This is a genomic window from Labilibaculum filiforme (assembly GCF_002843315.1).
GTDB classification, from domain to species: Bacteria; Bacteroidota; Bacteroidia; order Bacteroidales; family Marinifilaceae; genus Labilibaculum; species Labilibaculum filiforme.
The window spans coordinates 115,343-173,013 of the sequence record NZ_MVDD01000006.1; the positions used below are offsets into that span (position 1 = coordinate 115,343).

Genomic DNA, 57,671 nt, shown 5'->3' on the forward strand with positions numbered 1-57,671 from the left:
AAGATTTATATTTAAACCTGCTTGCATTCTTAAATCAACATTCTTTGTAGAATTATCTTTATTCTCGAACTCCTGATACAAATTATAAGTCCAATCGTAAGGAGAATTATTGGCCATGGCATGAGTATCCTTTCCTGCCTGCGAATATGTCCAAGGCTGAGGGATATAATCACCATTTGCATCCAAAATCTGCTGATATTGAGCTAAATTAGCTAAACTTCCTGCTGCATTGTTATCACTATTCCTTATTGTAGCAGAAATACCTGCATTAAAGCTAATTCGCTCTGACAACTTTGTTTGTATTCTTAAATTAGAAACAATACGATCGTTATCACTTCCTTTCAGATAAGCATTATTATCGTCATAACTTAAAGAGGCATAATAATTACTCTTGTCGGAAGCACCACTAACTGCCAAATGATATTGCTGACGAACCGCTTTTCTTAAAAATAGATCGGCATACTCGTCACGAACATCGATACCTTTTAAACGATTAATTATGGCATCTTTATCAGCTTCTGTCATCTGACCATCGTTATATCTCAAATAGGCATCAAGGCCTTCATTATAAGCTGGTTGACTCAGGGCCCATGGAGATGCAAGCTCTTTCCATCCATTATCAGCAAAGTGTTTTTCCAACTCTAAAAACGATTCGGTAGAAGCTCGCTTCAAGCTATAAAGATCTGGCTCTGCCATTAATGAAAGTGTAGAAGAAAAATCTACATTGGTTTTTCCCTTTTCAACTCCTTTTTTAGAAACAATTACAATAACGCCATTAGATGCACGTGCTCCCCAAATAGAAGCTGCAGCCGCATCCTTCAAAATGGTCATACTTTCCACATCATTAGGATTTAAACTTTCCAAATCTCCTTCGATAGGAAAACCATCCACAACAATTAAAGGAGTAGTACTTGCATTCATCGAAGAAACACCGCGAATTGTAATCACTCCATTTTCGAATAGCACCCCTGAAGTTTGTCCTTCTAACTTGTCGATAATATTTAAGGTAGATCGTTCCTCCAATGCTTTAGTAGAAACCTTTTCGAAAGCACCTGTTGCACGTTCCTTCGAAATAGTTTGGTATCCAGTAACAACTACTTCTGCCATTTGCTCAGAATCTGCTTCCAGACTTACATTTAATAAACTCTGTCCGGTATAAACCACTTCTTTTGGCAACATACCTACAAAGGAATAGACCAATACGGCACTAGTTCCTTCAATTTTAATGGTGTATTTTCCATCAATATCGGTAGCAACACCAGTTGTGGTACCTTTAACAACTACAGAAACGCCAGGCAGGGGAACACCTTCGGTATCAGTAACTTGTCCGATTAGAGGTTTTTTTTCTTGTACTTGTTTCTGTGGAGTTGTTTTAATCGTTTCTTTTAAAGTAATTACCTCCTCTTCCACTTCGCATTCCAGTCCTTTATCTTGCAGAATCCGATCAAGTACTTTCTTTACCTCTTCATTTTCAACTACAATATTAATTTTGTTTGACTCATCAAACAATCCTTCTTTGTAAATGAAGCGCAAACCTGTTTGTTGTTTAATTTCGTTTAAAACTTCAAAAATAGTCGCTTGTTCCATATTCATGCTCACTCTTTGATTTTGTGAGAAGCTCTTGGCTGTTGCACTATACGCCATAACGAGGATTAGAAAAACGAAGATTTTCATTTTCAGTAAGATTTTTAGCCATTTCCAGGTAGGGAAACAACTTAATTGGTTGTTTTTTTTCATAAATTTGGGTTCTTACGAGTTAATAAATTGAATAAATATTTTGCAGATATTTATTCTAGAGTTAATTCAGCGGAAAGTTTTTGCAGAACTTTCCGCTTTTTTATTTAGATTTTACAATGATTACATCGTCGTTAATGGTAAATCTCATATTGGAAGATTTTTCCATAAAATACAAGAGTTTATCAATCTTGGTATATCGTTTCATATCACCGGAAAATAGTACTCCTCTGGCGCTATTATCTTCAAAGAAAACTTTCACATTATACCATCTTTCCAGTCGCAACATGATTTCTTCGACACTTTCGTTCTGAAATAAAAAATTGCCATCTTTCCAAGCTATATATGGGTAAACATCAACCTTTTTAGTAATCATACTATTGCTTACTGCATTGGCAGTTAGTAAATCACCTGGAATCATTCTCTGTTCTTTATTCAAATTCTCCATGCTTACACCAACACTTCCTTCTACCAGTACTGTTTGAATCAAATTCCTATTATATGCATTCACATTGAATTTTGTTCCATACACCTTAATATCCTGCTGAAACGAATTCACAATAAATGCTTTCTCTCTATTATGAGCTACTTCGAAATATGCCTCTCCTTTTAAATATACTTTTCTAGTATTTTCTACAAACTGAACAGGATATCTTAATTCCGAATCTGCATTCAGCCAAACCTTAGTTCCATCGGCTAATTGCAAATTAAATTCCTGTCCACGAGCTACTTTAATCGTGTTGTAAATTAATTCCTTACTACTAATTTCTTTACTTTCATATACAACTCCCGCCAATGAATCTACTTGAACCAAAGCACCATTTGTCTCCTTTAATAATTTTTGTGTGCTCATTATCTGAACACGTTCGCCAGTGGATAATATTAACTCTGCACCTTTTTTTCCTGGTTCAATTAGAATTGTTTTAGCTACTTGTTCTTCCTTACTATAATCTGAAAGCAATAAGGTAACACTTAATCCAATTAGTAAAACAACACTGGCAGCAATCGACCAATAAGGAAACTTTCGTTTGGCAATTAATTTCTCTTCCACTTTTCTTTTGGCTTCAAACTCGTTTATTTGATCCCAATTCCGAACGTTGTTCATTCGGTAATAATTTTGTACAATCTCTCGATAAGTCTTTTTATTATCACTATCGAGAGTTAACCATTCCTGAAGATTTTCGATTTGTTCTTCGGAAGCTTCCCCTTTTAAATAGTCTAGAATGTCTAGTAAAGTATCCTCTTTTGGTGTCATCGCATTTTTTGATTTGTTAGTGAAACAAAAAATAGTAAAAAAAGGGTGAATAAAAATGAATGTTTTTTATAAAAAAAAACTAAAACCTAGCAATACGGCTGTTTTGAATGTACCTAAAAATTAAGTCAGTACTTCAATAGAAGAATAAATGGAGTTAATTAATACAATATTCTCGATGAAGAATAAAGATTTTTTGCGAGAATAGATAGTGAAAATACTTATTTCGATATTACATGAAAAAAAGATAAAAAAGATCTTTGTGATTTTTAAGGCTCTCTTTCAATTTTTGTGTCCCAATTTTAAGCAGTGTTTTTACAGTATTGATTGAAACATCGAGTTCTTCTGCTGCCTCTTTGTATTTCATTTTTTGAATCATGATACACTCCACCACCAAACGAGTTTTCTCTGGCAGTTCATTTAAAGCTTCTTTTACCTTATTGATACCTTCTTCGGCTATTTGTTTGGCTTCTTCTTCAGCAATATCCCAATGAGAAAATCCGGCAGAACCTGCAAGTACATCAATTTTCTTAATATGATTTAAGGAAGCATTTTTTACTAAAGTAAATAAGTATGTGCTTAATGAATTTGTATGTAGCTTATTGTATAATTTATTATTCCAAAACTTAACAAATTGTTCCTGAACAATATCTTCTGCAGTATGAATATCATTTAAATAAGCATTGGAAAACAAAACTAAAGGTTTGTAATATCTTGAAAATAAAAGACTTAACGCTTTATCTTCTCCATTACGGATATTATTAAGTATACTTTGGTCAGAAGTCATATTTGTGTGGTTAGAACACAAATATATTTAGGATTTTGGAATATCATAGATATCTTGAAAAAAAATTCAAAATAAAATTGAATTAAAATTGCAACACTATAAACACAATAAAATAATATTCTTATCCTAAAGGAATGAAAATAACCTGCTCCAACAGAACTAGTTTCACTACCAATCTTTCTTCAAATAACTAATTATTTTATAGTAAGTTCTGTTATAATTTCTCCATCGATCTTGTTGCCTCCAACTGAAACATCACCAACTTTAGATGATAAAAAAAAAGCTCAGGGAATACCTGAGCTTTAACTATATTTTAAAATGATTTATTCCCAATCGAGAATCACTTTTCCACAATTTCCTTCTTCCATGATATCAAATCCTTTTTGAAATTCGGATGCTTTGAATCGATGAGAAATCATTGGAGATAAATCTAATCCACTCATCAACATCTGCTCCATTTGGTACCATGTTTCGTACATCTCGCGTCCGTAAATTCCTTTCAACTGAAGACCTTTAAAAATAATATTGTTCCAATTTACTTTGGTTTGGGCTGGCAAAATACCCAAAAGAGAAATTTTACCTGAGTTGTACATGTGAGAAACCATATCGCCAAAAGCGGCCGGTGCTCCCGAACATTCTAGTCCTATATCAAAACCAATCATTCCCAATTCTTTAATTGCGTCATCAAGGTTCTCTGTTAGCGGATTAATAACACGATCGGCACCCATTTTCTTTGCCAATTCTATTCTGTAAGGATTGGTTTCTGTCGCAACTACATATCTGGCACCTGCAAATTTTGCAATTGCTACACACATGCTACCAATTAATCCTGCACCAGTAACCAAAACATCTTCCCCAATAATTGGCCATGAAAGAGTGGTGTGTGTTGCATTTCCGAACGGATCCATAATTGCGAGCAACTCATCATCGATTTTATCACTCATTTTCATGAGATTTGATGAAGGAATAGCTGCATATTCTGCAAAAATACCATCGATATTCACCCCAATTCCAACGGTATTTTCACACACATGCTTACGTCCACGTCTACAGTTACGACAGTGTCCGCAGGCAATATGTCCCTCACCAGTTACACGATCGCCAATTTTAAAACCAGTAACTCCCGCTCCTAACTCTGCAACTTCGCCAACATATTCGTGTCCGATAATCATACCCGTTTTAATGGTATTTTGTGCCCATTCATCCCATTTATAAATGTGCAAATCGGTACCGCAAATTGCCGTTTTTCTAATTTTCACAAGAACATCGTTCACTCCTATTTTAGGAACATCGACTTCTTTCATCCACAAACCTTTTTCAGCTTTGGATTTTACAAGCGCCTTCATTTTAGTCATTGTTGTTTTGTTATATTGTTGTTGTGTAAGTATTTAAATATCTGCAAATATGTGTGTTGCATATTTGATTAATCTATTTCGAAAGTATAAAAACTAAATTAGATTTTCAATATCTACTTTATAAAATATATCTATTTTCGTCGCTTTAGCAAAGTCTTTCTGTAGCTTCCTATCGGCGAAAGCCTTACAGAAATTAAAAGCCGACTAAAATCTATATTAGGTGCAAAATTCCTTTGTTTTTTTTTACTTCTCAACTTTATAAAAGCGAAACCCGGTATCAACCTTCGGATATAGCTTTCCCGCTCGAATAATTCTATCTCTAGCAAGATCCGAAATAGTAGAAAACCCCATTCGAAATGCATCCGAATCCTCCTTTACTAATTCTATATTCTGAGTGCAGATAAAAGATCGGTTAAATGTCTGTTTTTCGTTCCCTTTAAAGATAGCATGAGCCATGGATGCAGAACCAGCAAACAGATCCAAAATGATATCCTCCGCCTCGCTTAATTGCTCCAAAAGAAGAAGTAGCAAATCGGTTGGTTTTGGATACTTAAAAGGCAGTCCTTCTGCATATAGGTCTTTCAGCTCCCGGGTTCCTTTACTGGTTGGTATATCAGTAATAATGGAAGAAATGGAATTATAGAGACTTTTTAGTTCCGATTTGTATTTTTTCAGGAGAAACCGTTTGCCTTTTTCTTTGGGGAATATCAATTTTCCGGAAGCAAACCATTCCTGCACCCGGTTTTCTGAAAAAGCCCAATATCGCCCTACTGGTGGCAGATATTCTTCTTTTGTAAAAGGATTAATGATCGTAAAACGAGAATTGGAATTACCACTGGCTGCCGAAGGATTATCGGAGATCCAATCGCCTTTTGGATCACAATCGGGATTGGAATAATTGGATAAATCTTTGCCCTCGCCTTTTAGTTTAACTTTTTTTGCATCCTTAGCGTAAAGTAAGATGTATTCGTGATTAGTGGCAAATAAATTGCTTGTAAGGGATGAATTCGACCGATTTACCCACACAAAACAGCCTACAAAATTATCCTCTCCAAAAACCTCATTACAAATCACTTGTACATTTGCTTTTTCACTTTCATCAATAGAAATAGCTATGGTTCCATCAGCGGTTAACAGTTGCTTAGCTAATACAATACGCGGATAAATCATGTTTAACCAATTGGTATGAATTTCGCCACTTTCAATTTGATTTTTCAGACTAGAATCAACTCTCTCAATTCCCGAATCGTTTAAAAAATCGAGGTATTGATTCTGGCTAATTTTAAAGCGATCGTTATAAGCAAAATCATTGCCCGTATTGTATGGCGGATCGATATAAATCAATTTAATTTTTCCAACGTATTCTTTCTGCAACAAGCACAACACGTCTAAATTATCTCCTTCTATCAACTTATTTCGGGTTGTTTTTGGCCGAAGCGATTTTACTTTGTCGAAAACCAATTTGATCTCCTCATAATCACCTGCTTGCGGTATCGAATTTCCCTTTCCAAACCATGTTAAGGCATAATTCGATTCCTCTTGATAATGCTCTTTTCCCAAATAAATTTTTAACTTCTGAACATCCAACTTATCGTCCACAAAAAGCTGTGGCAGAAGACTTCTTAGTTCCGTTATTTTTTTTTGTTTCTGATAGAAAGAGAGTAGCTTTTTTCCTTGCATCGTAATACCGATTAGTATCTAAAATTACACATTCTTTTCACTTCGTTTACGACTGTGTTTTAGATATCTATCGGCATTATACGAGTGTGTATGTTTATTTCTAATATCGTATAACAAGTCTGAAGTAATATGATTTGTTTCACAAACCTACAAATTTCGATCTTGAAAAAAAATCAAAAAACTCTATTTCATATGATTAGTATTTTATGTTTTTGCCATATGGAACTTACCATGCTGGAATAATCATCTCCCTGTGTGTGGAAAGTTTTATACATGGACGTTTCATATGATTAGTATTTTATGTTTTTGCCATATGGAACTTACCATGCTGGAATAATCATCTCCCTGTATGTAGAAAGTTTTATACATGGACGTTTCATAATGATAAAATGCCTAAAATTCCTGATGCAGAATTAATTTCTCATAGAAATACTCATCTTCACCACTTATTCGAACCAAATAAACATCATCAGGCAAATTAGCGGGTAATGCGTCTATACAAAACTGATTCTTTGAATCTAAATTTAAATACACAATCTCACCCGCTAAATTAATCACTTCGATTCTATACATCGCTTCTTTATACATATCTATATTGACTATTTTTATCCCCCCTTATTCGACACTAAGCATAACCGACTCAACATTCACTTTCCTTATGTTATTAAAAGTTAAGATAATTGTAAGTAATAAACAACAATTATAGTTCCCAAACTTTCTAGCATCGAGTTTTTGTTACCTTTGCGCCATGCAAGCAAAAAATATGGATACTAAAAAGATTTTAGAGAAGCTATCGATTCAGGAATTGAATGAGATGCAAAAAGAATGTGGAAAAGCTTATGCAAAAAATAGCGATCTGCTTCTAATATCCCCAACAGGATCGGGAAAAACATTGGCGTTTTTATTACCCATGCTTGCAGCATTAGATCCTGAAACAGATGCCGTTCAAACCTTAATACTAACTCCTGCCCGAGAACTTTCTTTGCAAATAGAGAGTGTTTTTAAAAGCATGGGTACTGATTTTAAAGTGAATTGTTGCTATGGCGGGCATCCGATGTCAACCGAAAAAAACAATTTAAAAACTCCTCCTGCAGTTCTTATTGGTACTCCTGGACGAATAGCCGATCATATTCGCAGAGGAAATTTTGATTGTAGAAATATCAAAACCTTAATTTTGGATGAGTTCGATAAATCGCTTGAATTAGGTTTTCAGAAAGAAATGATGGAAGTAACACAAGCACTTCCCTACAAAATAAAAAAGGTGCTTACCTCTGCCACCAACAAAATTGAGATTCCTGCTTTTGCGAAACTAAATTCACTAATAGAATTGGATTTTATTCCGAATGCAAAGCCAATTGCCTTGGATCAAAAGAAGGTGATATCGGTGGAAAAAGATAAATTAGCGACTCTATTTCAATTGGTTTGTCATTTAGGAAATCAGCCAAGTCTGGTATTTTGTAATCACCGCGAAGCGGTAGAACGAATTGGAAAGCATTTTTTAAACGAAGGCATACAATGTGATGTTTTTCATGGAGGATTGGAACAGGACGATAGAGAAAGAGCTCTTCTCAAATTCAGAAATGGGAGTCACCATCTGCTTATTGTAACCGACCTTGCTTCGAGAGGATTGGATATTCCTGAAATTAAGAATGTGATTCACTACCAGTTACCAAGAGTGGAAGAAGCATTTATACATAGAAACGGACGAACAGCCAGAATGAATGCCGAAGGAACCTCCTATTTAGTGCTTGCTCAGGAGGAAACACCTCCTGAATTTATTCCTGAGGATATTGAAATTTTAGAACTAAAGGATGACTTGCCATTGCCAGCTGAACCGGAATGGGAGACTCTTTATATTTGTCTTGGGAAAAAAGAGAAAATAAACAAAATTGACTTGGTTGGGTTCTTTTGTAAGGTAGGAAACTTAAGAAAAGACGAATTGGGAAAAATTGATGTTTTGGATCACTCCTCGTTTGTTGCTGTAAAAAGAGGAATAGGGGAAAAATTAGCACGTAAATTGAAAAACGAACTGATTAAAAAGAAGAAAGTTAAAATTCAGGTTTCTTACTAGTTTGTATTCAACAAACAAAGCTTAAGACTGGTTATTTTTATGTGCAAAAAAAACTAAGGCAGACTAATCTCCAAAAAATTTATCGAGAAAACGAGTGAGCACTTTTTTAGTTTTGGATTCTTTTTCCAAAACTAAATTTTGTGTTGAAATGTCTCTGAATATGACTTCCCACTCTGGTAAGCCACCAAAATTACGATCATCGATATATAAATCAGCATATATTTTTCGACTCACCGTATCGTCAAACTCCTCTTCGGGATAATTACTGTTTACCGCATAAAATTCCAAACCTCTTTTTTCACAATAATCAACAGCTTCAAAAAGCATTTCTTCGGTTCGGTAAGTCCATAAAATAAGTTGGTGTCCTTCCTTTTGCAGAGCAATCAGACTTTCAATAGCAAAAGGAATCTCGCTTCCTATTTCTGGATATTTATGTTGTACTATCGTGCCATCAAAATCTACTGCAATAATCATAAAGGAAATAATTAGGTGTCAATCTGTTCTATAAATATAGAATTATTTTATTCTATATGAATGATTAACGAACAAAAATGGCCCGAATTGTGATTCAGGCCATTTATTTTTTCTATGTTAATTACTGGAAAGCTTTTCCCAAAACCGCCGAACAATTCCTGGCGAGCTATCTTCGTAATAATAACCGTTTCCACTCAAACTTCGTAACGAATTGGATTGATAACCATTCATAACAACATCATTTAACACCAACGAAACGTTAGATAAAGTGCCTTTAGCTGCCAATTGATTCACAAAATCTATTTGCCCGCGATGACTAAATCCCTGGCGAAGAACAAATAAATTAGCATCCATAGATTTACCTGTAATGATTCCATCGGTTACCATGGAAAGAGGTGCATTATCGATAAAAATATAATCGTACTTTCCATTCATCTCCTCTAAAAATTTCTCGAACCTGCCATTTTCCAACAGTTCTGCCGGATTTGGAGGAACAGGTCCAGAGGTAACACAATGAAGATTTTTAATGTATGTTGTCTGAATAATCTCACTACTCTTGCTATGATTAATTAAGTAGGTGCTTAATCCAAGCGTATTATCCAAATCGAATGCAATTTCGATTTTTGGCTTGCGCAAATCGGCACCAATCACTAAAACCTTCTTATTATTCATTGCAACAATAGTAGCCAAATTAACCGTTGCGAAAGATTTTCCTTCTTCGGGTATTGTAGAATGAATTCCTACAATTTTAGTGGAAGTATTTGGCAATACATAACTTAAATTAGTCCGCAAGCTTCGAAACGACTCGGATATAGCCGATCGAGGATGATAAAACACTGGAACCGCTTCGCTGTATTTATTGTGAGCAATTGTTCCCAACATAGGTAACTGTGTCTTCTTCATCACTTCTTCCTTATTCTGAATGTTATCATTAAAAAACTCTTTTAAAATGATAATTAAAAACGGAAGACCAACACCTAAAAACATACCAATCAGCAAATTAATAGCTGTTTTAGGTTTTGTTTTAACGATAGTTGCCAGTCGGGCCGGATCAATTATTTGTGAATCGGACACATTAGAAGCTTTAGCAATTGCAGCTTCGGCACGCTTTTTAAGTAGAAAAGTATACAGCTCGTTGTTTAAATCGAAGTTTCTTTTCATGCTTACAAGTTTTTGCTCGTGCTTTGGCATTCGGGCCAATTGCTCTCGAACCGTCTCCATTCTTGCACTTAAACTTTGCACTTCAATTCGAGAGTTTGCAACCATGCTTTGAAGGTTCTCCTCTAGACTTTGCTGAATAAGCTGAATTTCCTTATTCATAATAAGTAAGCTCGGATTTTTATCCTGAACACTGTACGAAAGCACCTCACGTTTCCCATACAAATCGGTCAACTTAGCCACTAAGGCATCTAATGAAGGATCGGTTATCCCAGTAATGGAAGGTGCAATAACTTGTTTCATTTGATTTACATCGTCCAAATTACGCAAGAGATTTTTATAGTAATCCAAAGAAATTTGAGCTCTAGACAACTGATTTTCCAATTCCTCCACTTTGGCAACAATCACACCAGCTTCCTGTCCCAAATCAACAATTCTGTTTCTCGATCTGAAATTAGTAACACTTTGACCGGCCATTTGAAGCGAATCAACGATTCCTTCCAATTGAGAATCGATAAAACGTACGGTACTCTCCGATTTTTTATTTTTTTCGATCAAACCAAATTGAATATAAACCCAGTTTAGTTCATTTAAATAGTCTACGCCTCTTTCAGGTTCCGAATCATCAATTCGAAGATGTATCAATTCCGCTTTTTTCTCCGCAACACTTATGGTCATGCTCTCCATATATTTCAGAGTTAGCACATCTAAATCGTTAAACACGAAATAATAATTTTCATGCTTATCAATACCAGTTTCCTTCTGCTTAATTAAAAAATGAAAATATTTATTTTTAAATGGTCGGTCGAAAAACACTGTCTCCTCGAATTTAACGTGCACCTCATCGCCTTTGTAATCTGCCTTTCCATCCACTTTTATGCGGTAAGTTTGAGCATCTACCTGAACAATTGAGATTGGCAGGTCGCAAATATTATCTCCATCTAATTGCTGTACTTCAAATGGTTCTTTTCGATATAAGCCTTTGTTGGAAAATAATTGCTTTTTATACCAAGATTGATTCCAAGCCAAATTTCGCATTGCCTTGCGATTGATGGTATAGGATTTAAGTATTTCCAAATGATTTTGTATGTTGCCTTTTTCTTGGATTCTGTAACCATCGAACATACTTTGTGCATTAGTTTCCTCTGCATCAACATGAATCAAAAGAGAACTTCTCATCATGTAAACTGGAGTAGAATATTTGCTTATAAAATAAGCCAGAAGAATCCCCATAACTCCACATACCGCAAACAACTTCCATTGCGACAAAAGACGATAAAGAAATTCCTTCACATCCGGACCATCTTTTTTATCAAAATAGTCCATTACATCATCCACATATTTCATATGATTATAATTTGTTTTTTAGTTGCCATATGGAACTTACCATCCTGGAATAATCATCTCCCTGTGTGTAGAAAGCTTTGTACATGGACGTTTCATATGATTATAATTTGTTTTTTAGTTGCCATATGGAACTTACCATCCTGGAATAATCATCTCCCTGTGTGTAGAAAGCTTTGTACATGGACGTTTCATATGATTACAATTTTATGTCTTTGCCATATCGAACTTACCATATAATCATCTCCCTGATAATCATCTCCCTGTGTGTAGAAAGCTTTATACATGGACGTTTCATAGAGCCCTTTTTAAGATTCGCAGAATCTTTATCGAATAATTAAACTTGTTATCAAAACTGCCGTTGATACTGTTGATAGTAACAAGCTATAAATGGCAGAATTCATATTCGTATTTTTAATTTTATGAGGTTCGACATAAACCACATCGTTGGGTTGCAAAAAGAATGCCTCCGATTTTAAAAAGTCCTTCTTTGTTAAATTCAAACGAAATGTTTCGCTTTGTGTCCCAGAAGTTCGCATTACCAAAACCCGGTCTATTTTCGCATAATCGGTAATTCCATTTGCCATACTAATTGCTTCCAATACCGTTAAGCTACTATTATAATTGTAATAAACGCCCGGAGTTGCAACTTCACCCATCACACTAACTTTGTAATTCAGCAGTTTTACTTTTACACTGGCATCTTTTAAATATTCGTCTGCACGCTCCTGAACCTTGGCTTGTGCTTCTGTTTGACTTAATCCGGCGATCCCCACATGTCCTAAAATTGGCAAGGCAATATTGCCATTCGAATCTACCTGATATCCATTTAAATACTGATCGGATTGCTGGCTATACAATTGCTGAACACCGCCCTGGCCTCCAATGCTTTGAGCTGGATTATACAATTGGTTCACTTCTGGATTTAGGGACTTAATACTTACAAAAAGGTTATCGTTTGTTTTTATCCGATATTCGGGAACACTGGTGGTAAATTCGGCCGCCAATACTTCTGCTTCGGTATCCTGAAGGTAAACTAAGTCCTTTTCCGAACGACAGGAACTAATACTGATCACAAGAATGAGGCTCATCAGAAATAAATAAATCTTTTTCATGGTCTTGGTTTTTTATTGATACTCGTATTAATTGATATAGATTATTCTATTGCCCCTCACCAGTGAACACAACTTTAATGGTGCTGAGAAATAGCATTAAATCCAGTTTTAACGACCAGGTGTCGATATAAAGCATATCTAGTTTCATCCATTCTTCGAACGGAATATTATTACGGCCAGACACTTGCCAAATACAGGTAATTCCCGGTTTCATACTTAATCGGCGGCGTTGCCAACGTTTATATTGTTGCACTTCGGAAGGAATTGGTGGACGAGGGCCCACAATCGACATTTCGCCCTTTAAAACATTAAAGAATTGTGGCAACTCATCCAAAGAGGTTTTCCGAAGAAACCTACCTACCCGAGTTACTCTTGGATCGTTCTTAATTTTAAATACCGGTCCCGATTGTTCATTCAGGTTTTCCAGTTTTACCCGTAAGGCTTCAGCATTTTCGACCATAGTTCGAAATTTTAAACAATCGAAAATACGTCCATTTAAGCCTACTCGCTTTTGACGGAAAAAAATGGAACCGCCATCTTCAATTTTTATTGCCACCGCAATAGCCAATAAGACAGGTGATATCAACACTACTATAAAAAATGAGAATAGAAAATCGAGTAGTTCCTTTACCTTTAGTGCAAAGTAATTTTTTGTAGTATTGGAAAAAGTTAAAAATGGCAACTCCTTAAAATAAGTAAGATGCGATTGTTTACTTACAACACTTAATAATTCAGAATAAACACGAAAGGTGACTCCCACTTCGGAACAAGCATAAATTAATGCCCGAACTTCCTCGTTATCAAATTTTCCTTTGCAGTAAATCACTTCATCCACCACGTTGGCATCGATAATTTCGCTAAGTTGAAAATGTTCGTGTAATACCCGAACATGCGATTCATATTTTGTTTTTATTTGCTTTCCGTCGGACATAATTGCCCAAACATTGTACCCCCAATCGCGAATAAAAAGCATTCTATCGATAAAATGCAGATAGGATTCATCGTCGGCAACAATTAAAACATTTCGAGTATTATAACCTTTCCCTCTTAACAATTTAAATATCCGATAACTTAGCATCCGAAAGCCAAAAAGCATTATCAGATTTAAACATGCAAACAAGGCTAAAATAAGAGTTGGTACAGAATCGATTAAGAATAAGCTTCCTAAATAAAGTAATCCTGAACTTATAACCACCAATGCGAAATATTCTGCAAACAATTCGGAATAAGTTTTTACACGAAGCATTTTTCCCAAATTCAGCTCCTTAATCAGGGTGTACCAAATAGCTATAATCAGCAGGTAAATTGTATTGTTATCGTGAATAGCGATACTAACCGGCCTTAAAAAAGTGTTAACTGCCCAAGCGACCACCCAATAACAGGCAACGGATAAACCTACCTGCATGAGCGTACTTAAACGGGCAAGGGTTTGTTCTCTTCCTTTAATCATGGTTTTATGGTTTTAAAGTGAATTTATACTTAGAGAAACAGGTACTTAGCTAATTGTTGGTTGGTCAATTATTACCTGTGAACTCTTTTTATCTGAAGAATTTTTTAATTCGTTCTTTGAATATGTAGTAGAGAAATAGTGAATTGGTAATTAAATATCTTTTCCACATTCTCCCGGGTTCTTGCAGGAAGCGGTAAAACCATTCCAAGCCCCAATTTTGCATCCAAAGGGGAGCTCTTTTTACTTTTCCGGCCACCACATCAAACGAGCCACCAACCCCCATTATAAAAGGCACTTTTAGTTTCTCTTTGTAGGTATTTAAAAAAATCTCTTTGGTTGGAGAACTAATTGCTACGAATAAAATATCGGCATTCGATGTTGCTATTTGTTCTGCAATACCTTCCTCTTGCTCCTTGTTAAAATAACCATTTCGGAAACCGGCAATTATTTCTTCACCAAAAACAGAGCTGTATTTTCGAACTACTTCGGATACTACCTCTTCTTTTCCGCCGAAGAAAAATATTTTATACTTTTTCTCCGCCGCCAAAATAACCAACTCCTGCATGAGATCGACCCCGGACACTCTTTCGGGCAAGTGTTCTCCTAATAATTTTGCAGCCCAAACAACTGCCATTCCATCGGCATTAATAATATCGCTGGCTACCACCGATTTATATAGTTCGGTATCGGTTTGCATGTGAACCAATTTGGCCGCATTTACCACAATGTGCTGTATCGGCTTTTTATCGCGAATCGAATCATCAATTAAATGAAGGGTTTCCTTCATTGTTAGCACATCAACCGGCGAATTCATTATTGTAATCCTCTTTTTCATATGATAATGTTTGTATGCTTTTGCCATATGGAACTTACCATATAATCATCTTCCTTTGTGTGGAAAGCTTTATACATGGACGTTTCATATTCCGGTATTTTTATGGTTTTCGACTAAATAATTAGATAAAGACAAAAACATCCAGGCTTGTGCCCATCTGATGTAAGGAATCTTATTTTTTCGGCGTTTGCCTGCTTGAAAATAAAAGTAGCCCGACTGATCCTGAAGCTTGGTAATTGTCCAACGTAAAACCCGATCGACCAGTTCCTTATTTTGTTCGAACACATTTAAGCTACTAAGGGTAATTGGTAATTGTGCCGGACAATGTATATCAATCGGATACACCGAATTGCTGTAATATTTTGGTGTTCCATCCTCGGAAAAAAATGTTGCCAAATAGTAATCCAGTCCCAATTGAATTTCCCGATCGAAAGAAGTATCCTTAGTATATCTGCGATAATCGGATAATGCCTCGAGATTAAATCCAGTATGAAAATTATCTATCCAACGATGATAAGGTAAAGTTCCATACGACCATGAACCATTGGCATTTTGATGATTGCTGCAATATTGAACGGATTGTTTTGCAAGCTGTAAAACTTCCTTATCCTTGGTATAATGATAAATTCTCGACAACATTCTGCTTCCTAAAAGAGAAGCGTTAAACACCTGAGTTTCATCCAATGGCGAATAGGAAAAGCAGAAATCCCCATTACCATCGTAGGTTCGGTTCAAATCTTTCAGAATAAAATATTTGATTCGCAAGACTGTCTCCAACAACTTCTTATCTCCCAATATTTCATAAGCATCCAACAATGCACATCCCACGTAAGTGGTTACCACCACAGATGGTGTGCCTTTGGGTTGAAAAAAAGCTCTTGCCTGCCAATCGAAATTATATCCCCAACAGGGGCCAGACCATCCTTCGGATTGCATGTCTAACAATTTTTCACTTAAAAAATGAATCCGGGATCTTATTTCCTGTGTTCGATCAAATTGATAGAGCTTACAATATCCACTAAGAAATAAACCAAGACCTTTGGGATTGTAAGCCTTTTCAACTCTAGTAAGACCCCGGAAATTCATTGGACTTTTTTTGAATGCCTGAATCCAAATTAGTCGCATTAACCTGCTGTTTTTCGCAAAAGGAATGGACTGAAAAAATTTAGAATTCAAAGCATCGTATGGGTCCCAGCCTTTGTATTCTTGACTTTCGATATAGTTTCTAAGTTTCTCGAAACTTGTTTTGTACATATTTTTAAAACGATAGATTTTTTGAATAGTAGATTGATATATTCATTGTAGAATGGCTTACAATACCCTTAAATTCCCTGAAGGGGACTTTGATCTACAATTAATGTTTATTTGTTTTTTGTAAGCCCCCTTTAGGGGTTTGGGGTGTTTTATTTACTGTTGCTTAATTTTCGCCACCAATTCACTTAAGGTATAGAATGCTATTTCCCTTTTTTTGACTTGTTGAACTAGATAAAGTAGAGCATCTGGGTAATAAAAATCTTTTGGGTGCCCGACCAAAATAAAGGGATGAAATAAAAATTCAGAACGCTTCTGAAGTTTAGTTGCTGCGCTTAAAAAGCTACGCATTTTCCCTTTTGAAAACAGACAAAAATCCCAAGTTAAAGCCTCCTGCTGTAATAAAAACTGAAGCGTTTCCCATTTCGATTTCTTTGCACTATTATTTTTAAATTTCTCTATGGAGTTGACTTTATTCTGCATTGCAGCTTTTATTCGAACTGCATCGTATTTGAAAATTCGTTGTCGGTTTTGAGCAAAAATTGGAAGCTCCAGAAACTCACTGCTAATGCCGTTTGATTTTGCTAATGAATTCGCAGACGCATACCAATATGCCTTGGTTGCCGAAATATCCGAGTAATCGTATTTCGATAAATTCCCTGTTGCTTTTCCTCCAAAATAAACCGAACTATCGGCAATAAAAGCATGCTCTTTTAGCACCTTTAGTAATCGGTCGGATGGATCGATATTATATCCTCCTGCCCGAAGTATATTGCATTTATATGCTGGATTTTCGGATTGCAAAATAGCTTCTAAAGTATGCTTTCCCTTCCCTATTAGTTCCGACAATCCCATACTAATGGTTTCGTTGGCCTGATCGGGAACCTCTGGCAATCTCCAATAATCCAGTTGCAATACCCACTCCTCATTTTCATATTTTGCATCAATCCATTGCGGATGCAAATGCAACTGAACATCGTGGCCTAAACGGAACGCCCTCTTTATTTGCTCTTCCATAGCAATAGCCGGGTTCGATAGATATCCCATACTTATGCCTCTCTCGTAGGTTTCCTTCAACTTCCAATACTCTACCACTTCAAAAAAGATGCTTAGCTTGATATGGTGTTGCGTACAGATATCCAACAACCTATTAGTAGGATTGATAATATGCTGAAATACATCGCCCCTACCTGAACCAAATAGTTCGTAGTCGAGCGTTAGGCATAAACTTGTCTTCAAATTTTAAGTTTTAATTGGATTGGTTTATTTTATTAGGAATATTTCTTCGATGTTTCCAAGCATTTCTTTCTTGTTGCCAGGTATTTCTTCGATGTTTCCGAGCATTTCTTTCTTGTTACCAGGTATTTCTTCGATGTTCCCGAGCATTTCTTTCTTGTTACCAGGTATTTCTTCGATGTTCCCGAGCATTTCTTTCTTGTTACCAGGTATTTCTTCGATGTTCCCAAGCATTTCTTTCTTGTTACCAGGTATTTCTTCGATGTTCCCGAGCATTTCTTCCAAATATTGGAGCATGAAATTCTCTTTCGGTATATTTTAGCGTTTTATTTGCTGAAAAAACGGTTTTAAATCCCGAATATCCCAAACATCAAAAGTTCTACCGCTAAAATTGAAGAGCATGGATAGCATGTTCGGTATTTTTTTTGGGTTTTTAGCTACAACAAGCATGTCTCGTAAAATATTCATCCATTGAACCTGCTTCGGATTTTTCGGATTAAACGTGCATTCGCCCAAAGTATAAGGAATTAAATCGGGATATTTTAGTTTCATAATCCGAATAAAACCAAACGGACGAGGATTTACCTCCAGGAGATAAGGCTCGCCATTAAAAATTTTAAATTCAACATCTAAAAAACCAGTATAAGCAGTTTCTCCAATTAATTGAATCGATTTTTCCTCTATACTTTTCGCAAACTCACCACAATACTCCTGTACTGCCGATGATACTCCCGAACGATAATGCCTCACTTCGTTTACGCAAATTCCTGCAACTAAACTTCCCTGCCGAAAATAGGCGCCGTAAGAAAAATTGTTTTGTAAATCGGCTCCTAAAAACTCCTGCATTACCAGTGCATTTTTTTCCCGGTCGATAAGAGTTTGATGCAGGTTTTTTAGGTCTTTTACATTTTTCACCAAACAAGTTTTAAAAGCCGGTTTTTCGTATAAATAAATATCCTGATTCCATTTTACAATCTGCGGAAATGTGAAAGTTGAGTAATCGGTATCGTTAGTAAGCTCACTTAACAAAATAGATTTGGGATAGTTACAACTAATTTCCTCTGCCAATTGATAGGTATTTAGCTTATTCAGAAAAATAGACAGTGCTTCAACATTTTTGGGAATAACATTAAATATGGTGAAAAATTCGGGAAAATATTCCATTAAAAAAGACAAGTAGAAACCACTTGCTACCAAACAATTCTGCAGCGGTTTTTTTAATGCCAATTTGCTTAAAAGAGGGATTAAATCGTGTTCGGTGTTAACCAACAATTTGGTTCCATAGCGAGAATACATTGCAATTTCATTTTTGCGACCAACCAAAGTAACCAAATATCCTATTCGGCTATATTCCCGCAACAAAAATAGAGCTTGTGGCCCGGCACCAACAATTAGGATTTGCTTCTGATTTAAGCTCATATTTTTTCGATTTGAGAAACAACCAAACTAAATTTCCCCTTGCTGCTTCTTATCAATTCCTGCGTTTCAATTTTTTCAAATTTAATGCTACAATCGTTCCCCAGCAAAGCCCTTAAATTTTGTTCCAGTTGCGTATTATCCAGAACAGTAAAACCCTTATCAGGAATTAAATTTACCTTTATTTCACCTACTACATTTTGAATAATTTGAGCAGCAAGCAACCGATTCACTTTCTTAAAAGCCAAATCTAATCGTCCAATTTGCTGCCCATTTTTCAAAATCACATAATCATCGTCGCGCCCCTCTATTTTTTGCACCACACAAGTACCATTACTTGTTGGCGCCAACTGAATTACATCGTCGACTTTATAACGGATTAATGGAAATACCCTGTTAATAAAACCGGTAGTTATCATATGATTGTCTTCGAACTCGGTATGCGAGTACAACGGAAATTCATGATAATAAGAATCTGCAAACTGGCCAAAAGCAACGGTTTGCTCGGCATTTCCATACCAGTCAAATATTTTAGTATGGAATACTTTCTCGATTATTTCTCTTTGAAAATCGTGCAACACCTCCGAAGAAGTAAATGCCAGCGGAATATTCAATTCCAAATTCGCTTTATACAGTTCGGTAGCCAAAATATGCATCGAACTAGGATATGCTTTAATTACTTTGGGCTGAAAATCGGTAATCATTTTATGTATTTCAGCAAGTTTATCGGTACCCAAATGAAAACTCGAAATGTAAAGTACATTATTACTTTTATCGAAATAGGAAAGCGTGTTCCGATCCAACACTCCCCGAAGAGAAACCACCGGGTCGCCTAACTGATAGCCGTGCATTTGCTGAAAAAAATGTCCGTACGCATACTCTTTTATTGTAGATGAAAAATTGCGATAAACTCGCAAAGGAGTTCCCGTTGTGCCACTCGAATAAGCTTTAAAAACGGTAAATCGTGGGCGAGTTAAAATAGCCAAAGCATTTTCTTTTACTATTGTTTTATTAATAATCGGCAATTTATTGGCATCGGATAAACTTTTAACCGAATGAATACTTAGTCCGTGAGACTGATACAGATTATTATAAAACTTTGAATTTTGAAAAGCATTTTGAAATTGTTTTACGAAAGTCTTCTCCTTTAATTCCAGTAATTCCTGTTTCGGTAAATTACTCAAACCAAGAATGGTTTTTAATTCTTTTTCAAAACCACTGCCGAATTTAATATTGTAAGCAATCAAATCTTTTATGAATCGATAAGTCATATTCGAAATTTACAGTTTACACCTCTTGTAAAATATTCATAATTGTTTGTTTTTTTTCTTGCGAAGGCAAATTCGACACCATCAAATTATACTTCCCCGATGCTGTGCGAATAATTTGGTCCTCCTTTATTTCCTGGTAATGAATGCTACAATCCTTGCCTAAAAGTTGAGTTAAATTTTTAATCAACTCATTTTTATTACTCGTTGTAAAATTATAATCAGGAATAATATTCAGATCGACTTCACCGACCACGTGCTGCACAATTTGCGCTCCCAAAATATTTTTTACATTGCTAAAATTAAAGGCATGATCTAAAAGCCCGATTTGCTGCCCTCCTTTTAGTTCGATATACTGATTGTCTCGTCCTAAAATTCGACTGGTACAACAAGTAATGCAAGTACTATCACACTCTCGTTTAATTACATCATCTATTTTGTAGCGTATTAAAGGAAAAGCACGATTAATAAATCCGGTTGTAATAATACATTTTTCCCTTAGCTCGATGTGCCCATACAAGTGAATATCCTGATACAAATCTTTTTTTACCTGCCCCAAAGAAATCGTCTGTTCGGAATTTCCATACCAATCGAAAATTTTCGTTCGCAACACCTTTTCAATAATCCGACGCTGAAAATCATGCAATACTTCGGACGAGGTAAATGCCAATGGTATTTGTAGTTCGAGTCCTGCTTTGTGTAATTCTACCGAAAGAATTTGCAGAGAAGATGGATAGGCCTTCACTACCTTAGGACCGAAGTCTTTAATTAACTGATAATACTTTTGTATGTTTCTCTCGTTTAAATTGTAGCTCGACAAATGAAGTGTATTTAAAGAGCGATCAAATCTTGAAATTTCATTCCTGTTTAAATCCCCTTTTATCGAAATTACTTTATCGCCTAAACGATAACCATGCAACATCTGAAAATAGTATCCATAAGAATACTCTTTGCAAACCGAATGATAATCCCGATACAACTTCAAAGGCGATCCTGTTGTTCCGCTAGTATAAGCAGCATAAACCAGTAACTTATTACAAGTGAGTATTTCATCTACCCGGTGGCGAATATCCTCTTTTGTGATAATGGGAATTAGCTTTGCATCATCGGTAGATTTTACTGAATTGATATGTAAACCATGCTCACGGTACAATTTCTTATAAAATTTAGAATTGGAAAATGCATTTTGATATTGCCTTACAAATTCCTTATTTTTCAATTCTATTAATTCTGATTCGCTAAGCGAATATAAGTACGCTATTCTCTTTAGTTCTTTGGAAAATCGATACCCAAATTTAATTTTACTCAGCAAGTAATCCCGTGCTCCTCTGTAATTCATGGTAAATTGAAAATAGAGTTTTTAAAACGCTTTCCGGATAAAAATCGACAGCCCCTTTTGTGGACCTTTCAGAGTATGTCTGTATAAGACTATGATCGTTCAGTAATTTGAGAATGGCTTTTTTTATCTCCAACTTATTTCCTGCATCCAATAAAATTCCATTCTTGTATTTGTATAGTAAATCAGGAATTCCTCCTGCATTACTAGCTATTATAGGCAACGAATAACTCATTGCTTCTAGAATAGACAAAGGCAATCCCTCCTTGTAAGAAGGCAGTATAAAAATATGCGATGAGCGCAACAACTGGTCTTTTTGCCCGGCATCAACCCATCCTTCAAATTTTACGATATTTTCTAACTTATATTTCGAAATTGCATTTTTTAAACGAGCAACTTCCCCATTTCCAGCAATTTTCAAGATTAATCTCCCCTCAAAATCCGTTTTATTCATCGAAATGGTTTTGAGTAAATCAAATATCCCTTTGTTATCGCCAATTAATCCCAAAAAGAGCAGTTGTAATTTGTCATTCAACACAATTTTATTGGGTATTACAGGTGGAATAATCATGTTATTGAGAATCACCACACGTTTGGTATGAAATGCACTGGAAAAAAAGTGCTTCCATTTCTCGGATAAACAAATCACTACATCAGCCGATTGAATTACATAGCGAATTCTCTTTTGTATAAAAACAGATGACTCCAAATAAAAATCGCGGAAACCACCTCCGTGGATATGGTAAATTATCTTCTTATTAAACAACTTATGAACTACCGAAAATAGAATGTATTTGCGGTAAAAACTACCTTTCGAAGCACCATGAATGTGCACAATCTTAATCTCCGAATCGCTTAACAAGCGTAATACTAATTCCAGCACACACAAAGGAAACCAAATACTATTCAATAGTTTAGAGGGAAAACGATGGGTAACAATCAACTTAAAAGGCTTAATATACTTGGAGTAATTGTTTACACACAAGCCTATTCCTCCCTTACTATTTTCATTTCCCGGAGCTATGAATAATACTTCTTTCATTGGAGATACAATTAAATGATATAAAAAAGCAAATATGAATTTTAGGAATACTGATCGATAATTTGAATCGATTCCCTCTTCCTATTTGATTTTAATTTTAACTGCAAAGGCTGAATATACTGGTGCCACAAACCTAACATACGTGCAATATTTTCGAATTTCCCTCCCATCGTATTCATCGAAATTCGTGGTATTTCATACTCCCCAATGTTTTCCCTACTTAGATTTGGACTCGTGGTAAAAGCCATTTTATAGCCATCCTTTTTTAAAAGTTTCCAATCTCTCTCCTCGTAATCGCCATTAGGATAAGCTAAGGAATTTATTTTGGTACTCAACCATGTTTCTAATATTTTTTTCGACTCGGAATATTCAAATTCCAACTCCTCATCGGTGCATTGAATACCTATTGGATGATGGTAGGTATGCGAACCAATGGTCACCAAGGGATGTTTGTGTAAATATTCTAACTCTTTAAGATTTACAGCTGTTCTATCTAAAACAATTTCGGTCTCCGCTTTGCGAATGTACTCCATTCGCTTGCTGTTTCTCATTTTTTTTAAGCTTTCCGCATTGCTTATTTCAGAATACTTACTTTTTAAATAAGGAACATATTCCCACCAATAATTTCCAGATACAACAGGTTTTATAGGAACAAAAATGGATATAGGAATTTGATATTTCTCAATAATTGGTATTAATTTTAAGTTTCCTTTCCAAGCATCGTCGAACGAAATGAAGACTTTCCGACCCTTTAACTCCTGTTTCCCCAGAGTAATGTAATACATCTCCTGCTCTCCAATAAATTGAAATTTATTCGCATATAAAAAATGAATAATTCCTTTAAATAAGAGAACCGATGGATTGTGAAAATAGATAGACAAAACATGTTTATCGAACTTTTGCAATGCCACACGCTTGCAGCAAAGAATCACAATAAAACCCAGAATGTTTCCTGCTATCTGTTTAAATTTCTGCATTACAATGCACTTTTTTCATTTGGTTTACTACCTCCTTATCGGTTTTTTTTACCCGATACAGTAAATAAGGCAAGGCTAAAAGAGATTTTAATCGATATTTAAAATCATAACACATGTAAGATGCTTCGGCATACTTTGTAAATTGAAATTTGTAAGGATCTAAACCAATTCCAAATGAGAATTTTTCCTGCTCCTTTTTAAAACAGTTTTGAATGTTGCAATTCATACAATGAATACCTGCACCATAGGTTCTAAAATCGCGATCAAAAGCACAATCTATAGCCAAACGTTTTCCTTGAGTATCGATATTTATTACATAGGCAACCACCTGTTGATTAAATTTCACAAACAACACCTCGGCATTGTAACTCTTATACATTTTAAGAAAAAAATTCTCCTTATTTGGGTCTCCATAAACATAGCTTTTCCCATCCGACTCTTTCGATTTCGCAATTCGTTTTACTTCCTTAAAGTTAGATTCATTGAGTGTTTCTGTTGACAGCTCAAATTTGAATCCATCTCTTTCTATTTTTCGAAGTGTTCGATCTAATTGTTTCTTGAACCTTTTTGTGTAAGAATCTGATAGAAAATCGGAATAGCTAGAAAAATCTTCTACCGGAATAACAGGCTCTCCTGAATAATGGTACAACTTAAATTGTTCACTTAACACACTAGTTTTCGGCAAGTATTTAAAAAAAATAAAATGATAACTAATATTCTTTTTTATCCATTTATTTAGCTCATTGGCAAAAACGATACCCAAAGGCTTTATAGAAATTACATCGTTCCCCATGCTACACCACTGCTGATCTAAAAACTCAACAAATTCAAGCTTGATACACTTGCAATAAATTCGTTGCAATTTTACCAAAGGAACAATTGCCACCAATTTTTCAGTGTAATATGCAGCAACAATGCAGGCTTGTTTTTTATATCCTAAAACATTGTTTTCAACGTCTTTAAATATAGAGAACCAATTAGAAATCCAATTAAAATCGCCACTAATAAATTCGCTGTGGTAATCTATATCTTCCAGTTCTTTCAGGGTAATAAATTGAAATTTATACATGTATTTAAGAATTAAATCTGTTGGGTTTCATAATCTATTTTGGGCAAATAAAAATGCAGACTCAAATATTTTGCTTTCGTAAATTTCTCCAGGTACTTTAATTATATTCACAATCCTAAAGGCGATCTTTTGCACTAAAATCATTTCCCTTCTGCCAGCAAGAGTTCCTCCCTCACCTTACGATCTTCATTTTTTAATCGATACAAGAAATAAGGCAAAGCAAGCAAAGCTTTTAAGCGAAATTTATAATCGTAACACATAAAATAGCGTTCAACCTGATCTGTAAACTGAAATTTGTAAGTATCCAATCCCATTCCGAAAGATAACTTCTGCTTTTTATCGCTAAAACTTTCGTGAATAATAGCATCAACACAATGAATTCCAGCACCATATTTTCTGTAAGCCCGATCAAAAGCCGCATCGATACCTATTCTTTCCCCATTCCATTCAATACATGTTCCGTAAGCTATTACTTTTTGATTAAATTTTACAAATACCACATGCGAAGGAAAGCATTCATACATTTTTAAATGAAACTTCGCCTTTTCGGCATCTTCATACAAAAAACTTTTGCCATCAATTTCTTTGGTTTTCGCAATGCGTCTTATTTCTGCTAAACTTTCATCATTTATTTCATTCCTGCTGATCTCGAACTCAAATCCGTCCTTTTTAATTCTTCGTAAGGTTCTTCGTATGTCTTCGCGAAATTTTCTTGCGTATACTTCTCCTGCAAATACCTCGTAACTGCTATGTTTATCGACTTGAACAAAAGGGGCACCAGCGTAGTGGAACAATTTATACTTTACAGCCAAAAGTGATTCTTTAGGCAAATATTTAAAAAAGATAAAGTGAAAACGGATATTGGCTTTTATCCAAGAAATTAATTCATTCGTAAAACAGACCTCCAAATTATCCAATTTTAAAATATCATTTCCTAAACTAGACCATTGTTGTCCCATGAACTCCAAAAACTGTATTTTAACCAGCTTGAAATAAGTTCGATACAATTTTACCAGCGGTACAACAGCCACCAGCTTATCCTCCTTATAACTTGCTACGATATATGCTTTCTTATTATATCCTATTACATTATTTTCCACTTTTTCGAAAATAGAAAACCAATTGTAAATCCAGTTGAACTGATTACTTGGAAAATCTCCCTTATAATCAATCTCTTTCAAGTCATTTAAAGTGATAAAACGAAAATGATACATATTTTAAATTGAAGGTGAGTGAGTTCTTAAATCGGTAGCTTCCTGCCGATTTTTTATTTCGATGTAATTATTAATTCTATTTTCAATCAGACTAATTCCAATGAAAATAGAAACAAACACATCTAATAAAAAGTAGTTTGCCTGTTGCGTTACCAAACAGGAAAGAAACATGAAAAAAATGGCAACGCTTAATTGATTATAACTACTATTGGATCGTGAAATTCCTTTAAAAATGGAATAGAGAAACACCAAATAGAGTAAAAACCCAAGTATTCCATTATCTACAAGCGTTTGAATGAAACCATTATGTGCAAAAAGTGGCATTCCATCTTTCTTCTCGTACCTATTTTGCGATTCCTGCATTCCCATTCCTAACAAATAGGTTGCAAAACTACTTTGATAGAAATTTTCGAGATATACCTCGGCAATTTGTAATCGTCCCGAGCCTACGGTTTCGTATGTCGATTTTTCTTCCTGTCCGGCCCGATCGTCGGTAACTCTACGACGAAAACCTTCGTTGGTTTGGTACAAAGCAGCCAGACCAACAAATAAAACAACACTAAGCGCCAAAATTTTTCCCGCTTCTTTCACACTTATTTTTCGTACAAAAAGAATCCCAATTCCAACCACAAACATTAGCCAACCAGTTCGCGTGTAGGTTTTAAAAAGAAAGAATAATCCTAACAAAAAAATTGGTGCGAGAACTAAATTTAACTGCATATCCCCTCTTTTCTTCACAATAAATTCAAGAAGAATAATACAAGCTACCGATAATAAAGCTGAAGTATAATGTGGCGCTCCTAATATTCCTACCAAACCTTCCAGAGTGGCATCTTCCATCCAAAGCATGGTTTGACTTACCGGAGCAGCAAATACACCCAAATAGTAAGGAATATTCGAAATAATCAGAAAACTTGCCAAATAAACCGGTAGCATCCTCAATTTCTTTAAACTTTCTACGCTATTAATATTCAAATATATCCAATGCACCGCCAATGGTATGGTTAGGTATTTTAAGAAATTGATAAGTGCATCAATAGGATACTCGAAAAATGAAGTGCTAATTAAGTTTTTAACAGCAAACACATAACCAAAAATTAAAAAATTAAAATCAATTTTCTGCCCCAAAACGCCAACAAAAAGAAAGATAAGTAAAGGTAACTTCCAAATGTAAGCCATTTCCTGACCGCCAATTGTATAACTTTTTAACAAAAGTGCAACAAAAAAAACGAGCAACCAGAATCCTGTCTCAACGTACTTCATATTTTACAGTTGTGATTTTAATACCTTACAAATTTTTTCCCTATTCAGTGAACACTGCATTGCTCCAGCAGTAAAATTTTTCATTTATTTCGAACCCATTTTACCAAAAAGCTCATTGCTCATTTTCTACTCCAACTCCACTGCAATCAACTCTTCTATATTGCTCATTACCTGATCTCTCGTATCTAAATTTGGAAACTCAAGCAAACCAATACCTACCGTACAATTCGAACCGCAAAAACGAAAAACATCGGCACCTTCTTCTATCATCAATTTTATTTCCAGCACATAATCCTTTACTGAATCATCCAATTTTACAGAGCGAAATTTCCCATCTTTATTAGAGTGAATTACATAAGTAGTATAAAATTTATCGATCTTCTTTTGATTACAAATCTCTGGTTTCACTCCCATACAAGCATCAACGCTCATTTTAATCATATCCACATTACTTGCGCATTTTATAATTTCGGGAATACAATTCCCTCCATTACGAGCGCCAATCTCTATTAAGTAAACATCATCATTTGCATCAATTATTACCTCAATATTAAAGCCTCCAAATTTAATTTTTAACAAGTCGATAGCTCGTTGAAGCTCCTGTTTAATTTTCTCGTGTAATTCCTGAGATAATAAAGATGGATAGTTAATGCTAGAAGGTACAAATTGATTTACGCCAATATCATTCTTCTGATCGCCCAAATAGTAAGCCGTAATTTTTCCATCGTAAATAAAAATATCTCCATCGAGTTGTGGATATTTTTTCTCTATATATTCCTCAACAATAAAACGCTTACTTCTTGAAAATTTCATTGCATAATCAATAGCTTTTCCCATTTCCCATAAATCATTCACCATAGAAATCCCTTTACTTCCCGATGAATCAACAGGTTTTACAAGAACTGGATAAGTAAAATCGGAAGAATAGTTTGAAAAATCTTTTAAAGTGCTATAACCACCATATTTGGGGGTTTTAAATTTATTCAACAACAAAAAACTCCGATACAAGTCTTTCTCAGAAAGGGTTTTAACCGATTTATACGGATTCCCGGCAAGTCCCATTTTTTCGGCAACATAAGCCGCTGTTGGCGCTGCCGGATCCGAAGCATATGCTAAAATGCCATCAATCTCCATTTTTCGTGACAAATTTAATATGCCTTTTAAGTCGGTAGTACTTATATTCACATATTCGTCGGCATACTTGTGCCCAGGATTTTCTGGTGTATAATCACAAGTAACCACATAATATTCAGCCTCTTTTGCACACAGAATACTTGGAATTTGAAAAGGGGATCCTCCTAATAATAATATTTTCTTTTTCCCTTTTTGCATGATAACAATTTTTTAAAATGATTAAAATCAGCAATTAAACTAAAGTTCGAACTCGCTTACGCAAGGAATACACAAATTCGAAAATGGAATCTAAAAAGGAGTACTTCGAAAATAGCAGATAGGGAAATTCTTTGGCACTTCCCTTTGTTTTAAAGTATTCCACACAAGCTTTTCGCAAATTATCATCTTTCAAGAAAATAGCATATTTAAGCAATTCCCTATGGTACATTTTATCGATAAAAGGAGTGAGTTTTTTACGATCGTATTTCTGGGCATAAAAATTCTTAATTTGATACCTACTTTCAAAAAATTTAAAATCACCATTCCAATCCAAACCATGGGTAGCCGAATTTGGATGCACTCGGTAACACATGGTAACATCGGGCATATAGGCAATTTCCGATTGCGCAGCAACTTCTAACCATAAAGGATAGTCACCCATTCTCCATTTATTTTCCTTTATTTGATTGGCGATCCGAATTTTTTGAAGGAACTCATTTCGAATACAAACCGTTGCTGTAGCAATGTAATTGCCTGAAATCAAAGAATCTAACACTTTTCCTTCTGGTATTTTTCTATTCTTCCAAACATCGTCGATTAACTTTTCGCCGTTTAAACAAGAAAAACTAGAATGAACCATTCCATATTGTTCATTCGCTTCCAAAAAATCCACCTGTTTTTGTAGTTTATTCGGATCTGTCCAAAAATCATCTCCCTCGCAAAAAGCAACATATTTCCCCCTACAAGCCCGATCGGTTCTGTTATCGTTTTCAACAGCTCCCACATTTTTCTCATCAGTAATTATTCGAATCACATCCGGATATCTGGTTGCATATTCCTGCACAATTTTCATCGTTCCGTCGGTACTGCAATCTTCACCAATTATATATTCGAATGCAAAATTGGTTTTTTGCATCATAATACCTTCAATACACTGGGCAATAAACTCTTCGTGGTTATAGGTAATCGTTTTTACACTAACAAAAGGGGTTTTCATAGTTGATGAATTTATTTATTGTTTTTTTCTAGCTCAGCCAACAATACCTTACAAATCATATCCATATCTGTCTTATTATATCTCTGATCGACAGGCAATGGAAGTATGTATTTAGCCAGTTTGTAATCCAAACTATGTACAGAACATGTTTCCAACACATTCGGCCAATAGCAGGCTACGAATATTTTATTTTTAATTAATTGCTTTCGCAGATTTTCATTTTCCACATAAAATGGATAAACCATCGGACCATTTACTAGCAAATCCGAAAAATCGAATTGATTTGCAGAGGATAGCTGCTGATGCAAATAATGAAAATTTTCTTCTCTAATTTGTTTCACTTTGGCATAATCAATTTGTCCTAAAAGCGACTTGGTGAGATCCGACATTTGCAAAATTGCTTGCATCGAAAGCTTGGCACTATTCTTCTGAAAATCTGAATAGGCATTTTCAGCACCTAATTCCAAACGCTTTAACAAATGGGTCATTCTATTCCACGAAAAATCCTTTTCCAGTTCTTTATCGTATCTCAAATTAGTTCGCAAATAGGCACCATCAGCAACACCAAAAAACTTCCGTGCAGAATAAAATGTTCCTAAATCGCCTATTTTATCAGAAAAGAACGCTTGAGAATTGTCAACAATCAAATTCTTAAGCTCACCACTCAATTGCTCAATTACAGCATCTTTAATACCGAAGTAGTTGATGTAAAGCACAAACTCATTGTTTTTGGGTGAAAAATTTAAAATAGGATTCAAATTTTTGTCAATGGAATAATACTCCCATTCAATATTTAGCTTTTTTAAAGGTTCTAAAAGTACTTCGCAAGAATATTTTGGAAGGTATAGTTTCTTGAAATTACCTGCCCGAAGCAAATACTCGAGACAATTTCTGCCTGTATTCAACTGGAGCAAATCATTATAATAAGCCCGTTCCTCTCCTACTTCCAAGTCAAAATATCCCCCTATTGCTTTCATCCTAAATTGCTAATCTATTGGTACTATTTCCATTTAATAGAATAATTTCTTCTGGTTCCAGCACAACCCGAATAAAATTTTCACTGTTCTCTATTTTCTCCAGCATTTCGTTGTGAGACGAAAATTGTAGTAAAAGAATGCCAATAGTTGCATTCGAACCTTGAAAAGAGAGTACTGAATCACCACTATTTTTAAAAAGATGCTTCTCTAAAACATTTGCTTCTAAGTCTGGCGATATTACAATTTCCTTTAAAACTCCATCGCGATTGCTGTGCAAAACGTAGTAAGCAAAAAAACCTTTTTTATGAATTCCTTCCGCAACAATTTTCTCGCCCATAGCTACTTTAACCGTAGCATTTACCATATTAAATCCGCTTGCAAACTCCTCCAACTGAGGAACTAGATTGCCTCCATTTCTTGGTCCAATTTCCATTAAAAAGATTCGCTCTTGCTCATCAATTCTAACTTCAATATTAAATGCTCCCTGCCTAATTTTAAGAAGATCGAATAAGCGTTGTAATTCCAATTCGATTCTACTTAAAGTACCTGTAGAATGAATAGATGGTAATGTGGTTGAGTAGGGTACAAATGGATTTACTTTTTCATCGAAATGATGATCGCCCAAATAACAGAAGCATATTTTTCCTTCGCACACAAATGCATCTCCATGAATCTGATGTCCTTTTTTCACCAAAAATTCTTCCATTACAATTCTTTTAGTTCTGGAAAAACTCATGGCATATTCAAAAGCACTTACCAATTCCTCTGCCGAATAAATTTTCCGAACTCCTTTACTTCCCGATGAATCAACTGGCTTTACCATCAAAGGAAACGTAAAATCATCTATTTCGAGTAAAGCATCGGCCAAATTTACAAAGCCTTTTGACTTTGGTAGATTAAAAGCATTTTGTTGAAGAAAACTCCGAAACAAATCCTTTTCAGCCAAAATTTTCACCGACTGATACGGGTTCCCCGGTAATTTCATCTTTTCAGAAACATATGCTGCTGTTGGTGCCGCCGGATCGGAGGCATAAGCAACAATACCATCAATTTTTAATTTTTGGGCCAATTCGAGCACTAAGTCTTTATCGGTAGTACTAATATTGTAATACTCATCAGCATACTGATGCCCTGGATTTTCAGGAACAAAATCACAAGTAATTACATGATATCCCATCTTCTTTGCAGCAAGAACAGAAGGTACCTGAAAATAGGAACCCCCAAGTAATAAGATTCGTTTCTTAGTCATAAATTAATCTATTTTCCGATTATTTTGATTCCCAATTTTTACCGGAACTTCTTTCCGATCCTCCTGCATTCCTAAAAGAATAGATACCACTAAATCGACTACCTCATCGGCCAAATCAGGATATAAGGGAAGACAAATTACTTGTCTTGATATTTCGAAGGCAATATCCAAACCTTTTGCTGATGGCAAACCACGGTAAGCCGAAAATTCGCTGATTAGCGGATAAAAATACCTGCGTCCATAAATATTATGCTTTTTTAGCTCTTCATAAACATCATCTCTCGACCTCCCAAATTCCGATTCATCGATAAAAACAGGAAAATAGGAGTAATTGTAATCCACATCAACCGGATTTTCGAGGTAACGAACTCCTACAATATCTTTTAAGCCTTTGCGGTATTTCTCCGTAATATGTTGCCTTCCATCAATTGCAGAATCGAAATATTTTAATTGTAAAATTCCATAAGCAGCTTGCAATTCGTTCATTTTAGCATTAATACCAGGAGCCACAACTGTAGTTTCATCGGCAATACCAAAATTTTTCAAATAATCAATTCTCCTTTTTGTCTTTAAATCATGACAAATAATAGCTCCTCCTTCTATCGTATTGAAAACCTTGGTAGCATGAAAACTTAATATGGACAAATCGCCATAATTCAGAACACTAGAGCCTTTGTATTTTACTCCAAATGCATGAGCTGCATCGTAAATTACTCGTAAACCATAACGGTCGGCCAAATGCTGAATTTCATCCAACTCGCAAGGGTTTCCATATACATGAACTGGTAAAATTGCAGTTGTTTCGGGAGTTATAGCTGCCTCGATAAGTTTAGGATCCAAATTACAATAATCGGGTTCGATATCAACAAAAACAGGTTTGATACCATTCCACCACAGAGAATGTGTAGTAGCTACAAAGCTGAATGGTGTAGTAATTACTTCTCCTTTAATTTTTAGACATTGCAGAGCTGCCATTAAGGCAAGTGTTCCGTTAGAAAATAACGATACGTAAGGAACTCCCAGAAAAGTTGCGAGTTGTGTTTCAAATTCCTGATGGTACTTCCCATTATTGGTGAGCCACCTGCTATCCCAAATATCTTCCAACAAAGGGATAAATTCGTTTAATGGTGGCAACTGTGGCCGAGTGACTAATATTTTATTTTTTTCCATCTTCGTAAGGGTATTACTTCTTTTAAAATCAGTAATCCATCGGTCAAAGCTTCTAGTTTCATTGCTATTGCCAACAGTAAATAAGATCCGATACCTATTAGTATCTGGAAGGAGAGTGCAAGAATTTGATTCTCGAACAAGTAACCTATCATCATAAAAGCAACCATTATCAAACTGATAACGAAAGCTTTACTTATATCTTTTAATTGATTTGGGATGGTGTAGGAAATTAATTTCCCGGTATAAAATGCATTGATAAAAAAGCTGATAAAAGAGGTGAAGATTTGACCTACCACCAAACCCATTATTCCCCAGTTTAATCCAATTACAATAGCAACCACCACAATCGATTTTTTAATAATTTCGAGGTAGAGGAATAAATCCGATCTGCCTTTTACCTTTAAAATATTTAAATTAGAAGCATGTAAGGTGTAAATCATACCAGCGATACACAACAACTGAAAATAAGGAACGGATGGCAACCATTTCTCTCCTAAAATTAGTACCAACAATGGCTCTGCCACTACCGCTAAACCAAGCATTAACGGAAAATTTATAAAAACCAAAAGCTTAATTAACTTTCGGAATCCTTGTTTTAATTTTTCTGTTTCATCCTGTATTTTTGAAAAAGCAGGAAAAGTTACATTTCCCACCACCTGCGCTAACGTAGTAACGGGAACCTGCTGTAATTTTTTTGCTTGTGAATAAAATCCAAGTGCCGAAGCTGAAAACATTCGCCCAATTACCATTAGGTAAATATTTTCGAAAGTCTGACTGATCATTCCAGATAACAACAACTTAGAACCAAATTGAAATAAGCTTTTAAACGAAACTATGGAAAATACAAAGGATGGTCGCCACGAACTTTTTATCCAAAACAAAACCGTTCTAAAAAAATAGATGCCAATTATTTGCCCCGCAAGTGCCCACACTCCATAATCGAGTATAGCCATTCCAATGCCCACAATAGCCGATAAAAAATTTGCAATTACTACAATTTGAGCAATCGCTTTAAAATTCATTTCAATTTTAAACTTCACCAAATGAATTAGTCCAAAAGAGTTTATTGTTAATATCACGCAAACAACCCGTGTTAAATAGACCAACAAAGGCTGATGAAAAAAATCGGCGATATAAGGAGCCGCTACAAATAATATCAAGTAGAGAACAAAACCTATTGCGATATTAAAATAAAAGACCGTTGAATAATCCGTCTGATTAACGTCTTTTTTTTGAATTAGTGCGTTATCAAATCCACTATCGATAAAAGCCTGCGATACTCCAATAAAAATGGCAAGCATCCCAATCAAACCAAAATCTTCTGGTTCTAACAATCGGGCCAATACAATTTGTGAAATAAGGAGTATTAACTGACTTCCAAATTTTTCGAGGAAGCTCCAAAACACACCTTTAATGGTTTGACTCTTTAATTCTGACATTTATAATTTATTAAGCAACAATTCTTTCTCGAACTGCAATCGCTTTTTTCAATTCTTGTACAATTCGAATACAAGCATTTCCATCCCCATAAGGATTATTGGCGTTTGACATTTTACGATAAACAGATTCTTCTTGAAAAAGCATTTCTACGGCTTCAATAATTCGAGTAGAATCTGTCCCCACTAATTTTACGGTTCCCGCCGACAATGCTTCCGGACGTTCGGTTGTATCTCTCATTACCAAAACTGGTTTGCCTAAAAATGGTGCTTCTTCCTGTATTCCTCCCGAATCGGTCAAAATTAAGTAGGAAAGATCCATCATGTAAACAAATGGCAAATAATCAATTGGATCAATTAGGAAAATATTTTTAGCACCTAATTCTCCCGTAGCTGGATTTTTTCCTAGAATCTCGTAAACAGGTTGCTGCACATTCGGATTCAGATGAACGGGATACACAAAATCAACATCAGGATATTTGACAGCTAAAAATTTAATGGATTCGCAGATATTCAAAAATCCTTTCCCAAAATTTTCTCTGCGATGACCGGTTATCAACACCATTTTTCGGGTACGGTATACCCAATCGGCCACTAATCCGGTTGGAATTCCTTTTGACTGAAGTACATTAATAATATCCATTACTACCCGCGACGAGCGATGTATTTTAGTAAGCGTTAGCTGCAAAGCATCAATTACCGTATTCCCCGTAACAACAATTCTATTTTTGCTGATTCCTTCATCCATCAAGTTTTTTTGAGCCATAATGGTAGGAGCAAAATGCCATTTCGCCAAACGCCCAGTAATTTGGCGATTTCCTTCTTCGGGCCATGGGGAATACAAATTATTGGTTCGTAAACCAGCCTCGATATGTGCAACAGCTATTTGCTGATAGTAAGCGGCCAAAGCGGTGGTAGAAGAAGTAGAGGTATCTCCGTGAACTAATACCAAATCGGGTTTAGCATTGGTTAATACATCCCGCATTCCAATCAAAACCCTACTGGTAATATCATATAAATCCTGCCCAGCCTTCATAATCTCAAGATCGTAATCGGGTTGAATATCGAATAAATCAAGCACCTGATCGAGCATTTCGCGATGTTGACCGGTTACACAAACAATCGTTTCAAAATCCTCGGGATACTTCTGAAACTCCTTTACTAAAGGAGCCATTTTTATAGCTTCGGGGCGGGTTCCAAAAACCAATAACACCCGATATTTTAAATTCTCACTCATAATTCTTTTGGTTTTAAAGTGGATAACATACTATCGCTCCTAAAATGTGGTTGTTATTGAGCGATACAATTAGATACTGGAATCACCCAGTTTGGCAGTAAATCGCAGTACGATCCATTGCACAATTCCTATCTATTAATCGACCGCTTCAAATTCGCTTCAACATTCACAAATTCAAGATCTTCGATCTGTTTATTCGTAACTCCGCAAAAATCTAAAATCAGCTTATTCTTCGATTTTGGTAAGGAATAAAATTCACTATGCGCAACTAAATAAACCACCATATCGGCAGCCTCGAATGCGTTTTTATAATCAGAGATTTCGTAATCGGGATAAGAATCAATATTGGGCTCCACTAAGAGAATACCATTTTGTTCGCCTCCAATTACTTTTTGTGCGATGTATTTAGCTGGAGATTCACGCAAATCATCAATATTTGGCTTAAAAGCCATTCCCATTAATGCAATTTTTGGTTCATACCCATGTTTCACTTGAAATTGCAGGCTCGCATTTTTAATTTTCTCGACGCACCAAAAAGCTTTGTAGTTGTTTATTTCTCGAGCCTTCCCAATGATCTGACTTTCCAAAGGATACTCCGAAACAATAAAGTAGGGATCAACTGCAATACAATGCCCACCTACGCCGCAACCTGGTGTTAAAATATTTACTCGTGGATGCCTGTTTGCCAATTCAATTAGCTCCCAAACATTTATACCTGCCTTATCGCAAATAATCGAAAGCTCATTCGCAAAAGCAATTTGCACATCACGAGACGAATTTTCTACCAACTTGCACATTTCAGCAGTTCTTGAATTGGTACGATGCAATTCTCCCTTTACAAATTGTTGAAAGAAGTTGCAGGCTCGTTCTGTCGACTCTTCATCAACTCCACCAATTACTCGATCATTATGCTCCAATTCATAAATGATATTACCGGGCAATACGCGTTCTGGACAATAAGCTATGAAAAGTTTTCCTTCCAAATCGGGACGTTTTGAATGAATCAAATTTCTTACCTTTTCGGTAGTCCCAACCGGAGAAGTCGACTCAATAATAAACAAATCCCCTTCCTTTAGTAAGGGAATGATAGCATTACCAGCTGCCAAAACATAGGAAATATCTGGCTCGTGATTTCCTTTAAAAGGAGTAGGAACTGCAATTGTATAAACATCAGCCTCTACTGTTTGTAAATGAGCGCTTAAGTACCCATCTTCCACCACCTTTTTCACCAACAAATCAAGATCGGGCTCCACAATAATAATCCGACCTTCGTTTACAGCTTCAACTACCTTTGGGTTGATATCTACTCCATGAACTCTCCTACCGCTATTGGCAATAAGAGCCGCCGTAGGCAGGCCAATATACCCCATACCTACTGTGGTAACTATTTCAATTTTTTTCATAAGATGGTTCGGAATTTAGTGCATGACAATTTGAACTTGTTTAATGGAATCCAGACTAATGTCTGTATAAACACAAGTTCCCAAAGAATCGAAGCGGATAACAATTCGACTCTTCCCTTTTATTTGCGTGATTTCGCCTTGGATGCCTTTTAATGGTCCCGAAATAACTTCCACTACTTCTCCTGTTTCCAGATAATCAGTACAAAGATCTACTTTGCGATTTTCATCATCTAAAAAAAGTCGAAGTGCTTCAATTTGTTTCTCGGGTATAGACACAGCTTTGCCACCGAAAGTTACATACCGAACTGCAAAATTTGAGTTAATTACATCGTAGTATTCTCTTTCGCTGACTTTCACAAATAAATACGACCGTAACAAGGGTTCTTCTACCCATTTGGAACGATCACTCCATTGTCGAAGCTCTTTTTTTAAAGGAAGGTAGCACTCGATATTTTTCGAGCACAATTCTTGATAGAGCCTTTTTTCAGCTCGCGATCGAGTATAGATCGCATGCCAAAAATAAGGCCTTTTTAAGGCTTGCATGGTGGTTGAGTTAAGGTTGTTACAAGTGAATATAAGGACTACAGGAAAATAGATTTCAGCTGGTTGAAGGCAAAATGCAATCTACTCTCAAGGAGGAACGTTTACTTTTGTACACTAGCAGATACAGCTTCGCTTCCTCGGTCACAGGAAAGTGTTGTACCGTTATTTTTTATAATCTGAAATTAACTTTTAGTAAACAATACAATTGTTCTATTTTCACCAGAACAATTGGCTGTTTTTTTTCTTTAATCCCCTTCGGATATCTTACTATTTGTACTTAATAATTTAGAAAATTTCGTGAGTTTTTTGTTAAGGAACAAATTAAATTGCCTTTTGCTTAGAAAGAATCTAAACAATTTTGGCGAGGGGATGTTATTAACTGACTAAAGTGTCTTTTTACTTGACAACCAATGTTTAAGATAACTTAAACTGCCTGCTTTTGTTTAGATTATCTTAATATGTAAATTCAAGAAACCTACACATCAATTCGCTATTTTTCCAAAAAAAGGCTATTTCAGGCACTTTTACAGTACTTCCTATTAAAGAAAAAAAGAGGTATTTAATGAGCCGACCACTATAGAATTAACTTATTGATAAAAACAAAGCTTCCATGAAAAGTTTCAAATGTTTCCTCGAAAGCTTTTTTATAGTACTCAACATTCCCAAATTTCTGCAAATAACCCACAACTAATTTAGCATCACTATTTTGCAATATATCTTTTTTTACTATTCCTCTTCAATTGATCAATTATAAATTTTTACTGATAACTATTTATAAATGACTGTTTACCAATAATTATTTACTTATTATTGTGCATCCACAACCGCAATGGTAACCAAATTTACCAACTCCCGAACCGAACTTTCGAGAGGAACGATATGAATTGATTTATTCATTCCTAATAAAATAGGACCTATTGCTTCGGCACCAACTAGCTCCTGCATCATTTTATATGCAATATTACCACTGCTTAAATTTGGAAAAATAATGGTGTTCACTTTTCGGTTTTCCAACTTCGAGAAGGGAAACATTCTTGCTCTAAGCTCAGTATTCAAGGCAAAATTCATTTGAATATCACCATCTACAATTAAATTGGGATGATCGCGATGTAGTATTTTAACGGCCTCCTGCACTTGCACCGGACTACCCGTGCGAATAGATCCAAAATTAGAATACGAAACCAAAGCAATAACTGGTTCGATATTGAATTTACGAACCGCTTTAGCCGTAAGTAACGTGGTATCAACCAAAGTACGAGCTTCGGGCATTGGATTTACGGTAGTGTCGGAGAAAAAGATCGGCCCCTTATTGGTCATCATTAAATACATTCCTGCAATATGATTCGTGTCGGGTTTAATTCCAACCGTCTGTATCGCTGGACGAATAATATCCGCATATTTCGAAGTGGCACCGCTAATAAAAGCATCTGCAGCTCCCACCTCCACCATCATGGCACCAAAATAGTTGCGATCATTCATTTTATCGATAGCCTCGCTATAGGTCAGGCCTTTTCGACTTCGCTTCTTAAACAATATTTTGGCATACTCTTCTCTTCGGATTTGCTCTTCAAATCCTCTCCAATTAATAATTGGCACCGTCTGTAAATCGAGCTCGTGCTGCACTATTAATTTTTTGATAATCTCCGGATTACCTAACAATATTGGCTGTGCAATTCCTTCGCGCAAGACCGTTTCTGCTGCTTTTAAAATCTTAAAAGTATCTCCCTCGGCAAAAACTACTCGCTTCGGATTCCGTTTGGCTTTATCGGTTAAAGCTCTCATTAATTTATTATCCCGTCCCAAGCGTTCCTCTAATTGTAGTTTGTAAGCCTCCCAATTAGTAATTGGTTCCTGTGCAATACCCGAATCCATTGCCGCTTTAGCCACTGCTGGCGCAACAATGGTCAACAACCTTGGGTCGAGTGGTTTGGGAATAATATACTCACTTCCAAAATTAAAATTCATTTCGCCATAAGCAATATTTACGATATCGGGAACATCCTCCTTTGCCAAAGATGCAATCGCCTTAACGGCTGCAATCTTCATTGCTTCATTAATTGCAGTCGCCTTTACGTCCAAAGCCCCTCGAAAAATAAAAGGGAACCCCAACACATTATTTACCTGATTGGGATGATCGGACCGACCAGTAGCCATAATTAAATCCTTACGCGTTTGCATGGCTACATCGTAATCTATTTCCGGATCGGGATTTGCCATGGCGAAAACAATTGGCTTTGCGGCCATCGAATTAATCATTTCTGGAGTGAGCACATTGGCTACCGATAAGCCCAAAAACATATCGGCACCCACCATTGCTTCCTTTAGCGTATGAACATTTTTACTACTTACAAATTCTTTTTTTATCCGATTAAGATCGGTACGCGATTCGTGAATTACGCCCTTACTATCGACCATTACAATATTCTCTTTTTTAACGCCCAAGGAGATATACAAACGCGTGCATGCAACTGCCGATGCTCCCGCACCATTTACTACCAATTGCAGATCGCACAGTTTTTTCTTCTGAATTTCGGTCGCATTAAGTAGTCCAGCTGCCGATATAATAGCAGTTCCGTGCTGATCGTCGTGCATTACCGGAATTTTAAGCTCCTTTTTTAGCCGATCTTCAATTTCGAAACACTCTGGGGCTTTGATATCCTCTAAGTTAATACCTCCAAAAGTGGGTGCAATTCCTTTTACAATCTGCACAAACTCGTCCACATTTTTAGTATCGACCTCAATATCGAACACATCGATATCTGCAAAAATTTTAAATAACAATCCTTTTCCTTCCATCACCGGTTTGCCTGCCTCGGCACCAATGTCGCCCAACCCCAAAACAGCAGTACCATTAGAAATTACCGCCACCAAATTTCCTTTCGCAGTATATTTGTACACGTCTTTGGGATTTTTTTCTATTGCTAAACATGGCACAGCAACGCCTGGCGAATAGGCCAAGGACAAATCTAATTGTGTGGAGTGTGGTTTGGTAGGAACTACTTCAATTTTTCCGGGACGCGCACCTTCGTGGTAGTTTAGCGCATCTTCTTTGGTGAATTTAGCCATGGCGAATTAATTTATGGAAACTACTTGCTTGCTGATCGGATAGATTTCGAAGAGTGCTAAAAGGCAGAAGCCCTGAGGTGAATAGCGAAATAATATCAACTTTACTGAATTGCAGCACTTTACTACTGCCATATTAATTTCCGCATAAAATAACTTAGAAGAAATCTAAATTGGAGGCATAAAAAAAATCTCCTTATAGCAGGAGATTTCTGAGTGTAAAAAGTAGAAAGGAAATAGCCGTTTTCTTTTATAAAAAACCATATTTATCGGCGATTAAAATTAACAAAAGCGTTAACAGAAATGCAAATATTGGGGCTATTACCCACATCACAAAGAACCTTCGCACTTGGGTCTTTTTAAAAATATTTTTGGGTCCTAATTTAGCCACTCCAATTCCTAAAATAGCAGCTACATTTAATTGCACCAAAGAGGTAGGTATCCCTTTGGTTAAGGATGCAGTTAGTAGTAAACTCGCCGAAACAAAAGCAATAATTACCGCTTCGAATTTTCCGAACAGCACGATTTCTTTTCCCGTATTTTTCACAATCTTATCCCCAAATATAGAGCTTCCAATTCCGAAACTAGGAGCCACAATTAAGGTCGATAATATCATGATAAAAGTAAAGTTAGCATCCATAGATATGTTTAACTCATTGGCAGTCATCGCCGCTATGGGACCAGCCGCATTCGCAACATTATTGGCTCCAATCGAAAAAGCAACGTATAAGGACATAAATACCAATAATGCATTCCATACCGGTTTAAGATTTTCGTTTTGAGCTCTTGGCATGGTGTATCCCTTCTTCCGCATTGGACGGTAAATATATCTTCCTATAAACAAACTAATAAAAAAAGACAGAATTGGCAGAATAAACCAGGTAGGAACTATTTCGAATAGTAATTTATCGGTATTTAAATTATTATAATACAGGGCAACTGCACTTACCGACAGCACTGTTGATTGACTTGTTGACTGTGGTATTCCCGCTAAGTTGGCAATTAATAAGGACATCGCAACGGAAAAAAGAATAATAGACACCACACTTAAGGACATCATTTCGGGAGGAAATAAGTCTTTACCCATAGTTGTGCCAGTTCCTTTACCTGCAAGTATGGCTCCCAAAAAAACCATTATTCCAAACAATCCAGGAATTAAACTTTTTCGAATAACATTAGCTCCATAAGCAGCAGAAAATGCCGGAGCGGTTCCACTTCCCCCCATATTTATCGCCAAAAACATTGCAATAATAAAAGGGATTAACAAGTGGCTGAACAGTGGTGAAATCATATTTATAATTTATTACGGTGATCAGATTTAATTATATTACACTCGCCAGAATGCCTGAAAGCCCAAGCATTTTTACCTAGCTAAATTAATCATATTACCATAAGAAGCATAGGCTTCCTACCATTTTTTTTCGCAAGCTAACAATTTGACGGGCAAGTTGTAGTTCATTTTAAATTGTCGATTCCCCCTAAGCTATGCCCTTAATAATGAACAACAAGAATCTATCTAAATACTAGAAATTTTCCATTAAACTCCTTCCATCATAGCATTGCAGCTATTTTACAAATTTATATTCAACAAGTCTGTTTTTCCTTTATTTACTGAAGATGCCACAACTGTTGCATTTTTAGAATCATAATAATTAAAGTTTTCTCAACGAAAGTGTTTTTGGCTTAAATTATATACTTTAAACACTGTTTTGTTACAAATATTTTCCCTTTCCAAACCGACCTCCCTTGCCGTTTTGCAAAACCTTACCCTTGCCCTCTCCTGAAGGAGAGGGAACTGCGAAAGCAAAAAAAAGAGCCCCATTGCTGGAGCTCTTTCTGTATGTAAATCCCCGAAAGGGTTTTATTTTTTGCTTCTTTGTTTAGCTGCGTCTTCCAAACGTTGTTGGAATTTCGATTTCTTCACAGGCTTTTTCTTATTTGCTTCGAGCATTGCCAAAACTTTATCGTCGTCGACCATAAATTTACGGATAGCAACGGTTTGAATAATGGTAAATAAGGTTGCAATAAAGTAGTAGTAAGAAAGTCCTGATGCATATTGGTTAAACCATACCAAGAACATTACTGGCATTAAATACATCATGGTTTGCATGCCTGGCATTTGCTGCGACGATTGTGTCATTTGACCATTCATACGAGTATACACCAAGTTGGTAATTGCCATTAACAAACAGAACAAACTAACGTGATCGCCATAGAATGGAATATCCCAAGGTAATGATAGAATTGAATCGTATGAGGATAAATCGGTTGCCCAAAGGAAACTTTGCTGACGCAATTCGAAGGATGCCGGAAAGAAACGGAACAGTGCAATTAGGAATGGAAACTGCACTAACATTGGTAAACATCCACCCATTGGGTTTACTCCTGCTTTTTTATACAGTGCCATGGTTGCCTGTTGGCGTTCCATTGCTTTATCTTTCGGTATTTTCTCGTTAATTGCATCAATCTGAGGTTTTAACACCTTCATTTTTGCTGTTGACATGTACGACTTGTAGGTCAATGGTGCCAAAATCAACTTAATAATGATGGTTAAAATCAGGATAATAATCCCGTAATTTGAAATAAAACCTTCTAAGAAGTTAAAGATAGGAATCACGAAATATCTGTTTACCCATCCAAATATAGCCCAACCTAAATCAACTAATTTGTGCAATTCTATATCCTGTCCATCCAGATCTTTACCATACTTACGTAAAGTATTGAATTTATTGGGTCCAAAATAGAATTTCATTGGATGACTTTCCAACTGAGTTCCTTGATATGGTAATGATATTTCGGCGGAAAAATTCTTTAAAATCGGTGAACTTTCCTCCATTTCAACAGACTTCAATTTTACTCCTTTAAATGCATCACCAGCAATTAAAACCGAAGAGAAAAACTGTTGCTTAAATCCAATCCACTTCACTTTGGTAGCCAACTCTTCCTCATCGTCGCCAGAAGCTTTCAGGTAATCAACAGCATCTTCGAAGAATTTATAGTGCAAAGCAGTGTATTGGTTTTCGAACTTACGTCCTTTTTCCTGACTGGGAATATCAGCTTCCCAATTGAAAGTTACAAAATTCGAGTTGCGAGAAATTACGTCCTGCATTCCTACCAAATTCACCGTAAAATCGACCATGTAAGAATCGGGAGCCAAAGTATATTTGTATTCCACATACTGATCGTCACCAACCATTAATCGCATGCTCACTCCTTTTTCGGAAGTAGTTGCATCAACAGCGTCAGCTCCATTTGCTTCCACAAAAAACAAGTCCTGAGTATTCATTGGCTTGTTTTCGGCATAAAACGATAATCCAAACTTAGAATTTTTCTCGGCCCATAATAATAGAGGTAAAGAATCGTGTGTCTGGAATTTCTTTAACTGAACATTTTGAATTCGTCCTCCTCGGGTATTCAGAGTTAGCTTTACTAATTTGTTCTCAAGAGTAATTAATTCTTCCTTCTGATTTACAGCTCCGGCAAAAGCGCCATAGGTATCTTTTATTGCTACCGAATCTTTTTCTACTTCAGCATATTTAGCCTTCAAGCCTTCCAATCGAGCCGCTTCAAACTCTTCATTACGCAATTTATCTACGCGCGCAATTGAATCTCGGGTATTCATGGCTTTGATTTCCTCTTCGGATGGTTTTGTTAAGTACGTATACCCAATCAAAATCGCTCCAATAAGTAACAAACCAAAAATCGAATTTCTATCCATTTTATGTCTTTTAATCTTATTTTCTTAAACTAATAAGTACTTATGCTTTTGAAAAGAAATTCGCTAAAGAACCTTTAAATACATAAGTACTCGGGGGCTTTTATTTTTCTTCCATTGCCACTCTCACAAACTCTACAAATAAAGGATGTGGTTTGATAACGGTACTTTTATATTCTGGGTGAAATTGCACGCCTACAAACCATTTGTGCCCTTCCAACTCAACCACTTCCACCAAACCGGTATCCGGATTCATTCCAGTTGCTTTCATTCCGGCAGCTTCGAATTGCTCCAAAAACTCATTATTAAACTCGTAACGATGACGGTGACGTTCTGATATTTCTTTTTGTCCGTATGCCTTCAAAGCTTTCGAACCATCTTTTAAAACACAATCGTAAGCTCCCAAACGCATGGTACCGCCTTTTTCCGTTACGTTTTTCTGTTCTTCCATTAGGTCGATAACCGGGTAAGGCGATTTTGGATTCATTTCTAATGAATCGGCATCCTCTAACTTTAATACATTACGAGCAAATTCAATTACCGAAACCTGCATTCCTAAACAAATCCCAAGGAAGGGAACATTATTTTCACGAGCATATTTGGTAGCAAGAATCTTTCCTTCCAATCCTCGGTGTCCAAAACCAGGAGCAACTAAAATTCCTTTTAGGTCTTTCAATTCTTCCTGATAATTTTTATCCGTTAATTTTTCGGAATGAATCCATTGAATATTTACTTTGCATTCGTTTACCGATCCAGCATGTAAAAACGACTCCGCAATAGATTTATACGCATCGTGTAACTCAACATATTTTCCTACCAAACCAATCTTAACTTCTGATTTTGGATTCTGTAAACGATTCAAAAATTTAGTCCATTCGATTAACTTAGGCTCTCTTTTAAGATCTAAACCAAGTTTTTCACAAACAATTACATCGAGTTTTTCCTCTCTCATTTTTAAAGGAACCTCATATATTGTTTTCACATCGATGGATTGGATTACCGCATTTGGCTCAACATTACAGAATAATGCTACTTTTCTGCGAACATCATTCGGCAATTCGTGCTCGGTACGTAATACTAAAACTTCGGGTTGCACCCCAGTTTCGAGTAATGCTTTTACAGAGTGCTGGGTTGGTTTGGTTTTTAGTTCGCCCGAAGCCGCTAAATAAGGCACTAATGTTAAGTGAACTACAATAGCATCGCGGCCTAACTCCCACTTCAACTGACGAACAGCTTCAATGTATGGTAATGATTCAATATCGCCAACAGTACCACCAATTTCGGTAATTACCACATCGTATTTATGCTTGGAACCAAGCATTTTAATGTTTCTCTTAATTTCGTCGGTAATATGAGGAATAATTTGAACCGTTTTTCCTAGAAAATCTCCTTTTCGTTCCTTATTAATAACGTTACGGTAAATTCTACCAGTAGTAACATTATTGGCCTGAGAAGTAGGAATATTTGTAAAACGCTCATAATGTCCCAAATCCAAATCGGTTTCAGCTCCATCATCGGTTACGTAACACTCGCCATGCTCGTAAGGGTTTAAGGTACCTGGGTCTACATTTAAGTAAGGATCCAGTTTCTGATTGGTAACAGAATAACCTCTGGCTTGTAATAATTTAGCCAATGATGATGCTATTATTCCTTTTCCTAATGAGGAGGCTACCCCACCTGTAACGAAGATGTATTTGGTTGTTGACACTTGCTGAACGTTTTATGGATTATTAAAGGTGCAAAAGTAGTTAATTTATGCATTTTAAGGAAACTATTTCCCTATTTCACTAGATCAAATTTAGTAAATTCGGCTTTTTAGATTTCTTCCTAATTGCAAATCTAGCAAACACAAGTGTTTTTCTTTCGTAAAGAACCAACTAAATATCTAATAGCAATCAGAGATTTGAGTGGTTTCGGACGAAAGCTAATTCAAGCAAAAATCCTCCATTAAAAAAAATGGAGGATGCTATTTTGGATGATGGATTAATTCTAAGGAACCAATCCATCAATTACATTTAACTTTTCCTGAAGAAGTTTTAAACTCTCCTTTCCTTTGTTAATTTTCTCTTCGATTTCGTGAACAATAGAGTCGGAAGTTTTTGAGGAAGAAAAGAAGCCTACATTGTTTTCCCATAGTCCTATATCGGTCTCCAATTGCTTGATTTTACCAACAATCTTATTCCTTTCAATAATAATTTTATCTTCGGAATGATTCATTGTCAATAAATTATCAATTTTCGATTGAAACTTCTGAACTTCTTTATCTCCTGTTTCCAAATCCATTTTGTCGTAAATAGCATTCAAGACTCTTCTAAAATCTTCCTGAATTTTATCTTTCTTCTTAAAAGGAACGTGACCAATTTGCGCCCATTCCTTCTGAAATCCACGAAGAACCGACAAATCCTCTTCTTCATTTCCACTTAATTGGAACGCTTGCACCTTGGCAATTACCTCCTCTTTCCGTTTTAAATTATCGGCATGATCCGTATCAACATGATCGAAATGTCCCGATTTATTGCTGAAAAATTTATCGCAGGCGGCTCGAAAACGAACCCATAATTCCTCGGAAACTTTACGAGGCACAGGTCCAATCTGTTTCCATTCTTTTTGAATTGCGATTAGCTTGTCTGTTGTTTCTTTCCAATCGGTACTATCCTGCAAACCCTCTGCTAGATTACACAATTCCATTTTTTTCTCCAGATTCTCGCCTAGCTTATCCTTTAGCTTCAAATAAAACTTACGTTTTTTATCAAAATATAAATCGCAGGCTGCTCTAAATCGCTGATAAATTTTATTATTATCCTTTTTAGGTGCAAAACCAATGGTGCGCCATTCTTTTTGTAAATCCAAAATCTCTTTAGAACTAGCGTTCCAATCTTTATGAGATTCCACATTCGAGTTCGCAATTAATTCTACTTTTCCGCAAAGAACTTCCTTTTTTTCAAGGTTCGTTTTTTGCTCCGATTTCAAACCTTCATAAAATTCCTGATGATTTCGGTTGATTGTTGTGGTAGCCTCCTTAAATCGCTCCCATATTTCCTCTTTTTGCTCGCGTGGAACTGGCCCAATTTCTCGCCATTGTTCGTGATATTTTTGCAACGTATTAAAGGCTTTCACTACCGAAGGATCCTCTAATAATTTTTCGGTTTCAACACACAGTCGAACTTTAGCTGCCAAATTCTTTTTTAAATCAAGATCGCGAAGCTCTTTATTAATTTTTATATAATCGTAAAAATTCTCTACATGATGATGGTAATTGTCCCACAAATCTTTGAGTGCTGATTGTGGCACCATTCCTGTATCGTGCCATTTTTTCTGTAAATCTCTAAACTCTTGAAAGGTTTTATCAAAAGCTTCCTTCCGATTTACCAGATCCTTAATATCCTCAATTATTTGATACTTAATTTTTAAATTTGCATCCTTTTCCTCTTCCAAGTTTCGAGTGCGAACAATCCTGCTTTCCCTATAAGTACGCAACAAGTCTTTCATTTTTTGCTCCAACTCGTCTTTTCCCAAGTCAAAGTCCTCCTCTTTTCCCTCAGCTGCTAAAAATTTCTTTTTAGCTTCGGCAATTTCTTCGTTATGCTTTTTATAGAAATTGAGTTTAATTGCATCCAATCGGTGCTTAAATCCTTTAGGAGGTTTATGCTCCAACAAGAGAGTTAATCGATCCACCAATTCACTTTTTTCCATTATCGTATAGTCAGGCTCTGTCTGTAGTTCTACGACTTCGGTTTCGTCTTCAGAAATCGCATCAGGAGATTCCTGCACAATACTTGCCGCAGAAACATCTTTACTTTCATCTACTTCTGCTTCAGGAAGTACCTCCTCCTGCTTCGCGTCCTCCTTAACTATTTCGGAAGTTTCACTTTTAATTTCAGAAGTCTCCATTACTGGCTGAATAGTTGCGACTTTCTTTTCCGCAACATCATTCTCATGAGAATTACCTGATACTTTAGGTGTTTCTAAATCTTCATTCAATTCATTCTCACGGGAGAGGTTCGACAGATCTTTTTCTTTCATGTAGTTTGCATTAAATTAGCAACTCAATAACTATAGTGCCATGTTTACAATACTATTTCTAAAGGAATTCAAGGCTCATTCCTTACGAATTTAACTAATTATGCGCTAATCCTCAAAGATTTTCAATATTTTTCTTTCACTTCAAAAACAAAGAGGTTCATGCAATACATGAACCTCTCCAATAAAACCAACAAATTAAGTCATCTAACATTTTTATTTTATTTGTAAAATAAACCTTGCACATAAACTACAATGCTATTTACAATCCTTTTTTCCGGCAATCAAAATGCGTCTTTTTTCAATAATTACCCTAAACTATAAAATGGTAATTTCTTTCACTTTCGGCTCTACTACCTTCACCTTAGCAAGTTTCACCAACAAGATTCCATCGCGCACTTCTGCAACAATATTCTCCTGATCTATTTCATCGGAAAGCTTAAAGCTTCTTTCTAAACTTATAGACTCAAACTCTTTTCTTAGGTACTTTCGATCTGCTTGCGCTTCTTTATTTCCTGTAATTTTTAATAAGCCATCCTCTACCTTAACAGCCACATCACTTTTTGCAAATCCTGGAATAAGCATCTCAATCACAAAGCTCTCCTTTTCATCAACCACATTCGCTTTCGGATAAAAAGAAGCTCCATTTTGCTCTGAATTTTGCAAATTCCCTTTTGTTTCTCTATATAATTGATTCATTAATTGACTTGCAAAAAAATCATTTACTCCTTTTGAATATTTTAAAATTGTCATAACGTTTATATCTAAATTATTACTACTAATTTTTTTTGGGGGTTCCGGAACCCAAAATTCATTTTCATTTACACCAGCTTATTTCCAAAGTTTATACCAATGCTTTTTTCTCCAACAAATGACAGCAAAAGAGAATAGTAATAATGACAACTTGGCCGAATGAGCATTGTGAATAATGACAACGTGTCGCATTGTGCGAATTAGCTTACTCGTATTTTAAATTCTCTTGCAAGCCACGCTTTGGTTACATACTTTTACACAAAATTTTAAAAATGAGAATCGATATACTTACTGTTGTTCCAGAACTACTGGAAAGTCCGCTCAACCACTCTATTATTCAGAGGGCTAAGGATAATAACATTGCCGAAATCCATATTCACAATATTCGTGATTATTCGGAGGACAAACACAAAAAGGTTGACGATTATGCATTTAGCGGTGGAGCTGGAATGGTAATGAGATTGGAGCCAATTGTGAAGGTAATTGAATTTTTAACATCTGAGAGAACCTACGACGAAATCATATTTACTACTCCCGATGGAGATCAATACGATCAGAAAACAGCAAATACCTTATCGATAAAAGAAAACATCATGATTCTTTGCGGGCACTACAAAGGAATAGACCAACGAATTCGTGATCATTTTATTACGAAAGAAATTTCGATTGGTGATTTTGTTTTAACGGGAGGAGAATTGGCCGCTGCTATTATTGCAGATAGCGTTATTCGACTAATTCCTGGCGCGATGGGCGACGAAACTTCTGCTCTTACCGATTCCTTTCAGGATGATCTTCTCTCACCACCTCTTTATACTCGTCCGGCGGAATTCAGAGGCTGGAGGGTTCCAGACATTCTACTTTCGGGGGATCATAAAAAAATTGAAAAATGGCAGGAAGAGCAAGCCTACGAAAGAACAAAACGCTTACGTCCCGATTTATTGAAAGAATAAATTTAAAAAAGAGCTTCGGAAAGGAAGCTCTTTTTTTGTACCAACTACTTATTAATAGTTAGTTGATTTCTTTTCGAAATATGCTTGAGGATGTTCGCAAGCTGGACACATATTTGGAGCCTTTGTTCCTTCATGAACATAACCACAATTTCTGCAATACCATTCTTCTTTCTCTTCAGAAACAAACACTTTTTCTTCTTCTAAATTACTTAGCAACTTCAAATATCTTTGCTCATGTAGTTTCTCTACCTTAGCAATTAATTTAAATGCACTTGCTACTTTCTTAAAACCTTCCTCTTCAGCAATGCGAGCAAATTCAGGATACAATTCAGTATACTCCTCATTTTCACCACTTGCAGCAGCTTTTAAATTTTCAATTGTAGTTCCGATTTTTCCAGCAGGAAAAGCAGCTGTAATCTCAACATCACCACCCTCTAAAAATTTAAAAAATCTCTTTGCATGTTGCATCTCCTGCTCTGCAGTCTCAATAAATATACCTGCAATTTGCTCATACCCTTCTTTCTTAGCCTGTTTTGCAAAGTAAGTATATCTTGCTCTTGCTTGAGACTCACCTGCGAATGACTTCAATAGATTCTTTTCCGTTTCAGTTCCTTTAATCGATTTTTCCATTGTTTCTATTTATTGAATGTAATTTACCGTACGAATATCCTGATTTTTACGAAAACACAATGAAAAATATCCGGTAATCATTATAATTTATACTGAGTAAAGATTACTAACACTCTCCAACAAGTTCATTTATAAAGGACTTTTTCACTAAAAAAACAAGAAAAAAAAAAATACACCCCCCTCATTTAAAACCTTTGCATCGAAAAAAATCACTTTTTTAAGCATCCACCCCCATAATTTTAATTGCTTTTATCATTTTTTTTAATACTTTTGATGTCAGACCCCGTTTCAATTAGGGTTAGGATAGAAATTAGTTGATTCATGCAAACATCACCCCCTTAAAAAAAGGGGGTGTGTTCGCAAAATCTACAAAAAGAAAAAAACCACATTTTATACCTATTAACTATTTACCACATTTATTAATCTAAAATCGATTACTATGCTGAAAGCAAGAAAAATTTTCGCGTTACTTATCTGCACTCTCGCTGTAACAGGTAGCCTGTTTGCACAAGAGGATTCAAGCAAAGGAGAAATTTCGTTTGGTGCCGACCTTATGAACAGATATGTTTGGAGAGGAACTCAATTTTCTACGGGACCGGTAATACAACCAGGTGTTGAATACAGCAATGGTGGATTTGCCATTGGAGCATGGGGATCGTATGCGCAAGATGGTTCTGATGGTGCCGAAGCAGATTTATATGCATCCTACACTTTCGCAGATGATTTATTTACTGCTACTGTTACTGATTATTTTTTCCCTACTGATGGAATTGCTGTAAACAACAGCTATTTTGATTACAAAAAAGCATCCACCGGACATATCATGGAAGCCACTTTGGCTTTTAATGGGAGTGACGGATTTCCAATAAGTATTTTGGCTGCCATGAATTTCTGGGGTGCTGATCAGGATGCAGATGGAGATCAACAAAATTCACTTTATATTGAATTAGGATATGGTTTCACCTACAACAATGTAGCTATTGACTTATTTGCTGGCTTTACCCCAATTGATGCCGATGAAGACAAAGGCGAATCGGGCTTTTACGGCGATACTGCTGGATTTGTAAATATGGGATTTACCGCCTCAAAAGAAATTGCCATTACCGAAAAATTCTCTTTACCAGTTTCAGCTTCTGTTATTGCTAACCCCATGGCAGAAAACTTATTCCTGGTATTTGGAGTAAGCTTCTAACCCAATCACTAACCTAATTTGCTTTTTAAGGAGCAAAAATGAGGCATTCAGAATTTTCTGAGTGTCTTTTTTTTATTCTAAAAAAAGCTGAATCTGTAAAAGATTCAGCTTTTGTATTTTATATCATTTTCCGTTATGGAATTCGCATGAACTTATGTGCCTGTAAAGAGATGTTCCATTTTGGATTGTTCTTTACATACTCAACAACCGGTTTTATGTTGTGAACATAGCGACTCCATTCCGATTGAAGGTACAACAAACAATCATCACCTACATTTTTCGACAACTCCTCGGCCCATTCTAAATCTTTTTCTAGATCGTAGATAATCACCTTTAACTCGTTTGCTTTCTGATACGATGAAGGTACTGGCAATTTATTACGCTTTGGCGATAAACAAATCCAATCCCACTCTCCAGTTATTTCGTAAGCTCCCGAGGTTTCCAGAAAGTTCTCGATATTGTGCTTCTTTAATTCAGTACACAATGGTTCTAGATTATACAAAGAAGGCTCTCCTCCTGTAACAACAACGGCTTTAGCTGGCGATTCAACAGCTTTTCGAACCACTTCCTCCACCGAAATTAAGCGATGCTCTGCTGGATTCCATGAAATTTTACTATCGCACCATTGGCAACCTATATCACAACCACCAATACGTATGAAGTACGCTGGCTTACCCGTGTGGTAGCCTTCGCCCTGTATGGTATAGAAATCCTCAACTAGAGGTAAATCTGTTCCTTTATCGAATATTTCTTTGTACTTGTCTTTCAAATCGTTCTTCTTAACCAATTAAAAACCTAAATTTTGGCTGTTCAGCAAACTGGCTTGCAAAATTACACGCTTTTTAAGGATTTCAAAATCAAATGGAAAGATTATTTAAAATGATTCTTGTTTAGAATAACTTAATACACTTTTCTCATTAAAGAAAAACAGCTTTGAGTATAAAAATTTAGTACAGCTCAACTTATTCTTAAATGAAAATTCAACTATCCTATTTTTTTTTAGTTTGTACAATCTATTATTCAGAATTGAGACAAATTACATTTCATCCATTAAGTCTTAGGTAATAATTCATATCTTATTCCCCGAAAACACTAGAAATATGAAAAGAAAACACCTTATCTCTTTACTTCTCGTATGGTCATTTCTGATTGGTGCATCCTTTTCTTGGAATTATTATCTTGTTGACTCCAACAATGAAATGGTTGTTTTAAATAAATCAAGATCTTTTTTCGATCAAATATTAATTACTCGATCATGGAATTCGGAACACAATGGAATTTACGTTCCCATTACCGATAAAACTCAACCAAATCCGCACTTAAAAGATTCTTTAAAAAACATTACAAGTACGAATGGAATTCGCTTAACAAAGATAAATCCATCCTACATGACTCGACAAATTGCCGAACTAAACAAAAATAACTATAACCTACAATTTCATATTACTAGCTTAAAACCAATTCGTCCAGAAAATAAAGCAAGTGAAATAGAACAAGAAGCTCTTCGTGAATTTGAATATGGATTAAAAGAAACTCTTCAGCTTTATAAAAATGGCTCCTCGAGTAAGTACATGTATATGGCACCATTAAGTACTCAAAAATCCTGTTTAGAATGCCATAAACATCAAGGTTATAAAGAAGGTGATATTCGTGGAGGAATCAGTATTTCATTTCCAGCCGATTTGTATACAAATGGTGTTAACAAACAAAAATTATCATTGGGAATTATACATTTTCTTATCCTATTATTAGGATATACTGGTATTATATTTTACCACCGAACTTCTAGAAAATATTTTTCCATTATCAATTCAAAAAATACTGAATTAAATAGAATCATTTATACTAAAGATAAATTCTTTTCTATAATTGCTCACGACTTAAGAAGCCCTTTATCAACCATACTAGGTTATCTGGATTTACTTAAGACTGATTATAATAACTTTACAAAAGAGGAACAAATTGATTTCATAAATGAAATGGATATGTCAGCGAATAACTCCTTTAAACTATTAAATAACTTATTACTTTGGGCAAAATCTCAGCAAAATAGAATAACAGTTAATATTCAGAAATACAATTTACTCCAAATAACTACCGAAGCAATAGAAGCTTATTTAGCTGGTGCAACATTAAAAAAAATTAATGTCGACCTAAAGATTTCAATAGACATTTTCGTTTATTCAGATTCGTTTACCTTACAATGTGTGATTTCGAACTTATTTAATAATGCAATTAAATTTACCCCCGAGAATGGCACCATTGGCATCAAGGCAAAACTAATTAATAATTTTGCAGAAATCCAAATTATCGATAGCGGAATTGGAATTCCTGAATCTAGAATTGAGAAGCTTTTCAAGATTGATGAAAGCATTTCGACAAAGGGAACTAATAACGAAAAAGGTACTGGATTAGGATTACTACTTTGTAAAGAATTCATTGAGAAAAACCACGGTGAACTTCGAGTAGAGAGTGAAATAAACAAGGGAACAAAAGCAATCTTTAGAATTCCAACTACACCATTATTGTAGAGCTACCTTACTTTTTGATCCATTTCTCCCATTCTATCTTAAAAATAGATTGTGGCAATTTACTTTCTTCTGTCGATATATATAGCGAGTCGTTTTCAGCAAATACAATACCTTCGGTTTGTGCTGCTCCTAAAGGACTCAGGTCGATTCGAAGACTTTTTCCTTCGAAAAAATTCGTTCCTTCGAAATCATAAAATAGTACCAAATAGGTAAGATAATTTTTATAACCAACCAATGCTAACACTTTTCCATCGGAGCTAATAGCAGCTCCAGTTACTAGCATATCCACATCAAATTCGGATTTCGAACTTAATATTTGATATTCTGTTTTTTTAGATGATGAATACATTCTGGTTTGATAGTTCGCCCAATTTTTAGTGAAAAAATATAGAGAATCGCCATAAGACAAAAAAGCTTCGCAGTCGAAATCTTGTTTTTGCAAGCGCATGGTAAAATCCTTTTGATCGGCCCATTCTAAACCAATTACATCTACATTCACTTTCGACAGGTTCGAATTCCCCACCTCCTTTTTTTCAAGTTTTAGTACTCTCAAATCTTTACGAGAACCAAAATTATTTCCAAAATCACCAATATAAATGTACTCTTGATCTGAAGCCAAATCCTCCCAATCTATATTTTTAGCATTCGTAATTTCAATTTCCTTTTCAATTCGTCCACTTCTATTGTAGCCATAAAGAATTGGCTCACAATCGCTATCGTTATTCACCCAAAATAAATTCTTGTACCACATTAATCCCGATTGCTCATTCACCTTAACAGATAATGAGTCTTGCACGAGAATAGGCTGATAAACGATTGAAATTGAATCAACTAAAGCTTTATTCCGCCCAAATTTATTTGAAGAACATGCTCCTAAAAATAGAAGTATCCATAATGAGTAAAAAGAGAAATATTTCACAACAAAAATTAAATTTAATACAAAACAAATCTGTCTAAAATTAATGAAAACTCAAAATTTGATTATTAATTACTATACAAATTTCTGCTATTTGGCAAATCGTTGCCTCCTAAAACACAGCTTGTCATTTATCAAAAATCAGATTTATTGCAAAGTAGTTTCAATCGCATGAGCAAAGTTTTTTACTATTATCTCATTAATCTTTTGGCATTAAATTGGGTTGTAGAAATTTCCAAAGTAACTTATACAAAGCCTCTTTATCGATTGGTTTTGAAATATACCCTTTAAACCCAAGTTCTGTTACTTTCTTCTGATCTTGCTTTAATGCATATGCCGTTTGTGCAATAATTGGGATATTAGGATTTAGTTTTAATATTTGCACCGAAGCTTTATAGCCATCCAAAACTGGCATTTTCACGTCCATTAATATTAAATCAATATCCATTTTGTTCGCCACCATTTGCAAAGCTTCCCTTCCATTTTTCGCCCAAATAACTTTTGCCGAAGTAGGAGCCAAAATTTCATTTATCAGCAAATAATTAAATTCGATATCCTCCACGACCAAAATGGTTTCATTTTTTAAGGAAGGAGCAGATATTTCTGTAGTTACAGCCTCGCCGTTTTTTGATTTTGAATGAACCACATTTTTTAAACAGAAATAAAAATCGGTGCCTTTATCTTTTTCCGAGGTAAGCCATAATTCACCATTCAATAAATTCGAAATCTCCTTACATATTGCCAATCCTAAACCAACACCCGACTGCATTCCTAAACTAGGCTCTTCAATCTGTCTAAAAATGTCAAAAATAACTTTCCTATGCTCTGGCAAAATACCAATTCCAGTATCGGATACGTAAAAAGTAATATCCGCACCTTCTACCCGGTAACCATACGTAATATTTCCCGACTGCGTATATTTTATTGCATTATTTAAAAGATTAGTAAGTAGTTGTATCAGTTTTGTTTTATCCGAGTTTAAGTAGAAATCTTTATCTGGAGTACACTTTAAGTGAGTAGTTAATTTTGATTTCTTACTTTTCACGAGTTCCGATTTCACATATTGCTGCAAGGTTAAAAATAGTTCGGATAAAGAAAACTCCTCTTTTCGAACTTTTGCTTCCTTAGCCTGCAGAAGCGAAACGTCAAATATCGCTTCAATTATCTCCAATAAATGCTTTCCACTCGATCTAATAATTTCATTCCATTTCACAATTTTATCTATCGAAGCATCGGAATTTACCAAACCACTAAATCCAATAATTGCATTTAATGGGGTTCTTAATTCGTGCGACATCGATGCTAGAAAGGTTGATTTTAATTGATCACTTTCTTCGGCCTTTTCTTTTGCAAATATTAACTTCTGCTCAAAATTTTTCCGGTGAAGTACTCCTGCCAAAACATTGGCAAACGCATAAAGTAAACCTATGTCTTCGGCATCCCATTCATTCTCTACCAAAATAGAATCGAAACCAACAAAACCAACTAAAAACTCATGAGACACAATCGGAAGAACCAATAGTGATTTTAGGTCGGAATGCAGATTTGCAAACGTTTTCTGAACAGCTTTTGATAAAAGTTCAGAGGAAGATAAATAAACATGTTCTCGTTGTTTAAACTTCTCGATCCACCAATAAAAATCCTGAACAGGTAAATTCTGCGAGACCTCTTTCTTAGAAACAATACCTTCTCGACACCATTCGTGTGTATTATTCAAGAACACACGCTTTTCATCAAGCAAAAACACGTAACTTCTGTCTGTATTTGTAAATTCACTAATATTCTTTAATGCTTTATATATTAGCTGATCAACTTCACTTAATGAGGAGCCTATAAAGTCGCCTGAAATATCTATCAGCAATTTTTCCATTTCGGTTTTATGCTTCAATCTAGCTTCTGATAGTTTCCGATAGCTAACATCACGAACAATGGACTGTATGAATTTAGCACCATTTAACTCAATTAAATTAGCACTAATTACAACGGGAATTACTTTACCCGACTTCGTTCTTTGCTTGGTTTCAAAAGAAACCTGTCCTTTTTCCCGAAGTGTTTCTCGAATGGTATTTTGCTCCTTTACATGAAATTTATTACTCCAACTTAAATCTGCGGGTTTTAACTTAACAAATTCTTCACGAGTATATCCATATCGCTGTATAGCAGCATCATTCACCTCAACAAATTTCTGAAAACCAGACTCATCCCAAGGATGTACAAAAACCGCATCATT

Annotated in this window: 45 protein-coding genes (2 of these 45 running past the window's edge); 4 read left to right on the forward strand and 41 right to left on the reverse strand. The window is 35.6% G+C overall.

All coding sequences use genetic code 11. The features are described from left to right. From BZG02_RS10015 to BZG02_RS10040, 6 genes are all read right to left on the reverse strand, one after another. Positions 1-1,593: the 5' portion of a SusC/RagA family TonB-linked outer membrane protein gene (locus BZG02_RS10015; protein WP_180335689.1), read on the reverse strand. The gene continues 1,770 nt to the left of window position 1, outside the view; only the first 1,593 of its 3,363 coding nucleotides appear in the window; its start codon is at positions 1,591-1,593; its stop codon lies beyond the left edge, outside the window. A gap of 244 nt (positions 1,594-1,837) precedes the next feature. Continuing rightward, on the reverse strand, positions 1,838-2,989 hold the full coding sequence (locus BZG02_RS10020; protein ID WP_101261297.1) for a FecR family protein: 1,152 nt from the start codon (positions 2,987-2,989) through the stop codon (positions 1,838-1,840). Positions 2,990-3,218: 229 nt separating this feature from the next. Continuing rightward, positions 3,219-3,773 (reverse strand): RNA polymerase sigma factor, encoded by a 555-nt coding sequence (locus BZG02_RS10025; RefSeq protein WP_101261298.1) that lies wholly within the window; start codon positions 3,771-3,773, stop codon positions 3,219-3,221. Between the two features lie 323 nt (positions 3,774-4,096). Beyond that, positions 4,097-5,128, reverse strand: a complete 1,032-nt coding sequence (gene tdh, locus BZG02_RS10030) for an L-threonine 3-dehydrogenase (protein WP_245868078.1) — start codon at positions 5,126-5,128, stop codon at positions 4,097-4,099. Positions 5,129-5,371: 243 nt separating this feature from the next. Next, positions 5,372-6,808 carry a site-specific DNA-methyltransferase gene (locus tag BZG02_RS10035; RefSeq protein WP_101261299.1) on the reverse strand — a complete coding sequence of 479 codons (1,437 nt, stop codon included), beginning with the start codon at positions 6,806-6,808 and terminating at the stop codon, positions 5,372-5,374. A 393-nt stretch (positions 6,809-7,201) separates the two neighbouring features. After that, positions 7,202-7,381: a T9SS type A sorting domain-containing protein gene (locus tag BZG02_RS10040; protein WP_143470448.1), complete on the reverse strand. Its 180-nt coding sequence runs from the start codon at positions 7,379-7,381 to the stop codon at positions 7,202-7,204. Between the two features lie 190 nt (positions 7,382-7,571). Between BZG02_RS10040 and BZG02_RS10045 the strand changes: the two genes are divergently transcribed. Beyond that, positions 7,572-8,879 (forward strand): DEAD/DEAH box helicase, encoded by a 1,308-nt coding sequence (locus tag BZG02_RS10045; protein ID WP_101261450.1) that lies wholly within the window; start codon positions 7,572-7,574, stop codon positions 8,877-8,879. A 63-nt stretch (positions 8,880-8,942) separates the two neighbouring features. Here BZG02_RS10045 and BZG02_RS10050 read toward each other — a convergent pair whose 3' ends face one another. The 31 genes from BZG02_RS10050 to BZG02_RS10200 form a co-directional block, all read right to left on the reverse strand. Next, positions 8,943-9,353 (reverse strand): BT0820 family HAD-type phosphatase, encoded by a 411-nt coding sequence (locus BZG02_RS10050; protein ID WP_101261301.1) that lies wholly within the window; start codon positions 9,351-9,353, stop codon positions 8,943-8,945. Between the two features lie 117 nt (positions 9,354-9,470). Continuing rightward, positions 9,471-11,858 carry a GumC family protein gene (locus BZG02_RS10055; RefSeq protein WP_101261302.1) on the reverse strand — a complete coding sequence of 796 codons (2,388 nt, stop codon included), beginning with the start codon at positions 11,856-11,858 and terminating at the stop codon, positions 9,471-9,473. A gap of 323 nt (positions 11,859-12,181) precedes the next feature. After that, complete coding sequence (locus tag BZG02_RS10060) at positions 12,182-12,970, reverse strand: polysaccharide biosynthesis/export family protein (RefSeq protein WP_101261303.1); 789 nt, start codon at positions 12,968-12,970, stop codon at positions 12,182-12,184. A 46-nt stretch (positions 12,971-13,016) separates the two neighbouring features. Beyond that, entirely contained in the window at positions 13,017-14,420 is a 1,404-nt protein-coding gene (locus BZG02_RS10065; RefSeq protein WP_101261304.1) for a sugar transferase, read from the reverse strand. Between the two features lie 88 nt (positions 14,421-14,508). Then, a complete protein-coding gene (locus BZG02_RS10070; RefSeq protein ID WP_101261451.1) occupies positions 14,509-15,255 on the reverse strand; it encodes a WecB/TagA/CpsF family glycosyltransferase in 747 nt (248 codons plus the stop codon). Positions 15,256-15,339: 84 nt separating this feature from the next. Further along, on the reverse strand, positions 15,340-16,509 hold the full coding sequence (locus BZG02_RS10075; RefSeq protein ID WP_101261305.1) for a delta-aminolevulinic acid dehydratase: 1,170 nt from the start codon (positions 16,507-16,509) through the stop codon (positions 15,340-15,342). Positions 16,510-16,662: 153 nt separating this feature from the next. Next, entirely contained in the window at positions 16,663-17,745 is a 1,083-nt protein-coding gene (locus tag BZG02_RS10080) for a polysaccharide deacetylase family protein (protein WP_143470449.1), read from the reverse strand. Positions 17,746-17,769: 24 nt separating this feature from the next. Further along, positions 17,770-18,039 (reverse strand): hypothetical protein, encoded by a 270-nt coding sequence (locus BZG02_RS10085; protein WP_101261307.1) that lies wholly within the window; start codon positions 18,037-18,039, stop codon positions 17,770-17,772. Positions 18,040-18,060: 21 nt separating this feature from the next. Further along, the gene (locus BZG02_RS10090; RefSeq protein ID WP_101261308.1) at positions 18,061-19,161 is read right to left on the reverse strand and encodes a hypothetical protein; all 1,101 of its coding nucleotides are present in this window, start codon (positions 19,159-19,161) and stop codon (positions 18,061-18,063) included. Then, a complete protein-coding gene (locus BZG02_RS10095) occupies positions 19,158-20,429 on the reverse strand; it encodes a phenylacetate--CoA ligase family protein (RefSeq protein ID WP_101261309.1) in 1,272 nt (423 codons plus the stop codon). The genes BZG02_RS10090 and BZG02_RS10095 overlap by 4 nt, the downstream gene beginning before the upstream one ends. A gap of 16 nt (positions 20,430-20,445) precedes the next feature. After that, positions 20,446-21,765, reverse strand: coding sequence for a phenylacetate--CoA ligase family protein (locus tag BZG02_RS10100; RefSeq protein WP_101261310.1), 1,320 nt, complete (start codon positions 21,763-21,765; stop codon positions 20,446-20,448). Continuing rightward, on the reverse strand, positions 21,728-22,804 hold the full coding sequence (locus BZG02_RS10105; RefSeq protein WP_101261311.1) for a glycosyltransferase family 4 protein: 1,077 nt from the start codon (positions 22,802-22,804) through the stop codon (positions 21,728-21,730). The genes BZG02_RS10100 and BZG02_RS10105 overlap by 38 nt, the downstream gene beginning before the upstream one ends. Before the next feature lie 41 nt (positions 22,805-22,845). Beyond that, a complete protein-coding gene (locus BZG02_RS10110; protein WP_101261312.1) occupies positions 22,846-23,781 on the reverse strand; it encodes a polysaccharide deacetylase family protein in 936 nt (311 codons plus the stop codon). After that, positions 23,768-24,850: a GNAT family N-acetyltransferase gene (locus BZG02_RS10115; protein ID WP_101261313.1), complete on the reverse strand. Its 1,083-nt coding sequence runs from the start codon at positions 24,848-24,850 to the stop codon at positions 23,768-23,770. Before BZG02_RS10115 ends, BZG02_RS10110 begins: the two co-directional genes overlap by 14 nt. A gap of 140 nt (positions 24,851-24,990) precedes the next feature. Then, positions 24,991-26,064, reverse strand: coding sequence for a GNAT family N-acetyltransferase (locus BZG02_RS10120; protein WP_101261314.1), 1,074 nt, complete (start codon positions 26,062-26,064; stop codon positions 24,991-24,993). Between the two features lie 3 nt (positions 26,065-26,067). After that, the gene (locus BZG02_RS10125; RefSeq protein WP_101261315.1) at positions 26,068-27,327 is read right to left on the reverse strand and encodes an O-antigen ligase family protein; all 1,260 of its coding nucleotides are present in this window, start codon (positions 27,325-27,327) and stop codon (positions 26,068-26,070) included. A gap of 126 nt (positions 27,328-27,453) precedes the next feature. Beyond that, positions 27,454-28,659 carry an ATP-grasp domain-containing protein gene (locus BZG02_RS10130; RefSeq protein ID WP_101261316.1) on the reverse strand — a complete coding sequence of 402 codons (1,206 nt, stop codon included), beginning with the start codon at positions 28,657-28,659 and terminating at the stop codon, positions 27,454-27,456. A 34-nt stretch (positions 28,660-28,693) separates the two neighbouring features. Further along, a complete protein-coding gene (locus BZG02_RS10135; protein ID WP_101261317.1) occupies positions 28,694-29,656 on the reverse strand; it encodes a glycosyltransferase in 963 nt (320 codons plus the stop codon). An 11-nt stretch (positions 29,657-29,667) separates the two neighbouring features. Beyond that, positions 29,668-30,633, reverse strand: coding sequence for a hypothetical protein (locus BZG02_RS10140; protein WP_101261318.1), 966 nt, complete (start codon positions 30,631-30,633; stop codon positions 29,668-29,670). A 1-nt stretch (position 30,634) separates the two neighbouring features. Beyond that, entirely contained in the window at positions 30,635-31,882 is a 1,248-nt protein-coding gene (locus BZG02_RS10145; RefSeq protein WP_101261319.1) for an ATP-grasp domain-containing protein, read from the reverse strand. A gap of 3 nt (positions 31,883-31,885) precedes the next feature. After that, positions 31,886-33,052 carry a DegT/DnrJ/EryC1/StrS family aminotransferase gene (locus BZG02_RS10150; protein WP_101261320.1) on the reverse strand — a complete coding sequence of 389 codons (1,167 nt, stop codon included), beginning with the start codon at positions 33,050-33,052 and terminating at the stop codon, positions 31,886-31,888. Next, complete coding sequence (locus tag BZG02_RS10155; protein ID WP_101261321.1) at positions 33,031-34,491, reverse strand: MOP flippase family protein; 1,461 nt, start codon at positions 34,489-34,491, stop codon at positions 33,031-33,033. The genes BZG02_RS10150 and BZG02_RS10155 overlap by 22 nt, the downstream gene beginning before the upstream one ends. Before the next feature lie 10 nt (positions 34,492-34,501). Beyond that, positions 34,502-35,725 carry a non-hydrolyzing UDP-N-acetylglucosamine 2-epimerase gene (gene wecB, locus BZG02_RS10160; RefSeq protein WP_101261322.1) on the reverse strand — a complete coding sequence of 408 codons (1,224 nt, stop codon included), beginning with the start codon at positions 35,723-35,725 and terminating at the stop codon, positions 34,502-34,504. Between the two features lie 128 nt (positions 35,726-35,853). Continuing rightward, the gene (gene wecC, locus BZG02_RS10165; RefSeq protein WP_101261323.1) at positions 35,854-37,128 is read right to left on the reverse strand and encodes a UDP-N-acetyl-D-mannosamine dehydrogenase; all 1,275 of its coding nucleotides are present in this window, start codon (positions 37,126-37,128) and stop codon (positions 35,854-35,856) included. A gap of 15 nt (positions 37,129-37,143) precedes the next feature. Beyond that, on the reverse strand, positions 37,144-37,671 hold the full coding sequence (locus BZG02_RS10170) for a UpxY family transcription antiterminator (RefSeq protein ID WP_101261324.1): 528 nt from the start codon (positions 37,669-37,671) through the stop codon (positions 37,144-37,146). Between the two features lie 807 nt (positions 37,672-38,478). Beyond that, on the reverse strand, positions 38,479-40,737 hold the full coding sequence (locus BZG02_RS10175) for an NADP-dependent malic enzyme (RefSeq protein ID WP_101261325.1): 2,259 nt from the start codon (positions 40,735-40,737) through the stop codon (positions 38,479-38,481). 247 nt (positions 40,738-40,984) lie between these two features. Further along, positions 40,985-42,025 (reverse strand): inorganic phosphate transporter, encoded by a 1,041-nt coding sequence (locus tag BZG02_RS10180; RefSeq protein ID WP_218972210.1) that lies wholly within the window; start codon positions 42,023-42,025, stop codon positions 40,985-40,987. A 570-nt stretch (positions 42,026-42,595) separates the two neighbouring features. Beyond that, on the reverse strand, positions 42,596-44,452 hold the full coding sequence (gene yidC, locus BZG02_RS10185) for a membrane protein insertase YidC (protein ID WP_101261326.1): 1,857 nt from the start codon (positions 44,450-44,452) through the stop codon (positions 42,596-42,598). A gap of 100 nt (positions 44,453-44,552) precedes the next feature. After that, entirely contained in the window at positions 44,553-46,157 is a 1,605-nt protein-coding gene (locus tag BZG02_RS10190) for a CTP synthase (protein ID WP_101261327.1), read from the reverse strand. Positions 46,158-46,438: 281 nt separating this feature from the next. Beyond that, positions 46,439-48,472, reverse strand: coding sequence for a DUF349 domain-containing protein (locus BZG02_RS10195; RefSeq protein ID WP_101261328.1), 2,034 nt, complete (start codon positions 48,470-48,472; stop codon positions 46,439-46,441). 315 nt (positions 48,473-48,787) lie between these two features. After that, positions 48,788-49,222 carry an Hsp20/alpha crystallin family protein gene (locus BZG02_RS10200; protein ID WP_101261329.1) on the reverse strand — a complete coding sequence of 145 codons (435 nt, stop codon included), beginning with the start codon at positions 49,220-49,222 and terminating at the stop codon, positions 48,788-48,790. Positions 49,223-49,494: 272 nt separating this feature from the next. Between BZG02_RS10200 and trmD the strand changes: the two genes are divergently transcribed. After that, on the forward strand, positions 49,495-50,172 hold the full coding sequence (gene trmD, locus BZG02_RS10205; RefSeq protein ID WP_101261330.1) for a tRNA (guanosine(37)-N1)-methyltransferase TrmD: 678 nt from the start codon (positions 49,495-49,497) through the stop codon (positions 50,170-50,172). 51 nt (positions 50,173-50,223) lie between these two features. Here trmD and rbr read toward each other — a convergent pair whose 3' ends face one another. Then, complete coding sequence (gene rbr, locus BZG02_RS10210; RefSeq protein WP_101261331.1) at positions 50,224-50,802, reverse strand: rubrerythrin; 579 nt, start codon at positions 50,800-50,802, stop codon at positions 50,224-50,226. 439 nt (positions 50,803-51,241) lie between these two features. Here rbr and BZG02_RS10215 point away from each other — a divergent pair, with 439 nt between their 5' ends. Continuing rightward, the gene (locus tag BZG02_RS10215) at positions 51,242-51,994 is read left to right on the forward strand and encodes a TorF family putative porin (RefSeq protein ID WP_101261332.1); all 753 of its coding nucleotides are present in this window, start codon (positions 51,242-51,244) and stop codon (positions 51,992-51,994) included. Positions 51,995-52,127: 133 nt separating this feature from the next. Here the strand turns inward: BZG02_RS10215 and BZG02_RS10220 are convergent, their stop codons facing one another. After that, positions 52,128-52,781, reverse strand: a complete 654-nt coding sequence (locus BZG02_RS10220) for a 7-carboxy-7-deazaguanine synthase QueE (protein ID WP_218972211.1) — start codon at positions 52,779-52,781, stop codon at positions 52,128-52,130. Positions 52,782-53,094: 313 nt separating this feature from the next. On the opposite strand from BZG02_RS10220, the gene BZG02_RS10225 reads away from it, so the two are divergent. After that, positions 53,095-54,525 (forward strand): c-type heme family protein, encoded by a 1,431-nt coding sequence (locus tag BZG02_RS10225; RefSeq protein WP_101261333.1) that lies wholly within the window; start codon positions 53,095-53,097, stop codon positions 54,523-54,525. A gap of 7 nt (positions 54,526-54,532) precedes the next feature. On the opposite strand, the gene BZG02_RS10230 is transcribed toward BZG02_RS10225, so the two are convergent. Together BZG02_RS10230 and BZG02_RS10235 are read right to left on the reverse strand one after the other, a co-directional pair. Next, positions 54,533-55,321 carry a T9SS C-terminal target domain-containing protein gene (locus tag BZG02_RS10230; protein WP_143470450.1) on the reverse strand — a complete coding sequence of 263 codons (789 nt, stop codon included), beginning with the start codon at positions 55,319-55,321 and terminating at the stop codon, positions 54,533-54,535. Between the two features lie 319 nt (positions 55,322-55,640). Beyond that, positions 55,641-57,671, reverse strand: partial view of a PAS domain S-box protein gene (locus BZG02_RS10235; RefSeq protein ID WP_180335690.1) — the 3' portion only. 1,320 nt of this gene lie beyond the right edge of the window; the window shows 2,031 of its 3,351 coding nt (coding positions 1,321-3,351); its start codon lies off the right edge, out of view; its stop codon occupies positions 55,641-55,643.

What these genes read in the sequence shown, in the direction of transcription:
- BZG02_RS10020 (WP_101261297.1), bottom strand. Translation starts at nt 2,989, where the DNA reads ATGACACCAAAAGAGGATACTTTACTAGACATTCTAGACTATTTAAAA.
- BZG02_RS10025 (WP_101261298.1), bottom strand. Translation starts at nt 3,773, where the DNA reads ATGACTTCTGACCAAAGTATACTTAATAATATCCGTAATGGAGAAGAT.
- tdh (WP_245868078.1), bottom strand. Translation starts at nt 5,128, where the DNA reads ATGACTAAAATGAAGGCGCTTGTAAAATCCAAAGCTGAAAAAGGTTTG.
- BZG02_RS10035 (WP_101261299.1), bottom strand. Translation starts at nt 6,808, where the DNA reads ATGCAAGGAAAAAAGCTACTCTCTTTCTATCAGAAACAAAAAAAAATA.
- BZG02_RS10040 (WP_143470448.1), bottom strand. Translation starts at nt 7,381, where the DNA reads ATGTATAGAATCGAAGTGATTAATTTAGCGGGTGAGATTGTGTATTTA.
- BZG02_RS10045 (WP_101261450.1), top strand. Translation starts at nt 7,572, where the DNA reads ATGGATACTAAAAAGATTTTAGAGAAGCTATCGATTCAGGAATTGAAT.
- BZG02_RS10050 (WP_101261301.1), bottom strand. Translation starts at nt 9,353, where the DNA reads ATGATTATTGCAGTAGATTTTGATGGCACGATAGTACAACATAAATAT.
- BZG02_RS10055 (WP_101261302.1), bottom strand. Translation starts at nt 11,858, where the DNA reads ATGAAATATGTGGATGATGTAATGGACTATTTTGATAAAAAAGATGGT.
- BZG02_RS10060 (WP_101261303.1), bottom strand. Translation starts at nt 12,970, where the DNA reads ATGAAAAAGATTTATTTATTTCTGATGAGCCTCATTCTTGTGATCAGT.
- BZG02_RS10065 (WP_101261304.1), bottom strand. Translation starts at nt 14,420, where the DNA reads ATGATTAAAGGAAGAGAACAAACCCTTGCCCGTTTAAGTACGCTCATG.
- BZG02_RS10070 (WP_101261451.1), bottom strand. Translation starts at nt 15,255, where the DNA reads ATGAAAAAGAGGATTACAATAATGAATTCGCCGGTTGATGTGCTAACA.
- BZG02_RS10075 (WP_101261305.1), bottom strand. Translation starts at nt 16,509, where the DNA reads ATGTACAAAACAAGTTTCGAGAAACTTAGAAACTATATCGAAAGTCAA.
- BZG02_RS10085 (WP_101261307.1), bottom strand. Translation starts at nt 18,039, where the DNA reads ATGCTCCAATATTTGGAAGAAATGCTCGGGAACATCGAAGAAATACCT.
- BZG02_RS10090 (WP_101261308.1), bottom strand. Translation starts at nt 19,161, where the DNA reads ATGAGCTTAAATCAGAAGCAAATCCTAATTGTTGGTGCCGGGCCACAA.
- BZG02_RS10095 (WP_101261309.1), bottom strand. Translation starts at nt 20,429, where the DNA reads ATGACTTATCGATTCATAAAAGATTTGATTGCTTACAATATTAAATTC.
- BZG02_RS10100 (WP_101261310.1), bottom strand. Translation starts at nt 21,765, where the DNA reads ATGAATTACAGAGGAGCACGGGATTACTTGCTGAGTAAAATTAAATTT.
- BZG02_RS10105 (WP_101261311.1), bottom strand. Translation starts at nt 22,804, where the DNA reads ATGAAAGAAGTATTATTCATAGCTCCGGGAAATGAAAATAGTAAGGGA.
- BZG02_RS10110 (WP_101261312.1), bottom strand. Translation starts at nt 23,781, where the DNA reads ATGCAGAAATTTAAACAGATAGCAGGAAACATTCTGGGTTTTATTGTG.
- BZG02_RS10115 (WP_101261313.1), bottom strand. Translation starts at nt 24,850, where the DNA reads ATGTATAAATTTCAATTTATTACCCTGAAAGAACTGGAAGATATAGAT.
- BZG02_RS10120 (WP_101261314.1), bottom strand. Translation starts at nt 26,064, where the DNA reads ATGTATCATTTTCGTTTTATCACTTTAAATGACTTGAAAGAGATTGAT.
- BZG02_RS10125 (WP_101261315.1), bottom strand. Translation starts at nt 27,327, where the DNA reads ATGAAGTACGTTGAGACAGGATTCTGGTTGCTCGTTTTTTTTGTTGCA.
- BZG02_RS10130 (WP_101261316.1), bottom strand. Translation starts at nt 28,659, where the DNA reads ATGCAAAAAGGGAAAAAGAAAATATTATTATTAGGAGGATCCCCTTTT.
- BZG02_RS10135 (WP_101261317.1), bottom strand. Translation starts at nt 29,656, where the DNA reads ATGAAAACCCCTTTTGTTAGTGTAAAAACGATTACCTATAACCACGAA.
- BZG02_RS10140 (WP_101261318.1), bottom strand. Translation starts at nt 30,633, where the DNA reads ATGAAAGCAATAGGGGGATATTTTGACTTGGAAGTAGGAGAGGAACGG.
- BZG02_RS10145 (WP_101261319.1), bottom strand. Translation starts at nt 31,882, where the DNA reads ATGACTAAGAAACGAATCTTATTACTTGGGGGTTCCTATTTTCAGGTA.
- BZG02_RS10150 (WP_101261320.1), bottom strand. Translation starts at nt 33,052, where the DNA reads ATGGAAAAAAATAAAATATTAGTCACTCGGCCACAGTTGCCACCATTA.
- BZG02_RS10155 (WP_101261321.1), bottom strand. Translation starts at nt 34,491, where the DNA reads ATGTCAGAATTAAAGAGTCAAACCATTAAAGGTGTGTTTTGGAGCTTC.
- wecB (WP_101261322.1), bottom strand. Translation starts at nt 35,725, where the DNA reads ATGAGTGAGAATTTAAAATATCGGGTGTTATTGGTTTTTGGAACCCGC.
- wecC (WP_101261323.1), bottom strand. Translation starts at nt 37,128, where the DNA reads ATGAAAAAAATTGAAATAGTTACCACAGTAGGTATGGGGTATATTGGC.
- BZG02_RS10170 (WP_101261324.1), bottom strand. Translation starts at nt 37,671, where the DNA reads ATGCAAGCCTTAAAAAGGCCTTATTTTTGGCATGCGATCTATACTCGA.
- BZG02_RS10175 (WP_101261325.1), bottom strand. Translation starts at nt 40,737, where the DNA reads ATGGCTAAATTCACCAAAGAAGATGCGCTAAACTACCACGAAGGTGCG.
- BZG02_RS10180 (WP_218972210.1), bottom strand. Translation starts at nt 42,025, where the DNA reads ATGATTTCACCACTGTTCAGCCACTTGTTAATCCCTTTTATTATTGCA.
- yidC (WP_101261326.1), bottom strand. Translation starts at nt 44,452, where the DNA reads ATGGATAGAAATTCGATTTTTGGTTTGTTACTTATTGGAGCGATTTTG.
- BZG02_RS10195 (WP_101261328.1), bottom strand. Translation starts at nt 48,472, where the DNA reads ATGAAAGAAAAAGATCTGTCGAACCTCTCCCGTGAGAATGAATTGAAT.
- BZG02_RS10200 (WP_101261329.1), bottom strand. Translation starts at nt 49,222, where the DNA reads ATGACAATTTTAAAATATTCAAAAGGAGTAAATGATTTTTTTGCAAGT.
- trmD (WP_101261330.1), top strand. Translation starts at nt 49,495, where the DNA reads ATGAGAATCGATATACTTACTGTTGTTCCAGAACTACTGGAAAGTCCG.
- rbr (WP_101261331.1), bottom strand. Translation starts at nt 50,802, where the DNA reads ATGGAAAAATCGATTAAAGGAACTGAAACGGAAAAGAATCTATTGAAG.
- BZG02_RS10215 (WP_101261332.1), top strand. Translation starts at nt 51,242, where the DNA reads ATGCTGAAAGCAAGAAAAATTTTCGCGTTACTTATCTGCACTCTCGCT.
- BZG02_RS10225 (WP_101261333.1), top strand. Translation starts at nt 53,095, where the DNA reads ATGAAAAGAAAACACCTTATCTCTTTACTTCTCGTATGGTCATTTCTG.